Annotated in this window: 50 protein-coding genes, 1 tRNA gene and 2 pseudogenes (1 of these 53 running past the window's edge); 39 read left to right on the top strand and 14 right to left on the bottom strand. The window is 60.6% G+C overall.

Annotation, left to right across the window (positions count from 1 at the left end):
* On the bottom strand, window positions 1–127 hold the 5' portion of the coding sequence (gene glnE / locus C7I36_RS07485; RefSeq protein WP_106453100.1) for a bifunctional [glutamate--ammonia ligase]-adenylyl-L-tyrosine phosphorylase/[glutamate--ammonia-ligase] adenylyltransferase. 2,747 nt of this gene lie to the left of the window's left edge; the window shows 127 of its 2,874 coding nt (coding positions 1–127); the start codon lies at window positions 125–127; the stop codon falls past the left edge of the window.
* 159 nt (window positions 128–286) lie between these two features.
* On the opposite strand from glnE, the gene C7I36_RS07490 reads away from it, so the two are divergent.
* The 3 genes from C7I36_RS07490 to C7I36_RS07500 are packed head-to-tail and all read left to right on the top strand — an operon-like array spanning window position 287 to window position 1,658.
* Window positions 287–700, top strand: a complete 414-nt coding sequence (locus C7I36_RS07490; protein WP_106453101.1) for a YjfI family protein — start codon at window positions 287–289, stop codon at window positions 698–700.
* Window positions 697–1,326, top strand: coding sequence for a hypothetical protein (locus C7I36_RS17420; protein WP_106453102.1), 630 nt, complete (start codon window positions 697–699; stop codon window positions 1,324–1,326). Before C7I36_RS07490 ends, C7I36_RS17420 begins: the two co-directional genes overlap by 4 nt.
* Window positions 1,323–1,658, top strand: a complete 336-nt coding sequence (locus C7I36_RS07500) for a hypothetical protein (RefSeq protein ID WP_106453103.1) — start codon at window positions 1,323–1,325, stop codon at window positions 1,656–1,658. The genes C7I36_RS17420 and C7I36_RS07500 overlap by 4 nt, the downstream gene beginning before the upstream one ends.
* Before the next feature lie 3 nt (window positions 1,659–1,661).
* Here the strand turns inward: C7I36_RS07500 and C7I36_RS07505 are convergent, their stop codons facing one another.
* Complete coding sequence (locus C7I36_RS07505; protein WP_106453104.1) at window positions 1,662–3,173, bottom strand: CYTH and CHAD domain-containing protein; 1,512 nt, start codon at window positions 3,171–3,173, stop codon at window positions 1,662–1,664.
* Window positions 3,174–3,340: 167 nt separating this feature from the next.
* Between C7I36_RS07505 and C7I36_RS07510 the strand changes: the two genes are divergently transcribed.
* The 5 genes from C7I36_RS07510 (at window position 3,341) to C7I36_RS07530 (ending at window position 10,700) form a co-directional block, all read left to right on the top strand.
* Window positions 3,341–4,021, top strand: coding sequence for a TIGR00153 family protein (locus C7I36_RS07510; RefSeq protein ID WP_106453105.1), 681 nt, complete (start codon window positions 3,341–3,343; stop codon window positions 4,019–4,021).
* Window positions 4,022–4,042: 21 nt separating this feature from the next.
* Window positions 4,043–5,308: an inorganic phosphate transporter gene (locus tag C7I36_RS07515; protein ID WP_106453106.1), complete on the top strand. Its 1,266-nt coding sequence runs from the start codon at window positions 4,043–4,045 to the stop codon at window positions 5,306–5,308.
* Between the two features lie 89 nt (window positions 5,309–5,397).
* A complete protein-coding gene (locus C7I36_RS07520) occupies window positions 5,398–6,015 on the top strand; it encodes a TIGR04211 family SH3 domain-containing protein (RefSeq protein ID WP_106453107.1) in 618 nt (205 codons plus the stop codon).
* 169 nt (window positions 6,016–6,184) lie between these two features.
* Complete coding sequence (putA, locus tag C7I36_RS07525) at window positions 6,185–9,355, top strand: bifunctional proline dehydrogenase/L-glutamate gamma-semialdehyde dehydrogenase PutA (RefSeq protein WP_106453108.1); 3,171 nt, start codon at window positions 6,185–6,187, stop codon at window positions 9,353–9,355.
* Between the two features lie 70 nt (window positions 9,356–9,425).
* Window positions 9,426–10,700: a multifunctional CCA addition/repair protein gene (locus C7I36_RS07530; RefSeq protein ID WP_106453109.1), complete on the top strand. Its 1,275-nt coding sequence runs from the start codon at window positions 9,426–9,428 to the stop codon at window positions 10,698–10,700.
* Here C7I36_RS07530 and C7I36_RS07535 read toward each other — a convergent pair.
* Window positions 10,646–11,449 (bottom strand): undecaprenyl-diphosphate phosphatase, encoded by an 804-nt coding sequence (locus C7I36_RS07535; RefSeq protein WP_181256318.1) that lies wholly within the window; start codon window positions 11,447–11,449, stop codon window positions 10,646–10,648. The two genes, C7I36_RS07530 and C7I36_RS07535, sit on opposite strands and share 55 nt — an antisense overlap.
* Window positions 11,450–11,513: 64 nt before the next feature.
* On the bottom strand, window positions 11,514–11,882 hold the full coding sequence (gene folB, locus C7I36_RS07540; protein ID WP_106453111.1) for a dihydroneopterin aldolase: 369 nt from the start codon (window positions 11,880–11,882) through the stop codon (window positions 11,514–11,516).
* Between the two features lie 107 nt (window positions 11,883–11,989).
* Between folB and plsY the strand changes: the two genes are divergently transcribed.
* On the top strand, window positions 11,990–12,598 hold the full coding sequence (gene plsY, locus C7I36_RS07545; RefSeq protein WP_106453112.1) for a glycerol-3-phosphate 1-O-acyltransferase PlsY: 609 nt from the start codon (window positions 11,990–11,992) through the stop codon (window positions 12,596–12,598).
* Between the two features lie 5 nt (window positions 12,599–12,603).
* Here plsY and tsaD read toward each other — a convergent pair whose 3' ends face one another.
* The gene (gene tsaD, locus C7I36_RS07550) at window positions 12,604–13,620 is read right to left on the bottom strand and encodes a tRNA (adenosine(37)-N6)-threonylcarbamoyltransferase complex transferase subunit TsaD (protein WP_106453113.1); all 1,017 of its coding nucleotides are present in this window, start codon (window positions 13,618–13,620) and stop codon (window positions 12,604–12,606) included.
* Between the two features lie 171 nt (window positions 13,621–13,791).
* On the opposite strand from tsaD, the gene rpsU reads away from it, so the two are divergent.
* From rpsU to C7I36_RS07675, 27 genes and pseudogenes are all read left to right on the top strand, one after another.
* A complete protein-coding gene (gene rpsU, locus C7I36_RS07555) occupies window positions 13,792–14,007 on the top strand; it encodes a 30S ribosomal protein S21 (RefSeq protein WP_014293599.1) in 216 nt (71 codons plus the stop codon).
* A 15-nt stretch (window positions 14,008–14,022) separates the two neighbouring features.
* Window positions 14,023–14,466, top strand: a complete 444-nt coding sequence (locus C7I36_RS07560; protein WP_106453114.1) for a GatB/YqeY domain-containing protein — start codon at window positions 14,023–14,025, stop codon at window positions 14,464–14,466.
* A gap of 74 nt (window positions 14,467–14,540) precedes the next feature.
* Entirely contained in the window at window positions 14,541–16,319 is a 1,779-nt protein-coding gene (gene dnaG, locus C7I36_RS07565) for a DNA primase (RefSeq protein ID WP_106453115.1), read from the top strand.
* Between the two features lie 224 nt (window positions 16,320–16,543).
* Window positions 16,544–18,391, top strand: a pseudogene (gene rpoD, locus C7I36_RS07570) (RNA polymerase sigma factor RpoD); the annotation flags it as partial.
* Window positions 18,392–18,538: 147 nt separating this feature from the next.
* Window positions 18,539–18,615 (top strand) — tRNA-Ile (locus tag C7I36_RS07575).
* 307 nt (window positions 18,616–18,922) lie between these two features.
* Complete coding sequence (locus C7I36_RS07580; protein WP_106453117.1) at window positions 18,923–19,105, top strand: helix-turn-helix transcriptional regulator; 183 nt, start codon at window positions 18,923–18,925, stop codon at window positions 19,103–19,105.
* A gap of 123 nt (window positions 19,106–19,228) precedes the next feature.
* Window positions 19,229–19,891 (top strand): hypothetical protein, encoded by a 663-nt coding sequence (locus C7I36_RS17745; RefSeq protein ID WP_245880066.1) that lies wholly within the window; start codon window positions 19,229–19,231, stop codon window positions 19,889–19,891.
* Between the two features lie 10 nt (window positions 19,892–19,901).
* The gene (locus C7I36_RS17250) at window positions 19,902–20,318 is read left to right on the top strand and encodes a hypothetical protein (protein ID WP_146137317.1); all 417 of its coding nucleotides are present in this window, start codon (window positions 19,902–19,904) and stop codon (window positions 20,316–20,318) included.
* Window positions 20,319–20,723: 405 nt separating this feature from the next.
* Entirely contained in the window at window positions 20,724–21,218 is a 495-nt protein-coding gene (gene traJ / locus C7I36_RS07590) for a conjugal transfer transcriptional regulator TraJ (protein WP_425445039.1), read from the top strand.
* A gap of 135 nt (window positions 21,219–21,353) precedes the next feature.
* On the top strand, window positions 21,354–22,142 hold the full coding sequence (gene trbJ, locus C7I36_RS07595) for a P-type conjugative transfer protein TrbJ (RefSeq protein WP_106453118.1): 789 nt from the start codon (window positions 21,354–21,356) through the stop codon (window positions 22,140–22,142).
* A gap of 15 nt (window positions 22,143–22,157) precedes the next feature.
* Entirely contained in the window at window positions 22,158–22,424 is a 267-nt protein-coding gene (gene trbK / locus C7I36_RS07600) for an entry exclusion lipoprotein TrbK (protein WP_106453119.1), read from the top strand.
* Complete coding sequence (trbL, locus tag C7I36_RS07605; RefSeq protein ID WP_245880067.1) at window positions 22,421–23,494, top strand: P-type conjugative transfer protein TrbL; 1,074 nt, start codon at window positions 22,421–22,423, stop codon at window positions 23,492–23,494. The genes trbK and trbL overlap by 4 nt, the downstream gene beginning before the upstream one ends.
* The gene (locus tag C7I36_RS17750) at window positions 23,463–23,801 is read left to right on the top strand and encodes a TrbL/VirB6 family protein (RefSeq protein WP_245880068.1); all 339 of its coding nucleotides are present in this window, start codon (window positions 23,463–23,465) and stop codon (window positions 23,799–23,801) included. The genes trbL and C7I36_RS17750 overlap by 32 nt, the downstream gene beginning before the upstream one ends.
* Before the next feature lie 146 nt (window positions 23,802–23,947).
* On the top strand, window positions 23,948–24,859 hold the full coding sequence (locus C7I36_RS07610; RefSeq protein ID WP_106453120.1) for a helix-turn-helix transcriptional regulator: 912 nt from the start codon (window positions 23,948–23,950) through the stop codon (window positions 24,857–24,859).
* Between the two features lie 10 nt (window positions 24,860–24,869).
* On the top strand, window positions 24,870–25,337 hold the full coding sequence (gene brxF, locus C7I36_RS07615; protein WP_106453121.1) for a BREX-3 system P-loop-containing protein BrxF: 468 nt from the start codon (window positions 24,870–24,872) through the stop codon (window positions 25,335–25,337).
* Between the two features lie 11 nt (window positions 25,338–25,348).
* Window positions 25,349–29,074, top strand: coding sequence for a DUF6079 family protein (locus tag C7I36_RS07620; RefSeq protein ID WP_106453122.1), 3,726 nt, complete (start codon window positions 25,349–25,351; stop codon window positions 29,072–29,074).
* Window positions 29,075–29,077: 3 nt separating this feature from the next.
* Entirely contained in the window at window positions 29,078–30,355 is a 1,278-nt protein-coding gene (locus C7I36_RS07625) for an AAA family ATPase (protein WP_106453123.1), read from the top strand.
* Window positions 30,352–30,870, top strand: a complete 519-nt coding sequence (locus tag C7I36_RS07630) for a hypothetical protein (RefSeq protein WP_106453124.1) — start codon at window positions 30,352–30,354, stop codon at window positions 30,868–30,870. Before C7I36_RS07625 ends, C7I36_RS07630 begins: the two co-directional genes overlap by 4 nt.
* A 5-nt stretch (window positions 30,871–30,875) precedes the next feature.
* On the top strand, window positions 30,876–31,061 hold the full coding sequence (locus C7I36_RS07635; protein WP_106453125.1) for a hypothetical protein: 186 nt from the start codon (window positions 30,876–30,878) through the stop codon (window positions 31,059–31,061).
* Window positions 31,051–32,940, top strand: a complete 1,890-nt coding sequence (locus tag C7I36_RS07640; RefSeq protein WP_106453126.1) for an ATP-binding protein — start codon at window positions 31,051–31,053, stop codon at window positions 32,938–32,940. The genes C7I36_RS07635 and C7I36_RS07640 overlap by 11 nt, the downstream gene beginning before the upstream one ends.
* Window positions 32,941–33,014: 74 nt before the next feature.
* Complete coding sequence (locus tag C7I36_RS07645; protein WP_106453127.1) at window positions 33,015–34,889, top strand: RNA-binding domain-containing protein; 1,875 nt, start codon at window positions 33,015–33,017, stop codon at window positions 34,887–34,889.
* Window positions 34,876–37,653 carry a DNA methyltransferase gene (locus C7I36_RS07650; protein ID WP_106453128.1) on the top strand — a complete coding sequence of 926 codons (2,778 nt, stop codon included), beginning with the start codon at window positions 34,876–34,878 and terminating at the stop codon, window positions 37,651–37,653. The genes C7I36_RS07645 and C7I36_RS07650 overlap by 14 nt, the downstream gene beginning before the upstream one ends.
* 232 nt (window positions 37,654–37,885) lie before the next feature.
* A complete protein-coding gene (locus C7I36_RS07655) occupies window positions 37,886–40,723 on the top strand; it encodes a DEAD/DEAH box helicase (RefSeq protein ID WP_106453129.1) in 2,838 nt (945 codons plus the stop codon).
* The gene (gene pglZ / locus C7I36_RS07660; protein ID WP_106453130.1) at window positions 40,720–42,750 is read left to right on the top strand and encodes a BREX-3 system phosphatase PglZ; all 2,031 of its coding nucleotides are present in this window, start codon (window positions 40,720–40,722) and stop codon (window positions 42,748–42,750) included. The genes C7I36_RS07655 and pglZ overlap by 4 nt, the downstream gene beginning before the upstream one ends.
* Entirely contained in the window at window positions 42,747–43,478 is a 732-nt protein-coding gene (locus C7I36_RS07665) for a hypothetical protein (RefSeq protein WP_219899617.1), read from the top strand. Before pglZ ends, C7I36_RS07665 begins: the two co-directional genes overlap by 4 nt.
* Window positions 43,479–43,521: 43 nt before the next feature.
* Window positions 43,522–43,701 carry a hypothetical protein gene (locus C7I36_RS07670; RefSeq protein WP_106453131.1) on the top strand — a complete coding sequence of 60 codons (180 nt, stop codon included), beginning with the start codon at window positions 43,522–43,524 and terminating at the stop codon, window positions 43,699–43,701.
* Window positions 43,702–44,345: 644 nt separating this feature from the next.
* Window positions 44,346–44,973, top strand: a pseudogene (locus C7I36_RS07675) (IS5 family transposase); the annotation flags it as partial.
* A gap of 171 nt (window positions 44,974–45,144) precedes the next feature.
* On the opposite strand, the gene C7I36_RS07680 reads toward C7I36_RS07675, so the two are convergent.
* Genes C7I36_RS07680 through C7I36_RS07690 form a run of 3 tightly spaced genes read right to left on the bottom strand, consistent with a single transcriptional unit; the run spans window position 45,145 to window position 48,862 of the window.
* Entirely contained in the window at window positions 45,145–46,080 is a 936-nt protein-coding gene (locus tag C7I36_RS07680; RefSeq protein ID WP_106453132.1) for a ketopantoate reductase family protein, read from the bottom strand.
* A 10-nt stretch (window positions 46,081–46,090) separates the two neighbouring features.
* Window positions 46,091–46,909, bottom strand: a complete 819-nt coding sequence (locus tag C7I36_RS07685; RefSeq protein WP_106453133.1) for a DUF2797 domain-containing protein — start codon at window positions 46,907–46,909, stop codon at window positions 46,091–46,093.
* 36 nt (window positions 46,910–46,945) lie between these two features.
* Window positions 46,946–48,862 (bottom strand): alkaline phosphatase D family protein, encoded by a 1,917-nt coding sequence (locus tag C7I36_RS07690; protein WP_106453134.1) that lies wholly within the window; start codon window positions 48,860–48,862, stop codon window positions 46,946–46,948.
* A gap of 216 nt (window positions 48,863–49,078) precedes the next feature.
* Between C7I36_RS07690 and C7I36_RS07695 the strand changes: the two genes are divergently transcribed.
* Window positions 49,079–50,746 (top strand): methyl-accepting chemotaxis protein, encoded by a 1,668-nt coding sequence (locus tag C7I36_RS07695; protein WP_106453135.1) that lies wholly within the window; start codon window positions 49,079–49,081, stop codon window positions 50,744–50,746.
* Here C7I36_RS07695 and C7I36_RS07700 read toward each other — a convergent pair.
* Window positions 50,734–51,729, bottom strand: coding sequence for a hypothetical protein (locus C7I36_RS07700; RefSeq protein ID WP_106453136.1), 996 nt, complete (start codon window positions 51,727–51,729; stop codon window positions 50,734–50,736). The two genes, C7I36_RS07695 and C7I36_RS07700, sit on opposite strands and share 13 nt — an antisense overlap.
* A 157-nt stretch (window positions 51,730–51,886) precedes the next feature.
* Between C7I36_RS07700 and C7I36_RS07705 the strand changes: the two genes are divergently transcribed.
* Entirely contained in the window at window positions 51,887–52,933 is a 1,047-nt protein-coding gene (locus C7I36_RS07705; protein WP_106453137.1) for an AI-2E family transporter, read from the top strand.
* A gap of 3 nt (window positions 52,934–52,936) precedes the next feature.
* On the opposite strand, the gene C7I36_RS07710 is transcribed toward C7I36_RS07705, so the two are convergent.
* The 5 genes from C7I36_RS07710 to puuE form a co-directional block, all read right to left on the bottom strand.
* Window positions 52,937–53,239 carry a metal-sulfur cluster assembly factor gene (locus tag C7I36_RS07710; RefSeq protein ID WP_106453138.1) on the bottom strand — a complete coding sequence of 101 codons (303 nt, stop codon included), beginning with the start codon at window positions 53,237–53,239 and terminating at the stop codon, window positions 52,937–52,939.
* 67 nt (window positions 53,240–53,306) lie between these two features.
* A complete protein-coding gene (locus C7I36_RS17555) occupies window positions 53,307–54,527 on the bottom strand; it encodes a methyl-accepting chemotaxis protein (protein WP_106453139.1) in 1,221 nt (406 codons plus the stop codon).
* A gap of 269 nt (window positions 54,528–54,796) precedes the next feature.
* On the bottom strand, window positions 54,797–55,306 hold the full coding sequence (locus tag C7I36_RS07720) for an ureidoglycolate lyase (protein WP_106453140.1): 510 nt from the start codon (window positions 55,304–55,306) through the stop codon (window positions 54,797–54,799).
* 55 nt (window positions 55,307–55,361) lie between these two features.
* A complete protein-coding gene (uraD, locus tag C7I36_RS07725) occupies window positions 55,362–55,877 on the bottom strand; it encodes a 2-oxo-4-hydroxy-4-carboxy-5-ureidoimidazoline decarboxylase (RefSeq protein ID WP_106453141.1) in 516 nt (171 codons plus the stop codon).
* Window positions 55,877–56,797 carry an allantoinase PuuE gene (gene puuE / locus C7I36_RS07730; RefSeq protein ID WP_106453142.1) on the bottom strand — a complete coding sequence of 307 codons (921 nt, stop codon included), beginning with the start codon at window positions 56,795–56,797 and terminating at the stop codon, window positions 55,877–55,879. Before puuE ends, uraD begins: the two co-directional genes overlap by 1 nt.
* A 361-nt stretch (window positions 56,798–57,158) precedes the next feature.
* Between puuE and uraH the strand changes: the two genes are divergently transcribed.
* Window positions 57,159–57,512 (top strand): hydroxyisourate hydrolase, encoded by a 354-nt coding sequence (gene uraH, locus C7I36_RS07735; RefSeq protein ID WP_106453143.1) that lies wholly within the window; start codon window positions 57,159–57,161, stop codon window positions 57,510–57,512.
* Window positions 57,513–57,534: the final 22 nt, after the last annotated feature.

Consider the following 57,534-nt stretch of genomic DNA (forward strand, 5'->3'; position numbering starts at 1 on the left):
CGAACAGCCGCAGCAATTGCTCGCGACGGGAGGGGGCCAGTTCCGGCAGCCGGTCCCGGGCTCTTTCCGCAAAACGGTTCCAGTGTTTTTCGGCCTGCTCGGCAAGCAGGGCGGGCAGTTCACGCATCGATATTTCCTTGTGGCAAGCATCTGCCTCCAGACTACCATTGTTGCCGCTACTGAACAGCGAGCCGGCGCAGATTGTCGTCGGTGGCGCCATCTGGCCCTTGCGCTGGACTGCCCGGCTGATTAGTCTGTAGCTGACTTATTATGTCAGGACCTGTTGATGGATCTTTCAGTTATCGGCCAGCATCTCGAAGGGCTCGGCGACACCTCGTCCACCGGCTTTGTCTTCCAGTGTTTTCCCATAGGCGGGGAAGTGGATGTGCTCAAGGTGACGGTGGAAGGGCGTGAAGAGCTGCCCCTGTTCATTTCCGTTTCCGACGATCAGATTTTGTGCATCAGTTACCTGTGGGACGAAAGCCAGGTCGATCCGGCCCGCCGCCCGGCCATGCTGGAAGCCATGCTCGACATGAACATTCCCATGCCCCTGTCGGCCTTTGCCCGGCTCGACGACTGGTATGTGGTGTTCGGCGCCCTGTCGCTGACCTCGGCCCTGGCCGAGATCGAACACGAGCTGGCGGTACTGAGCGACAACTGCCTCGAGGTGATCGAGGACATGGCGGAGTTTCTGTTATGAGCGTACTGGGTCAGGTTCTGCGCAGCCTGCAGGACAGCGGCCGGGGCAGCCTGGATCCGGACAGGGTCTGCGTCCAGTTGCTGCGCGACTGCCGCCATGCGGAGCAGCACATGCTGGGGCTGGAGCGCCAGTGCCGGCAGTTGAAGGCCGAATTCGAGCGCCTAAACGCCCGCCAGGCACCGCTGGCGCGACGGCTGGCCGGGCTGGAGCAGGCCACCCTGGCGGCCCTTGGCCGAGGGGAAGAGCAGCAGGCCCGGCGGCTCGCCACCGAGGTGGCCGCCGCCGAAGACGAGCAGGACGCCGTCCGCCAGCGCCTCGAACGCCTGGGCCGGCGGCTGCGCTACTACCAGGATCGCTGGCTGGGTGCCGAGCGCCATTACCACGATCTGTGCCGCCAGCTGGCCATGGCCAAAACCACCGCCTGCGTACGCAAGACCATGGCCGCCATCCGCCACCATCCGCAGGTGACCCTGGTCAACGCTAAGCAGGCCCTGGCCGATATCCGCGCCCGGGAACAACAAAAGGACAGAGACCCTGAACCCGACGACAGTCCCCAGGCGCTGTGCCCCCACAGCGCCGACCAGGTGCTGGCCCGGCTGCAGCGGCAATTGGGAGGCCGGCCGTGACCCAGCGCAAGATACCGGAAAAATGGCAGAGTTCGGTGCGCGCCGCCAAGGCGGTGCAGGTGGCCTTCGACATGGACGAAAGGCTGCAGTACCAGATCCGTCGGGAAGCGCTGGACAACGGCCTGAGCCCCTCGGATCAGATCCGCCATATCCTGACCCTGCCCACCGCCGCCAAACCCAAGCGCCCCCGGCTGACGGTGTCGCTCAGCCCCGAGGACTACGCCTACCTGGCCGAGCGCTACGGCCTTGAGCCCGGGCAGCAGCTGGAAATCAAGCACAGGGTAATGGATGAGCTGCTGGCCTACAGCCGCCAGCAGCTCGATGAAGGCTAGGCCTCAGCGCCAGTAGGGCTCCAGCTGCAACCCCTGGAGGCGGGACTGCTCCAGCGCCTCCAGCAGGAAGTCCTGCTTGCGCGCCAGCCACTGCGCCAGCTCTTCCCGTTCCTCGGGTTCCAGCCTGTCGCCGATATCCGCCAGGGGCGACAGCATGTCCAGATCCTCGATGCCGCGCAGTATGTCCAGCCAGGGCATGCGGAACCCCACCAGGCCGGCGTCCGGATACAGGGCGCTGAAGCACAGTCCCACCATCAGGTTGCGCCTGAGCTTGCCCTTCTGCTGGATGTACTGCTCGCCGTCCAGGCGCGCCTCGCCGAGGGCGCTGTGGCGCAGGGTATGCCAGCTGTCCTCCAGCAGCTCCCGGGCCAGGTCGGCCACCGGCGCCGCCAGCAGTGCCTGTTGCTCCCGGCCAAGTCCCGCCCGCCAATCCTGGCGATACAGCCAGTGCGTCAGGCCCAGCACCAGCCGGCCGTAGCGCGGACTGTGCAGCAGTTCATGGAGGGCCTGCTCGCCGGGCAACCGCTCCTGTAGTTGCGCCAGCTCGCGCAGCAGTGCCTTCTGGCAGTCGAGGCGGCGCAGGTAATGGCCACGGTCGACGGTGAGGTGAGCCAGCATCTGGGCCCGGTCGAGCCAGGACAATTGCTGTTGCAGCCACAGCAGATCGTCGATCCAGCCGCTGTTGACCCGGTGCGATACCCGCTCCCCGAACATCAACAGGATCTGGTGCACCAGCGACACTCCCTCCCGCAGTTGCACCAGCCAGTCGGTGCCGGGCCCGGCCAGCCAGCCTTCCTCATGGTGCTGCCAGTGGGACAGGGCCAGGTGCAGCAGGGATATCATCGCCTGCTCGCAGGACTCGCCGGGCTCGAGCGCCACCGGCTCCAGCGCGCGCAGCCGCGGCATGGGACTCAGGCCCGCCAGCCGGTAACCGCGCTGGGCCTTGGACACGGCCCCCAACCGCAGGCCGCCCTGCTTCACCAGGGTCTCGGCCAACTCGAACAGGGCCGAGGCATCGCCGCGCACCAGTTCGAGTTCCAGCTCGCGGATGGGCTCGCGCCGCTCCCCCGCCTGCACCTCGCCACTGTCCAGGGCCAGCTCGATCTCGGCGTCATCCAGCGCCAGCAGCCAGCGATGGCGGACAAAGTCGGTGCAGAACAGGGGCTGCAACCCCTGCTGCAGGCTGTCGATGTCGGTACCGGCGGGCCACAGCCGGGCCGGAAAACGGGACAGGTCGGGGTTGTGCACCTCCAGGGCCACATTGTATTCGGGTCGCTGGTGCAGGCCGCCGACCTGGCTGCCCGCCAGCTTGATGGTCTGCTCCAGCCGGCCGTTGCGGCTGCGGATGCGCAACCCCGCCTTCATCCGGCGCAGGGCGAGATCGGCGGTGTCGAAGTAGGTATTGGCCAGGTGCTGCTGGTCGTGCTGGAGGATTTGGTAAGATTGCAACAGTTCGGGCAGGCTGTCGGTGATATCGCGTGAGACAAGAAACTTGATCTCTATTTCTGTATCCATAAGGGTGTCCGGAAAACCAACCTTTTGATTTAAGAGTAAAAGCAGAAGCCACTAGCAGAGCAGCATGACGGTTTTATGAAAAATGCTGTTTTCTTGCCTTTGTAGTTAAGTTACCATTCGCGCCACATTGACGTATCGAGTGTTTTTTCACCGACACAGGGTTGGCTATGCCAGTAAATACTATTTTGGGACTCTTTGCCAAGTCCCCCATCAAGCCCTTGCAGAAGCATGTGATGAAAGTCCATGAGGCTGCGCAGCAGTTGGTTCCCTTCTTCGACGCCATGTGGGAGCAGGACTGGGAAAAGGCCGAGCAGATCCAGCGCCGCATTTCCCAGCTCGAACGGGAAGCCGACGCCCTGAAGCGGGAAATCCGCCTCAAACTCCCCCGCGGCCTGTTCATGCCGGTCGAACGCACCGACATGCTCGAACTGCTGACCCAGCAGGACAAGATTGCCAACAAGGCAAAAGATATCTCCGGCCGCATCGTGGGCCGCCAGATGGAAATTCCGCTGCAGCTCAAATCCGCCTTTATGGATTACCTCAACCGCTGCATCGACGCCACCGCCCAGGCGGCCAAGGCCATCGACGAACTCGACGAACTGCTGGAAACCGGCTTCAAGGGCCGGGAAATGGATCTGGTCACCGACATGATCCACCAGCTCGATCTCATCGAAGACGACACCGACGTCATGCAGGCCAAGCTGCGCAAGCAACTGCAGGCGATCGAGGACGGCTACAATCCCATCGACGTCATGTTCCTTTACAAGATCCTTGAGTGGGTCGGCGACCTGGCAGATCAGGCCGAGCGGGTAGGTTCCCGCCTGGAGCTGATGCTGTCCCGTTCCTGAGCGAAACAACAAGGTATATAAATGGATATCATCGCTAACTACGGCACCACGCTGATCCTGGTTGCCGCCGTGTTCGGCTTCTTTATGGCCTGGGGCATCGGCGCCAATGACGTGGCCAATGCCATGGGCACCTCGGTGGGTACCCGTTCGCTGACCATCAAACAGGCGATCATCATCGCCATGATCTTCGAGTTCGCCGGTGCCTACCTGGCCGGCGGCGAGGTCACCTCCACCATCCGCAGCGGCATCATCGACTCCGCGGCCTTCGCCGATACCCCCGATCAGCTGGTGTTCGGCATGATCGCCTCCCTGCTGGCCGCCGGTACCTGGCTGTTGCTGGCCTCCTACTTCGGCTGGCCGGTGTCCACCACCCACTCCATCATCGGCGCCATCGTCGGCTTTGCCCTGGTGTCGCTCGGCGCCGAGGCGGTGCACTGGGGCAAACTGGGCGGCGTGGTCGGCTCCTGGATAGTGACCCCGGCCCTGTCCGGCCTGCTCGCCTACTTCACCTTTATCAGTGTGCAGCGCCTGATCTTCAATGCCGACAGCCCGCTGACCGCGGCCAAGAAGTACGTGCCCGTCTACATCTTTTTCACCGTCATGGTGATTTGCCTGGTCACCCTGAAGAAGGGCCTGAGCCATGTTGGCCTGGACATGACCAACGTCCAGAGCTGGGGCCTGTCGGTGGCCGTTTCCCTGGTCAGCGCCGTGATCAGCGCCTTCTACATCAAGCGCCAGCAGTACAACCCCCTGGACGACAAGGACATGCATTTCTCCAACGTGGAGAAAGTGTTCGGTATCCTGATGGTGGTCACCGCCTGCGCCATGGCCTTTGCCCACGGCTCCAACGACGTGGCCAACGCCATAGGTCCGCTGTCTGCCGTGGTGGGGGTGGTGGAAAGCGCCGGCCAGATCGCCTCCCAGTCGAGCATCGCCTGGTGGATACTGCCGCTCGGCGGCATCGGCATCGTTATCGGCCTGGCCTCCCTGGGCCACAAGGTAATGGCCACCGTGGGCACCGGCATTACCCACCTGACGCCCAGCCGCGGCTTTGCCGCCCAGCTGGCCACCGCTGCGACAGTGGTGATCGCGTCCGGCACCGGCCTGCCCATCTCCACCACCCAGACCCTGGTGGGCGCGGTGATGGGGGTCGGCCTGGCCCGGGGCATCGCCGCCCTCAATCTCAATGTGCTGCGCAACATAGTGGTGTCCTGGATTGTCACCCTGCCCGCCGGGGCCATCCTGGCCATTGTATTCTTCTACATCATCCAGTGGATGTTCACCTGATCGACGGGGGCCTGCGGGCCCCCTTGTTCTTGTCCTTCCCCGCCGCGCCGATTACCATGGCTCCATCAACGAGAGTGAAGGAATCCCAAGTGAAATCGAAACTGCTCCTGGTGCTGTTGTGCAGCCTGCCCTGGCATGGCCATGCTCTGGCCGCCACCCGTTATGTTTCCGATAACGTTTATGCCTACCTCCATGCCGGACCCAGCAATCAGTACCGCATCCTCGGCTCCATCAACGCCGGCGAGCCGGTGGAGTACCTGGACCGCAACGCCGACAGCCAATATGTACAGATCCGCGACGGCGAAGGACGTACCGGCTGGATCGAAGGCCAGTTCCTGCAATCCGAAGAAAGCTTCCGCGTCCGCCTGCCGGCCCTGACCCAGGAGTTGGAGCAGGCGCGACAGCTGCTGGCCGACGCCGACCAGCGCCATGCCGACGACGTGGCCGACAAGGTGCGCCAGATCGACAGCCAGCAGCAGGAACTGGATCGGCTGAACGCACAGCTGGACGAGCTGAGCCGGAGCCATGAGCGGATTGCCGCCGAAAACCGCCGCCTGTCCGGCCTGATGGACGACAAGGAGCATCAGATGCGCCTGGACTGGCTGGTCAACGGCGGCCTGGTGGCCGGCATCGGCGCCCTGGTCGGATTTTTGCTGCCGCTGATACCGCTGCGTCGCCGCCGCCGCCAGGATCGCTGGATGAACTGACTGCCAGGATACCCGCTCCCCCAAGCGCCCCGGTGGCGCTTTTTTGTTACCCCTGACTTACCTTCCCCGGGCTCGGCTATCTTTAACAGGCACACAGGGCATCCCCCCGGCCACAGGATGCCCGCGGTCAAGGAGCCGCCGTCCCGGCTCCCATTCAGGAAGTGTCGCCATGTTCAATGCCGCCACCGTCTTCGCTCCCGGTTACGCCCCCCGCGACCTGCCGGCCCTGCGCCGGGACATTACCCGCAACTATGTGGTCGATGAAAACGGCTACCTGGCCAGCCTGCTGGAACAGGTGCCGGCCGACGCCCAGACCCTGGCCCGCATCACCGACCAGGCCCGCCGCCTGGTGACCCAGGTGCGGGCGGAAAGCGACGGCGGCGATGGCATCGACGCCTTCCTGCAGCAATACAGCCTGGACACCCAGGAGGGCATTATCCTGATGTGCCTGGCCGAGGCGCTGCTGCGCATCCCCGACAGCCATACCGCCGACGAACTGATCAAGGACAAGCTGTCCGGCGCCGACTGGGCCAGACACTTCCGCCAGAGCGATTCCACCCTGGTCAACGCCTCCACCTGGGGCCTGATGCTGACCGGCAAGATAGTGCGCATGGACAAAAAGCTCGACGGCAACCCGGCCAATGTGCTCAATCGCATGATCAACCGCCTGGGCGAGCCAGTGGTGCGCTCCGCCATGTACGCGGCCATGAAGATCATGGGCAAGCAGTTCGTGCTGGGGCGGGACATCAAGGAGGCGCTCAAGGCCAGCCGCAAGTCCCGCGAACTCGGCTACACCCATTCCTACGACATGCTGGGCGAGGCGGCCATGACCGCCGCCGATGCCGGGAAGTACCGTGCCGACTACGCCAAGGCCATCGCCATCGTGGGCGCCGAGCAGCTCAACAACCCGGCGGTGCCGCGCCCCTCCGTTTCCATCAAGCTGTCCGCCCTGCACCCCCGCTACGAGGAAGCCAGCCGCGCGCGGGTGCTGAGCGAGCTGCATGCCACCGTGCTGGGGTTGCTGGCAGAGGCGCGCAAACTGGACGTCTTTATCACCATCGACGCGGAAGAGATGGACCGGCTGGAGCTGTCCCTCGATCTGTTCGAGGCCCTGTACCGTGCCGAGGTCAACCGGGGCTGGGGCGGGCTCGGCCTGGTGGTGCAGGCCTATTCCAAGCGCGCCCTGCCGGTACTGTGCTGGCTGACCGCCCTGGCCCGGGAGCAGGGCGACGAGATCCCGGTGCGGCTGGTGAAGGGCGCCTACTGGGACAGCGAAATCAAGCACTGCCAGCAGGCCGGCATCGACGGCTACCCGGTCTATACCCGCAAGGCCGGCACCGATGTGTCTTACCTCGCCTGTGCCCGCTACCTGCTGAGCGAGGCGACCCGGGGCGCCATCTATCCCCAGTTCGCCACCCACAACGCCCACACCCTGGTGTCGGTGATGGCCATGGCGGGGGAACGCCGCTTCGAGTTCCAGCGTCTGCACGGCATGGGCGAGGAGCTGTACAACACCGTGCTGAAGGAAAACCCCGGCCTGGTATGCCGCATCTACGCCCCGGTGGGGGCCCACAAGGATCTGCTGCCCTACCTGGTGCGCCGGCTGCTGGAAAACGGCGCCAACACCTCCTTCGTGCACAAGCTGGTGGATCCCGACACCCCCATCGACAGCCTGATCACCCACCCGGCGCTCAGCCTGCGGGATGGCTCCGGCCTGGCCAACAACAAAATCCCGCTGCCGCTGGCTATCTTCCCGGACAGGGTCAACTCCCGGGGCCTGAACCTGAATATCGAAGGCATCCGCACTCCCTTCTTCAATGAGCTGGCCAGGCTGGCCGATAAGCAGTGGCAGGCCGGCCCGGTGATCGGCGGCAAGACCCTGACCCAGGGCACCGCCAGCGCCGTGCTGAGCCCCCAGGATCAGGGCCGGCAGGTAGGCCAGGTGTGGTTTGCCGACCAGGCGACGGTAGCGCAGGCGGTGGGCCGGGCCCAGGCCGCCTTCAAGGGCTGGCGCGACACCCCGGTGGAGCAACGCGCCCGGGCCCTGGAAAAGCTGGCCGAAATGCTGGAGGCACACAGCGCCGAGTTCGTCTCGCTCTGTACCCGGGAGGCGGGCAAGCTGTTGCAGGACGGCATCGACGAGGTGCGCGAGGCGGTGGACTTCTGCCGCTACTACGCCGTTGAAGCCCGCCGCCTGATGGCCGAGCCCACCCGCCTGCCCGGCTATACCGGCGAGCTGAACCTGCTCCATGCCCAGGGCCGGGGACCCTTCGTGTGCATCAGCCCCTGGAACTTCCCGCTGGCCATCTTCCTCGGCCAGGTGGCCGCCGCCCTGGTCACCGGCAATACGGTGCTGGCCAAACCGGCGGAGCAGACCTCGCTGGTGGCCCACCTGGCGGTGACCCTGGCGCACCAGGCCGGCATTCCCGCCGAGGTGCTGCAGTTGCTGCCCGGCGACGGCGCCACCGTGGGCGCGGCTCTCACCCAGGATCCGCGCATTGCCGGGGTCTGCTTCACCGGCGCCACCGACACCGCCCAGCTGATCAACCTGACCCTGGCCAAACGCCAGGGCGCCATAGTGCCGCTCATCGCCGAAACCGGCGGCCAGAACGCCATGATAGTGGACTCCACCGCCCTGCCCGAGCAGGTGGTGCGCGACGTGCTGCGCGCCGCCTTCCAGAGCGCCGGCCAGCGCTGCTCTGCCCTGCGGGTGCTCTACCTGCAGGAAGACGTCGCCGAGCGGGTGCTGGAGATCCTCAAGGGCGCCATGAAGGAGCTGAGCGTGGACGATCCCGCGCTCTGGTCCACCGACGTGGGCCCGGTGATCGACCAGGGCGCCAGGGCCGGGCTGGAGGCGCACCTGGCGCGGATGAAGGCCGAAGGCAAGCGGATCATCGCCGAGGCCCCCATGGCCAAAGGCTGCGACAAGGGCTTCTATGTGCGGCCCACGGCACTGGAAATCGGCAGCATCAAGGAGCTGGAAAAGGAGCAGTTCGGCCCCATACTGCATGTGGTGCGATTCAAGGCGAAGGACATCGGCCAGGTGGTCGATGACATCAACGGCACCGGCTACGGCCTGACCCTAGGCATCCACAGCCGCAACGAGTCCTTTGCCGATCAGGTGGCCAGGTCCGTGGATGCGGGCAACGTCTACATCAACCGGGATCAGATCGGCGCCATGGTGGGCGTACAGCCCTTCGGCGGCCAGGGCCTGTCCGGCACCGGCCCCAAGGCCGGCGGCCCCCACTACCTGAGCCGCTTTATCACCGAGAAGACCGTTACCAACAACACCACCGCCATCGGCGGCAACGCCACCCTGCTGTCCCTGGGGGAAGAGTGACAGGCGCTTCGGCGCCTTTTTTCATTTTCAGCCGCTATAATGGCCCTTTTGTCATTGGGGGAGACTGGGCGTGGAGATCTATCTGGTGGGGGGCGCGGTACGGGACGAACTGCTGGGCCTGGCGGTAAAAGAGCGGGATTACCTGGTGGTAGGCGCCACTCCGGAGCAGCTGCTCGCGCTCGGCTACACCCAGGTGGGCAGGGACTTTCCGGTGTTCCTGCATCCCGACACCCGGGAGGAATACGCCCTGGCCCGCACCGAGCGCAAGTCCGGCCGCGGCTACACCGGCTTTATCTGCGACTTCGGCCCCGAGGTGAGTCTGGAGGAAGACCTCCGTCGCCGGGATCTGACCATCAACGCCATTGCCCGGGATGAACAGGGCGGACTGCACGACCCCTATGGCGGCAGGCAGGATCTCGACCGCCGGATACTGCGCCATGTGTCCGAGGCCTTCGCCGAGGATCCGCTGCGGGTGCTGCGGGTGGCCCGCTTCGCCGCCCGCTTCCATCACCTCGGCTTTACCCTGGCCGACGAGACGCTGGCCCTGATGCGGCGGATGGCCGCAAGCGGCGAGCTGGCCGCATTGACCCCGGAGCGGGTATGGAAGGAAACGGAAAAAGCCCTGGCCACCGAGGATCCCCAGGTGTATTTCGAGGTGTTGCGCCGGGCCGGCGCCCTGGGTGTGCTGTTCCCCGAACTGGAGGCCCTGTTCGGAGTGCCAGGCCCGGAAAAATGGCATCCGGAAATCGACACCGGCATCCACACCCTGATGGTGCTCAAGCGGGCGGCCGAACTGGGTGGCGATCTGTGCTGCCGTTTCGCCGCCCTTTGCCACGATTTTGGCAAGGCGCTGACGCCCCAGGAAAAATGGCCCAGCCACCATCATCACGGCGAGCTGGGCGTGGCGCCCATAGAAGCCCTCTGCGCCCGCCTGAAAGTGCCGACCGAGCACCGGGAGCTGGCGCTGCTGATGAGCCGCTGGCACATCCTGTTCCACCGCCTGGCAGAACCCTGCCCGGAGCACGCGGAACGCATTCTCGAACTGTTCAACCACACCGACGCCTGGCGCAAGCCGGCGCGCTTTGCCCAGTTGCTGATCTGTGCCCAGGCGGACTTGCAGGGCCGCAAGGGATTTGGCGGCAAGCCCTATCCCCAGCGGGAACGATTGTGGCACTGGCTCGGCGAACTGCGCCAGATCACCGCCCAGGCCTTTGTCGAGCAGGGCATAAAGGGCGCCGCCATCGGCGACGCCATCCGCGAAGAACGACGGCGTCGGCTAATACTATGGCTTCAGGACTGGGCCGACAGCATCCATAGCAGCACGGCACCCAGCCCCAGCCGGTAGAGTACGAAAGGCAGCACCCCGATACGGTTGAGCAGCGCCAGAAACAGGTGGATGCAGGCCAGGGCGCTGGCAAAGGAAGCCAGCACGCCGATACCGACGGCAGACCAGGACATCACCGCCTGGCTGCCGATCAAATCGCTGGCTTGGTGGCTGCCTGCCAGAAAGATGATGGGAATGGACATCAGGAAGGAAAAACGCGCCGCCGCCTCCCGGGTCAAGCCCAGCATCAGGCCGGCGCTGAGGGTGATGCCACTGCGGGAAGTCCCCGGGATGAGTGCAAGGGCCTGGGCGCAGCCGAGCCAGAGGGCGCCACGCCAGCCGGTCTGGTATTCGGTTTTCTGCAGCCGCGCCATGCGATCGGACCACCATAGCAGGATCCCGAATACGATGGTGGCCACGGCAATCACCCAGCCGGAACGCAGATGAGCGCCAATCCAGTCTCCCAACAACAGTCCCACCACGCAGGCCGGTATGGTCGCCAGTATGATGCCCCAGGCCAGCCGCGATTCGGGACTGTGGCCGCCGCCACGCAGGGAACGCCACCAGCAGCTGGCCATGGCCAGCACTTCGCGCCGAAAGTAATAGACCACCGCCAGCAGGCTGCCCAGATGCACCGCCACATCAAAGGCCATGCCCTGGTCACGCCAGCCCAGCAGCACGGAAGGCAGGATAAGATGGGCGGAACTGGAAATGGGGAGGAACTCGGTAAAACCCTGAATCAACGCCAGCAGGATGGCTTGCACTTCCATGATAAAAACCCTGTTGCGGGAACCATCGGCAGGCTAGCCGCCGATAATGACACCTTGATGAACCTCAGCTTGCGTCATTTCCCCGGGCAAAGCGTTCTATCTCGACGCCGACGCCGGCGGCATTGGCCACGGCACCCGGTTTGGTCAGCCGTACCCGCACCGACAGGACAGGAAACTCCGCAAGAATCAACCGGGCAATATGCTCGGCCATGGTTTCGACCAGCTCCACATGGTTTTGTTCGGCGTAGTCCGAGACTTTTTGCGCCAGGGCCGCATAGTCGAGGGCCAGCCGGATGTCGTCGCCGTCCGCAGCCGGCCGATTGTCGAAGCCCATTTCCAGGTCGAAGCGAATCTTCTGCCTTATGCCCTTTTCCCACTCGTAAACGCCTATGGTGGTGAGCACTTCCAGGCCTTGCACAAACACTTTATCCATCGTCTCTTTCTTCTGTTAAGCTGTGGCTATCGTCGGCGAGCAGGCCGTCTTCGGCCCTGTTAGAGCGCGCCATCATAACGGATTGAACCCGGGGTATAAACCGCGAGATGACGGCCCTTACCTTATTCATGATCATGCTGGCCTACCTGGGTGGTTCGATATCCAGCGCCGTATTGATCTCACGCCTCTATCGCCTGCCGGATCCCCGCACTCACGGCTCGGGCAACCCCGGCGCCACCAATGTCTTGCGCACCGGCCACCGCAGTGCCGCTGTGTGGGTGCTGCTGCTCGACATCCTCAAGGGCACCCTGCCGGTATACCTGGGCTGGTTGCTCGGCATCAGTCCGCTGTATCTCGCCTTTATTGCCATGGCCGCCTGCCTGGGCCACATGTTTCCGCTGTTTTTTCACTTTCGCGGCGGCAAGGGGGTGGCCACGGCCCTCGGAGCCCTGCTGCCACTGGGCATGGATCTGACCGGCCTGCTGCTGCTGACCTGGCTGCTGAGCCTGGGACTGTTCGGCTATTCCTCACTGGCATCGCTGATCACCGCCCTGTTCGCGCCGCTGTTCGTGTATTTTATCAAGCCCGAATACACCCTGGCGGTGGCGCTGCTGTCCTGCCTCATCATACTGCGCCACCATCGCAATATCAGCCGGCTCTACCGCCACCAGGAACCGCCGCTGCTGGAGCGCTTCAAACGCCATAAACCGGACTAGCCGGCTCAGCCCACCGCTGCCAACTCGTCCAGCGGCCAACGCGGCCGGGCCTTGATCGCCAGCGGCTCGAACTCGCCGGCCTTGAGCCGCTGCAGGCCGGCAAAGGCAATCATGGCGCCGTTATCGGTGCAGTATTCGTTGCGCGGGTAGAACACCTCTCCGCCAAGCCCCGTCATCAGCGTCGCCAGCTGGCTGCGCAGCGACAGGTTGGCGCTGACGCCGCCGGCCACCACCAGGCGCTGGAGCCCGGTCTGTTGCAGCGCCCGCTTGCATTTAATGGCCAGGGTGTCCACCACCGCCTGCTGGAAAGCATGGGCGATGTCGGCCCGGGTTTGTTCGTCATTGCCTTCGGCGGCAATGGTGGTGGCGGTGGCGGTCTTCAGCCCGGAAAAGCTGAAATCCAGGCCAGGCCTGTCGGTCATCGGCCGGGGAAAGTGGAAACGTCCGGCCACCCCCTGCTCGGCCAGCCTGGCCAGGCGGGGTCCGCCGGGATAGTCGAGTCCCATCAGCTTGGCGGTCTTGTCGAAGGCCTCGCCGGCGGCGTCGTCGATGGACTCGCCGAGGATCTCATAACGGCCAATGCCGTCCACCCGCACCAGCAGGGTATGGCCGCCGGACACCAGCAGGGCAATAAAGGGAAAGGCGGGCACCCGTTCTTCCAGCATGGGCGCCAGCAGATGGCCTTCCATATGGTGTACCGCCACCGCCGGCTTGCCCCAGGCAAAGGCCAGGCTGCGGCCAATGGCGGCACCCACCAGCAGGGCCCCCATCAGCCCCGGCCCGGCGGTGTAGGCCACACCGTCAATCTCGTCCTTGCCGCAGCCGGCCTCGTCCAGCGCAGCCTTGATCAGCGGTATGGTCTTGCGAACATGATCCCGGCTGGCCAGTTCCGGCACCACGCCGCCATAGTCGGCGTGCAGCTTGACCTGGCTGTAGAGCTGATGGGACAGAATGCCGAGTTGGTCGTCGTAAATGGCGATGCCGGTTTCATCGCAGGAAGTCTCGATACCTAGTACGCGCATGGGCTTAATAACACTGTCGGAAAGGGACCGACTATGTTACCCTGCCCGCGATTTTTTAACCAGCGAAGGGCTGCCGGCCTTTACAGCCAGGGGCGCTTCAGAGTAGAATTTCGCACCATTTTTACAGTCATGCTGGCCGGTGACAGGCCAGTCAACCGAGGTGAGAGGCACATGCCAGTAATTAAAGTACGTGAAAACGAGCCCTTCGACGTAGCCCTGCGTCGCTTCAAGCGTTCCTGCGAAAAAGCCGGTATCCTGTCCGAAGTGCGTCGCCGCGAGCACTACGAAAAGCCGACTACCGAGCGCAAGCGCGCCAAGGCTGCCGCTGTTAAGCGTCACGCCAAGAAGCTGGCTCGCGAAAACGCACGTCGTACCCGTCTGTACTAAGTCGTCATTGATCTCATGTCCTTGAAAGACCAGCTGTCGGAACAGCAGAAAAATGCCATGCGCGCCAAAGACAAGGCTCGCCTGGGCACCCTGCGCATGCTGATGGCCGAGATCAAGCAAAAAGAGATAGACAGCCGCGAAACGCTGGACGACGACGGCATCATTGCTGTGATCACCAAAATGGTGAAGCAGCGCAAGGATGCCGCCGGCCAGTTCGAGCAGGCTGGTCGCCAGGATCTGGCCGACAACGAGCGCCGGGAAATCACTGTGCTGCAGGAATTCCTGCCGCAGCCCCTGACCCAAGACGAACTGGATGCCTTGCTGATCCGGGCCATCGCCGATACCGGTGCCACCGGCATGCAGGACATGGGCAAGGTCATGGCGGTGCTCAAGCCGCAGATCCAGGGACGTGCAGACATGGGCAAGGTCAGCGCCATCATTAAAGCCAAACTGGCTTAACTGCCGACGCTAACCTGCCAACGGGCCGTGCTTCTTTCGATGCACGGCTTTGTTTTTTCGCATCCCGGTGAACCATGGCAGGCAGAATACCTCAATCCTTTATCGATGATTTGTTGGCCCGCACCGACATCGTCGACCTGATCGAACAGCGGGTAAAACTCAAAAAAGCCGGCAAAAACTACCAGGCCTGCTGCCCCTTTCACAACGAAAAAAGCCCCTCCTTCACCGTCAGTCCCGACAAACAGTTCTACCACTGCTTCGGCTGCGGCGCCCACGGTACCGCGCTGGGTTTTTTGATGGAATACGACGGCCTGGAATTCCTCGACGCCATCGACGAACTCGCCGCCCTGCACGGCCTGAGCGTACCCCGGGAACACAGCGGCGGAGCCTCGCCCCAACAGCAGGCGGCGGCCAAGGCGGTGCGTCAGGATCTCTATAGCCAGCTCAACGAAATCAGCCGTTTCTACCAGACCCAGCTCAAGCAGTCCCAGGCTGCCATCGCCTATTTGAAAGGACGCGGCCTGAGTGGCGAGGTGGTCAAGCGTTTTGGCATTGGCTATGTGCCGGATCAATGGGACAGCGTCAAACGCCAGTTCGCCCGCGGCCGGGAGGCCGAGCAGCAGTTGATCGAAGGCGGCATGCTGCTGCAGAACGACAAGGGCAGGATCTATGATCGCTTCCGCGATCGCATCATGTTCCCGATCCGCGATCGCCGGGGGCGTACCATCGGCTTCGGCGGACGGGTTCTGGGCGACGGTACCCCCAAATATCTGAACTCGCCGGAAACCCCGGTGTTCCACAAGGGCCGCGAGCTTTACGGCCTGTACGAAGTACGTCAGGCCCACCGCAACCCGGCGCGCATCCTGGTGGTGGAAGGCTACATGGACGTAGTGGCCCTGGCCCAGTTCGGCATTGATTACGCGGTAGCGAGCCTCGGCACTTCCACCACCTCGGATCAGTTACAGCTACTCTATCGCACCACCCGCGAGGTGATCTGCTGCTACGACGGCGATCGCGCCGGGCGCGAAGCCGCCTGGCGGGCCCTGGACAATGCCCTGCCGCTGATGCAGGACGGACGCAGCCTGAAATTCGTGTTCCTGCCCGACGGCGAAGACCCGGACAGCCTGGTACGTACCCAGGGCCAGCAGGCCTTTGAGCGGCTGCTGGACAACGCCCAGGACTTTGGCGACTTCCTGTTTGAACGCCTGGCGCAAGACAGCATGAGCGGCGACGCCGGCCAGCACGAGCTGGCCCACAAGGCGGCCGAGGCCATCACACGGGTACCGGAGGGCTTTACCCGGGAAGGCCTGATCACCCGCTTGTCGCGCCAGCTTAACTGGGGCGAGAACGAACGCCGGGTAAAGGAATTGTTTCAGCGGCTGCAAACGGCCCCTGCCACGGCCGGTCCGCCCGCACAGCGCGCCACCAAAAAGATAAAGCTGACCCCTCTTCGCCGGGCCATAGCCCTTGTGCTACAATATCCGGCTGCCGCGGCCAGGCTGCCGGCCATGCCGGAATTGCAGGAGCTCACCTTGCCGGGAATGGATCTGCTGCTGGCACTGCTGCGTCAGGTACAGCAACACCCCGGACTCAGTACCGCCCAACTGCTCGAACACTGGCGGGGGCATCCGTCCGAGCAGGCGCTCTCGCGCCTCGCCATGATCGACGAACTGCTGGCAGGCGATCATATCGAGCAGGAATTACAGGATATCTTCGTGGTGCTGATCAATGAATTCCTGGCCAGGCGCATCGAGCTGCTGCAACAGAAAAGCCGCAGCCCGCAAGGATTGACCCCGGCAGAAAAACAGGAACTGCTGCTGCTGCTAACGGAAAGCAAGGGCGGCATGGCCTGAGCCATTGAAAAACGGGCATAGCGCCCCAAGATTACAAGACAGGCCCGGATACGGGTAAAAGATGAAACCATTAAAAGCGGCAGCACGCTCACCGTCAAGAGGCGAGGTGTGTTGGCGAGCACAGACCGGATAGCGACCCTGGTCAAATTTTGTTATAATCGGCTACTTGCGCGCCATAAAAGAGTGCCTAATGCCTACACCCTCTTGCAACATCTAACCGGACGAGTTCTATGGAGCAAACCCCGCAGTCACAGCTTAAGCTTCTCGTTGCCAAAGGTAAAGAACAGGGTTACCTGACTTACGCCGAGGTGAACGATCATCTACCCCAGGATATTGTCGATTCCGATCAGATCGAAGACATCATCCAGATGATCAACGACATGGGCATTCAGGTGGTGGAAAGCGCCCCCGATGCCGATGATCTCATGATGTCGGAAACCACCGCCGACGAAGACGCCGCCGAAGCCGCCGCCCAGGCGCTGGCCTCCGTTGAATCGGAAATCGGCCGCACCACGGATCCGGTGCGCATGTATATGCGCGAAATGGGCACGGTAGAGCTGCTGACCCGCGAAGGCGAAATCGACATCGCCAAACGTATCGAAGACGGCATCAACCAGGTGCAAAGCTCGGTGGCCGAATACCCCGAAGCCATCACCTCCCTGCTTGACCAGTTCGACCGCTTTGAAGCGGGCGACATCAAGCTGAGCGACATCATCTCCGGCTTCGTCGACCTGGAAGAGGCCGACGACCTCGCTCCCACCGCCACCCATATCGGCTCGGAATTGAGCGAAAAAGATCTGGATGACGAAGACGACGAGGACGAGGAAGAAGACGAGGACGACGACTCCGACGGCGACAACGGCCCGGATCCGGAAGTTGCCCGCGAAAAGTTCGGCGATTTGCGCATTCAGTACGAAAAAACCCGTACCACTATCCAGCAGCACGGCCGCACTTCCGACCAGGCCGCCGAGCAGATTACCGCCTTGGCCGACGTCTTCCGTCAGTTCCGCTTGGTGCCCAAGCAGTTCGACCGCCTGGTCAACAGCATGCGCGACATGATGGAGCGGGTGCGGGTGCAGGAACGCATCATCATGAAGCTGTGCGTCGAGCAGTGCAAAATGCCCAAAAAGACCTTCGTGCAGGCCTTTGCCCACCACGAAAGCGAGCAGGAGTGGTTCGACAAGCAACTGGCCGCCGGCAAAGCCTGGTCGTCCAAGCTGGCGGAGGTGTCGGAAGACGTACTGCGCGCCATCGGCAAGCTCAAGACGGTGGAAGAGGAAACCGGCCTCACCATTTCCCAGATCAAGGACATCAACCGCCGCATGAGCATCGGCGAGGCCAAGGCCCGCCGCGCCAAAAAGGAGATGGTGGAAGCCAACCTGCGCCTGGTGATCTCCATCGCCAAAAAGTACACCAACCGTGGCCTGCAGTTCCTGGACCTGATCCAGGAGGGCAACATCGGCCTGATGAAGGCGGTAGACAAGTTCGAATACCGTCGCGGCTACAAATTCTCGACCTACGCCACCTGGTGGATCCGCCAGGCCATCACCCGCTCCATTGCGGATCAGGCCCGCACCATCCGCATCCCGGTGCACATGATCGAGACCATCAACAAACTCAACCGGATTTCCCGCCAGATGCTGCAGGAAATGGGCCGCGAGCCCACCCCGGAAGAGCTGGCCCACCGCATGGCCATGCCGGAAGACAAGATCCGCAAGGTGCTGAAGATCGCCAAGGAGCCCATCTCGATGGAAACCCCCATCGGCGATGACGAAGATTCGCACCTGGGTGATTTTATCGAGGACACCACCCTGTCCCTGCCGGCCGACTCCGCCACCAGCGAAAGCCTGCGCGCCGCCACCCGCGACGTGCTGGCCGGGCTGACCGCGCGGGAGGCCAAGGTGCTGCGCATGCGCTTTGGTATCGACATGAACACCGACCACACCCTTGAGGAAGTGGGCAAGCAGTTCGACGTTACCCGTGAGCGTATCCGCCAGATTGAAGCCAAGGCCCTGCGCAAACTGCGCCATCCCAGCCGCTCCGAAGTGCTGCGCAGCTTCCTCGACGAGTAAGCACCACCGCACTACAAGGTTCAAAGGGCGCTCCGGCGCCCTTTTTCTTTGCCTGACTCGCTGTACCAACCGCTTAAAAATCAAGCGCCTAAGCGCCGCCACGGCTAGACAGGCCCCCGCCCCTTCCCCTATAATCAGCCCACTTTTGGCCCCTTAGCTCAGTTGGTTAGAGCACACGACTCATAATCGTTAGGTCCCCAGTTCAAGTCTGGGAGGGGCCACCATACACAGCAAGGGTTAGCAGGTTAACAGCCGCTAACCCTTTTTTGTTGCCTGCGGTATTGGGTCAAGTAATGGGTCAAGTAAGCGGGGTGCTTATCGGCTCCCCCACCCCATTAGAAAAAATCATCTGCGGTACGCCTTCAACACACACAGCAGCCTCATTCAAAGCCACGCCAACAGATAGTGCTTCCCAACATCACACTCACTACCCCCTCACCGGTCTTATTGAGAAAACGCCGCATTTAGCCGACTTCCACCTTACGAACAGCCTGTTAGCCTGACTTCATCATCAACACGACGGGAGTCATCATGCGAAAAGAACAGGAACATCTGATTGGTATCAAGGAGATGTGCGGGCTGATTGGCAGGGATCGCCGGACGCTGTGGGCCTGGGTGAGAAGCGGGAAATTTCCCGCACCGCTCAGGATCAACGGCCGCACCATCGGCTGGCGGGCATCTTCGTACCGCACCTGGCTGGAAAATGCCCGCTAACAAAAAGACACCGTCGGGGTCGGACGGTGTCTTGTCACTCTGTCCGCATCGGATATTGGCATTCCAACCCGTGCTGCTTAGACTCATAGACTCACGATATGAGAGGATCCCGAATGAACCGCTATGACGCCACCGGGCATGAAGCCGAAGAGCAACCAGGTGCTGAGCGAACTCTCTGCTCATGTGTTGCCAAAACTCTGGGACACACTGACCTTTGCCGACATTCAGCGCTGGCATCATCAGTGGCTGGGACACTTGTATCAGTGGGCAGGCCAGCTACGCACGGTGAACATGAGCAAGGGAGGTTGCTTGGTCAACATCATCAAAAGGCATCCAGTCACACATTTCAGCGGGCGCTCTTTCCCCTGCCAAGAAGTGATACCAGGCGATTGTTTTCATGCGTTCACTTTCATGCCTGGCTGGCCTTCCACGGGAGCGATTCGACTTTTCTTTCTTTTGCGTGATATTCGGCATTTCCGCGCCTGTATTCATGATCATGCCTTCCTTCTAATGGTGGTTACCGAAGCCCTGCGAACATTGAACTTGTTGGGCGTATTCACAAGGAGCCAACCGATGACCACCGAAGAACAACTGCTTGACCGTTATGGACCGTTACTGTCACTGACAGAACTTTCAGAGTTACTTAAGCGTAGTCCAGATGGTCTTCGCATAGCGTTGCGAAGTCAAACCGAGTTTGCGCAGAAATGGAACGCTGCGAAACGCAAAGTAGGCCGGCGCGTTTATTTCCGTGCAAGTGATGTTGCCGAACTCATCGACGAGGCATGAGGGCAATGATGTGGATGATACCGTCATTGTTCGCCGCAAAGTCCGGTCGAATTTCACCACGCTACCCAATGAGCTTATTCGGGACCCCAATCTGTCCTGGAAAGCGCTGGGAATCCTGGTGTTCGTACTGTCACTGCCGGACAACTTCCGGCTACGCCTGTCCCACCTATCCAAGCAGAAAAAGTCGGGGCGAGACGCGACGCGAACAGGGCTCCAGGAGCTGCAACAAGCAGGCTATCTGCGAATCAAGCGAGAGCGTGGAGAACGAGGCAAGTTCAGCCACACGACCTGGCTCGTGTCAGACCAACCCGAGTACCGGAATCATGATTCACCACGTTCGGATTTTCCAACTACGGTAAATCCAACTACGGATAATCCGCATTCGGAAAACCCGACGCTAATAAATACTAAGGGTAAAAAGAACTGATGTTAGTAAAGACTCAGATCAATAAAACGGCTTGCGCCGTGACGTGAACGCCAGGAGAAAGTGATGACCCTGCATTCGAAACACGTGATGAAGATAAACCAGGCTCGCTTTACCTGCTTCTAAATGAAACACCCTTCGATATGTCGCACTCACCTGGCGTTGAAACTAAACCAACAATTGCGCGCATGCGGGACATCTCAAAATCAACAGAAAATAAAGATCGCTGCAAGATCGCTGTTACCTCGCTGTCGAATCGCTGTTGCAGTGCTGTTGAACGCAACTACACCGCTGTTTTATCGCTTATTCGCATGAGGCAACTGGAGTTGCGATCCAGCCGCAATGAAATAGCGATGAATTGCCTGGCGTGTATGTGAAAGATTGGATGCTGAGCACAGGGCAGGATGTGTGAAGTTAGCTAACCGTCAAGCCGGTTATCCATCTTCACTGGATCTTATTCACACCCAAGGGTGTTCAACGCTCATCCTGCTCTGCGAGGCATCGGCTGCCGCCGAAAGGGTTAAAGAGAGACAGGCAATGATGAAAGAGACGAGCCGCAAACGCCGACACCATCTTCGGGTTCCGGTACTGCCTGAAGAGAAAATCCATATCGAACAGCAGGCCAAGCAGGCCGGAATGAGTGTTGCCCGTTATTTGCGGGAGGTTGGTCAGGGCTACCAAATCAAGGGCGTCACGGATTACCAGCGGGTGCGAGAGCTTGCCCGCATAAATGGTGACCTCGGTCGTCTGGGAGGGCTGCTCAAGCTGTGGCTAACCGACGATGTGAGAACCGCAGCTTTCGGTCCGGAAACGATCCACCGCCTTCTGGCAAGGATCGAGGCCACCCAGGACCAGATGACCCTGGTAATGAGGACCATTGTTCGACCTCAGGCTGATCAGTGATTTTAGCCGCTAAAAATCGACACCGTGATTCAAACAAAAACGGCCGGGCTTCGGTGTCGCTCTGGTCAATTACCGAATAGCTCCGTGGCGCGGCTACTCGATGACGCTAGCCACTTTCAGCAAAGGTTATCGACCATGAGAACTCGCAAAATTTTAGCGGCTAAAACCGCGTTTCTGATCTCGCTCGCCATCGGCGGCGGCTCGCTACCGGCTCAGGCCGGGATTCCAGTCATTGACGGTGGCAACCTGACGCAAAACGTCATGACCGCCATCGAGTCGGTGGCACAAACGCTCAAGCAGATCGAGCAGTATCAAACCCAGCTCCAGCAGTACGAAAACCAGCTACAGAACACCATAGCCCCGGCCGCGTATATCTGGGACCAGGCTACCCGCACGATGGACAACCTGCGTTCGGCAATGAACACCCTGGATTACTACCAGACCCAGCTCGGCAGCCTGGATGCGTATCTCGGCAAGTTCCAGGACGTGGCCTTCTACCGTGGTTCGCCGTGCTTTAACGCCACTGGCGGTTGCACAGATGCCGAATGGGCAGCCATGAACGAGAATCGCCGTCTGGCGAGCGAAAGCCAGAAGCGCGCCAATGATGACCTGTTCCATACCCTGAAACAGCAGCAGGATGCGCTGCAAGCAGATGCCCGCACACTGGAACGGCTCCAGCACAGCGCACAGGGTGCGGATGGACAAATGCAGGCCCTAGGCTATGCCAACCAGCTTGCCAGCCAGCAGGCTAACCAGCTCTTGCAGATGCGTGCCATGTTGCTTGCGCAGCACCAGGTCATTGCAACACGGATGCAAGCCGAGGCCGACCTCGATGCCAAGCAACAGGCTGCCCATGCCGCTTCCACCGAATCGCGGATAGCGCCGACCAACAGTCCCAAGAACTGGCTCGAACTGGCCCGCTGACAAGGAGAAGCACCCATGAACAAATTCACTATTCCGATGCTGGCAGGCTTCCTTCTCGCCATCACTGGCTGCGACAACACCCCACCCGCCCCGACCATGCCGGAGGTCAACGATGCCAACTGCCAGATGGGAGAGATCATGAAGATCCAGGACAAGGCAACTCGGGAGACATTTGCCGGGTTGTGCTCGCGCCGGCCGGCAGGCGGTGGCATTGCCCCCACAGAACAGCCACTTAACTGGCTGGAGTTGACCGAGCCGCAAGATCGGGAGGGCAACCGATGAAGACCAAGACTAGAACAATCCTGAGCGGCGGGGTCCTGTTGCTGCATTCGAGCCTCGCCAGTGCAAACCTGACCAACCAGGGGATTCTCGACCAGGTAGTAACCGATTACGCCACCCGAGCAGCCAGTTGGCAGCACGTCATTATCGATGCTGCATCGTGGCTGTTCTGGACGCTGGTGGTGATCTCGATGGTCTGGACGTTCGGGATGATGGCCCTGCGCAAAGCCGACATTGGCGAGTTCTTCGCGGAGCTGGTCCGTTTCATCATCTTCACTGGCTTCTTCTGGTGGCTGCTGGTCAATGGGCCGGCGTTTGCCAACTCGATCATCCAATCATTGGCCAGAATCGGTGAGCAGGCGGCCGGCGTATCCTCTGTCACGCCGTCCGGCATCGTCGATGTGGGCTTTATGATCTGGAAGCAGGCCATCAATAACCTGTCGGCCTGGTCGCCCGTCGATAGTCTGGTGGGCGCTGTATTGAGTGCCGCAATCATGCTGCTTCTGGCCCTGGTCGCCATCAACATGCTGCTGATGCTGATCGCAGCCTGGCTACTGGCCTATGCCGGCATCTTCTTCCTGGGCTTCGGCGGATCGCGTTGGACCTCAGACATGGCGATCAATTACTACAAGACCGTCCTTGGTGTGGCCGTGCAGATCATGACCATGGTGCTGCTGGTCGGCATTGGTAACGACATGCTGTCTACGTTCTACGCCAGGATGAACCAGAACGTGCTCAACTTCGAAGAGCTGGGCGTCATGCTGGTGTTCTGCATGGCGTTGCTGTTGCTGGTTAAACCGGGTGCCGCCAATGGTAGGCGGGATCATCACAGGTTCCGGCATCGGGTCTGCCGGCGGCATCGGCAACTTCGGGGCCGGAGCAGCGGTCGGTGCTTTTATGGGGGCGGCTGGAATGGCAGCGGGCGCAGCAAGCATGGCAGGTTCTGCGGTCATGGGTGGTGCTGCAAACCTGGCGGGCGGCGGTTCAGCCATCAAGGCAGCGTTCGACAAGGCACAAGCCTCGATGTCGAGCGGGAGCGACATGCCCAGTATGGGAGGAATATCGAACAGTAGTGCTGGCGGCCATGGTACCAACGCTGGCCGTGACGGCAGCGCCGTCAGCAGCCCGTTCGCGCAGGCAGCAGGGTTTGGTGGCAATTCGGAGAGCGGCGCAAAGCGGGCCGTTAGCCTGGCGGCCGGCACGGCGGGCAACCTGGCCAAGGGCATCGGCGCTGCGGCCGCTGAGAAGATCAAAGACCGCGTTGCGGATACAGCAGGCGGTCGCCTGGCGTCATCGCTACGGGCAAGCACCCCGTCGTTCGAAGGTAACAGCCTGGCTGGCACGGCCGAGCATACCGGCCACAACAAGAGTGAGTCCTAACCCACCATCCACCAACATCGCCCCGGCATAATCCTGATCACTATGATCGCCACACTGAACTGGCATGTGTGTAATGGACGCATGCTGGGGCGTGCCATATACTTCCTGAAACCATCATGGCCCCGATTCCAGCATGAGTCTCAGGAATGTCCAACGAACAGCTTGACGACCTTACCCAGCCGCAGCGCGACCGCCTTGCCTTTGTAGAGCTGCGGGTGCGCTTCATTGGGGATATCCGCCGCCAGGATCTGGTATCACGCTTCGGCATCCAGTCGGCCGCAGCCACGCGAGATCTGGCGGTTTACAAGGAACTGGCGCCTGGCAATATCGACTACGACACCAAAGCCAAGCACTACGTCCTCGGCGAGCACTTCAAATCGGTTTTCGACTTCCAGCCCGAGCGGGTCCTGGCCTGGTTGACCCAGGGGTTTGGCGATGGCGAACCATCCCGGCTGAGAGCATGGGTAGCCAGTGAGATTCCATCCAGACTCACGCATCCAGATCTGGACGTACTGGCCGCCGTCACCCGGGCCATTCACCAGGAGCGGCCGCTGGCCATCGAATATCACTCCATCTCCAGCGGCCGCACCCAGCGCGAAATCGTGCCCTTTGCCCTGATCGACAACGGGCTGCGCTGGCACGTCCGCGCCTTTGATCGCAAAACCCAGGAATTCAGGGATTTTGTGATTACACGGATAAAGCGCCCCGCGGCCCCACTGGATGCCAGCGTGCAAGCCCACGAGCGCAGTGACCAGGATATCCAGTGGACCCGCATCGTCGAGCTGGAACTGGTTCCGCATCCAGCACAGCCGCGCCCTGAGATCACCAAAATGGATTACGGCATGGATGACGGCAGCCTGCGCATGAAACTGCGGGCTGCCACGGCGGGCTACATCCTGCGCAAATGGAGCGTTGATTGCTCCCCGGATCACAGCCTGCGGGGGCCTGAGTATCGCCTGTGGTTGAAAGACCACCTGGCCATTTATGGCGTCAAGAGCGCTTTGCTCGCACCCGGCTACTGCTCGTCAGAGCAGCAGCAAGCGGCCGAACTGGACTGAGGCCGCCATCATGTTGGAGCAGCTCGCACAACGAATTAACGAAGTAGGCGCCTTGCAAACCAAGCTGGTCCTGCTGATTGGCCGCCCTGGCAGCGGCAAGAGTGCCTTAATCGGTGCATTAGCAAAGCAGCACGGCCTCCGTGTGATGAATGTAGGTGCTGCCTTAGGTCGCCAGTTGGCCGCGATGTCTCAGCGGCAGCGAGCACTCCAGGCAAATGTGGTTCTGCGGGATCTGGCTGATGAACATGCCGAGGGCGACCTGCTGTTGCTCGACAATCTCGAGCTGCTGTTCGACCGCTCGCTCAAGCTGGACCCGCTGGACCTGCTCAAGCGCCACGCCCATGGCCGCCGCGTAGTCGCGGTGTGGCCTGGTGAGCTGCGCGAAGGCCGGCTCGTCTATGCCGAGATGGGGCATCCGGAATATCAGGACTACGGCCTGGATGGCCTGGTTCCATTTGAAATTGAATCGTTGGGGTAAAGGGGAAGCACATGCGCTACGGGGATCTTATTCAGTTCGAGCCGATTGAGTCGGTCATTCAGCTGCTCGACGCCAATCGGCCCAACGAGGCCAAGAAGCTCGTCGCGACCTATGTCATTTCCGATGACATGGCCGAGCGCATTGCCAAGCAGATGATCCCGCAGCTCTCCTTCGATGAGTCGGTTGACCATAAGGGTGTGCTGGTGGTCGGCAACTACGGCACCGGTAAATCGCACTTGATGTCGGTGCTGTCGCTGATCGCTGAAGACGCCGCCTATGTGCCGATGGTTCAGCACCCCAAAGTCGCCGAGGCGGCCGGCAGCATCGCTGGCAAGTTCAAGGTGCACCGCATCGAGATCTCCAGCCAGATGTCCCTGCGCGACATCATCACCCAGGAGCTGGAGATCTTCCTGGAGAAGCAGGGCGTCAGCTACGCTTTCCCGCCGGCCGACAAAGTCGTCAATAACAAAGCGGCGTTCGAGGAAATGATGGCCGCCTTTGACGAAGTACACCCTGGCAAGGGCGTGCTGCTGGTGGTCGACGAGTTCCTTGAGTTCCTACGCTCGCGCAAGGACCACGATCTGGTGCTGGATCTGTCCTTCCTGCGCGAGATCGGCGAAGTCACCAAGCACCTGCGTTTCCGTTTCGTGGCCGGCGTACAGGAAGCCATTTTCGACAACAGCCGATTCCAGCATGTTGCCGATAGCCTGCGCCGTGTGAACGAGCGCTTCACCCAGGTACTGCTGGCCCGTCAAGATGTCAGCTTCGTGGTCGCCGAGCGTCTGCTGAAAAAATCCGCTGACCAGCAGCACAAGATCCGCACCTACCTCACACCCTTCGCCAAGTTCTACCACAACATGAACGAGCGGATGGATGAATACGTGCGGCTGTTTCCGGTGCACCCGGACTACATCGGCACCTTCGAGCGTCTGATCTTTACCGAAAAACGCGGCGCATTGGTCACCCTGCGCGACCAGATCCAGGCCATCCTGGACGATGAAGTGCCCACCGACCGTCCAGGCCTGATCGGCTTCGACAAATTCTGGGAAACGGTCACATCCAACTCGGTACTGCGCTCGGACCCGAATATCGGCCCTGTACTCAATGTCGCTGAAGTGCTGGGCGAGCGTGTGCAAAAAGCGTTTTCTCGCCCCGCCTACAAGGCCATGGCCATTCGCGTCATCAAAGGCCTGTCGGTCCACCGCCTGACCACCGGCGGCGATATCTACGTGCCCGTTGGGCCGACGGCCGAAGAGCTGCGCGACACCCTCTGCCTGTACCAGCCCGGCATCGAGGACATGGGGGGCGAGCCGGCCGACGACCTGCTGACCGCCGTGCAAACCACCCTGCGCGAGATCGTCAAGACGGTGAACGGTCAGTTCATCTCCAAGGCGCCCGACACCGAGCAGTACTACCTCGACCTGAAGAAAGACGTCGACTACGACGCGCAAATCGAGAAGCGTGCCGAAGCCCTGTCCGACGATGCTCTGGATCGTGCCTACTACGGCGCCCTGATGCAGTTGATGGAGCGCGCCGAGGAAGACACCTACGTCACCGGCTACCGGATTTGGCAACACCAGGTGGAGTGGCAGGAGCGGCGCGTCGAACGCAACGGCTACCTGTTCCTTGGCGCCCCCAACGACCGGCCGACCGCCCAGCCGGAACGTGATTTCTACATCTACTTCATCCAGCCGTTCGAACCACCACGCTTTCGCGACGACAGCCGCAAGGATGAGGTGTTCTTCCGCCTGAAAGGCCTGGACGATGCCATCAAGCGCTATCTGGCCTGCTATGCCGCTGCCCAGGAGCTGGCATCCTCGGCCAGCGGTGGCGCCAAGTCGGTGTATCTGGACAAGGCGAAAGAAGCCCTACGCGACATGAGCAAGTGGCTGCAAGACAAGCAGATGACGGCCTTCGAAGTCACCTACCAGGGCAAGACCAAAACCCTGCAGGAGTGGGCCAAGGGCGTTTCCATGCGTGACAAGCTGCGCCTGGGGCCGGATGAGCGCGCCAACTTCCGTGACATCGTCAACGTGACCTCAGGCCTGGCCCTCGGCACTCATTTTGCTGACCTGGCACCGGAGTACCCAACGTTCTCGGCGCTGGTGACCGAAGCCAACCGCAAGCAGCTCATCGGCAACGCACTGAAGGCACTGGCCGGCGGCACCCGCACGAAGGACGCCATCGTCATCCTGGATGCCCTGGAGATGCTCGACGGCGACCGCATCGAGCCGACCCGCTCCCGTTATGCCCAGGAAGTCCTCAGCCGCCTCACCGCTAAGGGCCACGGCCAGGTTCTCAACCGCGCTGAGCTGATCAGTGGCGCCACCGACGTCGAGTTCTTTGCACCAGTACGCTTCCGCCTGGAGCCCGATCTGCTGATGGCCGTGCTGGGCGGGCTGGTCTACTCCGGTGACATCGTGCTCGCCATCACTGGCGACAAGATCGACTCCGGCAAACTCGCCCTGCTGGTCGAGCGCACCCTGGATGATCTGAAGACCTTCAAACACGTTGAAGCCCCCAAGGAGATCAATGTCGCCGTTCTTCGCTCATTGTTCGAGCTGCTGGGCCTGCCAAGCGGCTTTGCGCAGATGGCCACCCAGGGCAAGGAAGAGCCCGTCAAGGAGCTGCTAGAAGCCGTTGCCAAACTGGTCAATCGGGTGCTAACCGTGGGTACCGACCTGCAAACCCGCCTGAGCTTCTGGGGTCAGTCCCTGCTGCGTGAGGAAGAGCTGCGTGATTGGCGCAGCCGCCTGGAGGCCCTCAAGAGCTTCCTGGAAAGCCTGTCCCCCTACAACACCGTGGGCAAGCTGAAGAACCTGCGTATCACCCAGGCTGACATTGAGGCACAGCAAAAGAACCTGGACGTGCTCTCCGCCGTTGAGAAACTGCGTGATCTAGTCGCCGAGCTGGGTAGCGTGGCTGGCTACTTGTCCCAGGCGGAAATGGTCCTGCCGAGTGGCCACCCCTGGGTGCAGCAGGCTCAGTCGGCCCGCAAGGACATTCTCGACAAACTCGCACAGGACAAGAGTGCAGCCCAGGCCGCCACCTACCGCCAACAACTGGCAGGGCTCAAGAAGGACTATATCAACGCCTATGTGGCTCAGCACAGCAAGGCACGCCTCGGCGTAGCCGAGGACAAGACCAAAACCGCACTGCGCCGCGACTCGCGCATTACCACGCTGCGTGCACTGGCTGGTATTTCATTGATGCCTACCGGGCAGCTCACCAGCTTCGAAGATAAGCTCGACAAGCTCAAAAGCTGCGCCTCGCTGGTCGAAGCCGAGCTGGCCACCAGCCCGGTGTGCCCGCACTGTGGTTTCCGGCCGGCCAATGAGCAAGCCGATCTGCTGCCGGCCGCCAACGTACTCAAGGCCCTGGATGAAGAGCTGGACCGCCTGCTCGAAGGCTGGCAGCAAACCCTGCTGGACAACCTCGACGACCCCATCATCCAGGCCAACTTCGAGCTGCTGAAGGCCAGCCAACGCGAGCTGATTACCGCCTTCCTGGCGTCCAAAACACTGCCCGACCCGGTCACGCCGGAATTTGTGGCGACCATCCAGGAGGCACTGTCCGGCCTGGAGAAGATCCTGGTCACCGGCGACGACATCAAACAGGCACTGCTCGCCGGCGGCTCTCCGGCCACGCCTGAAGACCTGCGTCGTCGCTTCGAGTCTTTTATGACCGAACGCTGCAAGGGCAAGGACGCCAGCAAACTGCGATTTGTGGTGGAGTGAATCATGATTTCTAAATTTCTCTTCAAAAACTGGAAAAGCCACCGCGAATCGACTCTACATATCGATCCGCTCACCATTCTCATAGGTACAAATGCCAGCGGAAAATCCAACGCTTTGGATGCACTACTGTTCCTGAACCGGGTTGCGATGGGAGCGCAGCTAACTGCAGCATTGCAGGGTGAAGGCACGCAGATGGCTGTGCGCGGGGGGATCGAATGGGCGGCACGCAGGCCCGGCAACACGTTCTCGTTAGAGGTAACTGTTCGCGCAACCGAACAGATGGATTACGAGTACAGGCTCGACGGCCACGTGCTTGGAAACCGCTGTGATTTGCTCGCCGAACAACTTATCCGCATCAAGTATCGCGCTACAAAAGATGGTGCACGGAGCAGCGAGAGTGGCCGCATTAACCTTTTCACCACTGACTCCTGTGATGATCATTCGCCCACCATTGTGGCAAGACTGTATAACGAAAAGCGCGGCTCACCTCGCCCTTTGAGCCGCGCCAATGCTGTGCTCTATCAGCTCATGGGACAAAAGCCGCGCCAAGAGATTGAAGATGGTGTCGCTGCAGTTCTCGAAGCGCTGAAAAATATCTTTGTCCTTGATCCGATCCCTTCGCACATGCGGGGTTACTCAGCGCTATCGGAACGCCTGGAGCCTGACGCAGCCAATATCGCAGGAGTGCTGGCTGCACTGCCAGCAGACAAGAAAGAGGATATCGAAAGCACCCTCACCCGCTTCGCCAGCAAGCTTCCAGAGAAAGACATCCGTAAAGTATATGCAGAGCCAGTGGGCAAGTTCGGATCTGATGCCATGCTGTACTGCGACGAACATTGGGGCAATAGCAAAGAGAACGCAGCAGTGGACGCACGCGGCATGTCGGATGGTTCATTGCGCTTCTTGGCAATACTCACAGCTCTTCTTACCAGGCCGCAAGGGAGCCTTTTGATCATCGAAGAGGTAGATAACGGATTGCATCCATCACGGGCGCAACTGCTTCTCCACATGCTCAAAGAAGTTGGTGGTGAGCGAGAAGTCGATGTGGTTGTCACCACACACAACCCCGCACTGCTCGATGCAATGGGAACCGAAATGGTGCCATTCATCTCGGTTGCGCATCGTGACCCGACCACCGGGGACAGCCTGTTAACGCTGCTGGAGGACATTGCAGACCTCCCCAAACTCTTGGCGCAAGGTACTGTTGGCCGACTTTCCAGCCGAGGACTAATTGAAGCGAGTCTTCATTCGGAGCAGGGAAAGCAAGAGGCAGGCGTATGACCACCAAGAAGGTTTTGATCCTGGATACGTCTGTGCTGTGCTGCTGGCTAAGGATTCCCGGTAAGGAGACGGCGGGGCCGCTTGATGACCAGTGGACCCCAGAGCGCATTGATGCACTGATTGAAGAAGATAAGCAGCGGAGTACGTTTGTGTTACCGCTTGCCACACTGATAGAAACAGGGAACCACATTGCGCAAGCGGCAAACCGTCGCCACGAGTGCGCCATTGCGTTGGCGAGTCATCTTGCCGCCACCGCCGACGCGCAAACACCATGGGCGGCTTTCACCGATCAGTCCGCCCTCTGGGAGTCGGATCAACTAAAAGTCTTGGCTGAAAGTTGGCCTGGGCTAGCTGTGGGCGGCACATCCATTGGCGATGCAACCATCAAAGACGTTGCTGAACATTACGCCAAAGCAGGTTTTCATGTCGAAATTTTGACCGGTGATGCTGGACTCAAAGCCTATGAGCCTGCAAAGCCGCTGCCTGCGCCACCCCGTCGCCGCGCATCAAGGTGAGCAACGTGAAGACTCTGCTTATTTACATCCGCGCCAAACACCGTATGCAGTGGACACATTTGCGTCAGGCTTTGACCGAGCTAGACCTGATCAAGCAAGTTCATCACAAAAAGCTCAACGAGCTCCAGAGTACGGCAAATTTTTCATACGGACAGGCCCTAGATCTTACAGAGGCAGAATATGGACATTGAAACATCTGGAGCAATCAGGCTGTTCTTCCCCAACCCGTCATTGACGTTGGTGTATTTTGAAGCCGTTGCCAACGCTCTGGATGCTGGCGCAACTGAGGTGAGCATTGATATTGACGTGCACGCATTTGATAAGCCAGACACACTCAAGATAACTGTTTCGGACAACGGCGACGGCTTCACCGACGAAAATTTCGAGCGCTTCAGAAAGCTACTGCGACCCAGGGACAAGTTCCATAAAGGCATAGGGCGCTTGGTTTTTCTCAACTACTTCAACCGTGTTGAAGTGACTAGCACATGGGGAAGGTGCCACAGGCACTTCATCTTCAAAGATTCTTTTGATGGCAATGCACCCCTGGAAACTCTTGCAGCCGAGCAACCAGCCAAGACCACGCTGGAGTTCACTGGCTTTGCCAAGGACCGGGTTAAGTCCTACGACGACCTGAAGCCGGATGCACTAAAGCCGCTCTTGATCGAGCAGTTTTTGCCTACCTTGGACGCACGCAAGCGTGATGGGAAAGCCTTCAAGATTTCTATCAACCTGAAGACCAATGAAAGCAATGCGCAGAAGGAGTTCTTCCCGCACGAAACAACAATAACGGCAGACGACTTGCCGTCGATGACCAAGGTTACGATCCAGGACGATACGCTAGACGCCATCTCCAACATCGACATGTACTACCACATTGAACCGGTGACAGGTAAGGGGCGCTCACTGACCGCGTTCAGCATTGATGGACGAACGATACCAGCCAACCTAATACCACCATCGTCTTTTCCGGCGGGCTATCTATGTGTTTTTTTATTTGAATCTGAGATCTTCCACTCCAATGCGGACAGCTCAAGGCAAAAGCTTGTGCTGCCTGAAGGCATTCAAGAGGCACGCCTCTACCGCGTAATGCGCAAGGAGCTTGGCAAGGTACTTGCCGAACAGATTCCGTTAATCACAGAAAGAAACGCCAAGGTCAGGGCGAAATTTGAGGAGCAATTCCCTCACCTACTCGGCTACTTCGAGACAGATACCGTCGGCTTGATTGATCGTGACGATGCTTTAACCATCGCACAACAGCGTTTCTTCCGTGTTCAGAAAGATATTCTTCAGTGCGAACATCTGAGCGAGTCAGCTTACGAGAAATCGCTTGAACTCTCGTCCCGAACCCTCACCGAATACATCTTGTACCGGGAAAAAATTATCGGCCGCATGAAAGAAATGACAGCCGACAACGCCGAATCCGAGATCCACAACCTCATTGTCCCGAGGTTCAAAGAGTTCTCGCAGGATGCGATGCCGTCTGAGATTTACCAGAACAATGCTTGGCTGCTGGACGACAAGTTCATGGTGTTCCGAACCATTCTCAGTGAAAAGAGCATGGATACCGTCATCAATGCCATACGACTTGATGAAGAAAAGATCGGTGACACGGGACGACCTGATATCGCCATGATTTTCTCTGCGGACCCAAATGATGATGTGCCAGTAGATGTGGTAGTGGTAGAGATAAAGAAAAAGACTGACGAGGAAAAGGACAATTTCTACGCAGTCAACCAGCTACTTGATCGCGCAGGAAAGCTTGTGGCGCACTGCCAGAACATCCAAAGAGTTTGGTACTACGCGATCGTAGATATCAATGACACAGCAGCTTTTCGACTCCGGCAAATGAAGTGGACGCCGCTCTTCTCCAAAGGCAGGGTGTTTTATCAGGAATTTGAAACACCGCATCCAGACGGCCGCATTATTCCTACGCCCTCGTTTGTGGTTTCTTTCGATGCGATCGTAGCTGACGCGGAATGCCGTAACCACACGTTCCTGGAGATCCTGCGAGCCGGAATGAAGCAATATGCAGAAGATCAAAGCAGGTCCAGATCTTCGGCCGATGACTGATCAGGAAGACGAATTAGCATGAATGACCGATTTCATGACAGACACTCCAAAGCAAAAAGACTAGTGGAGTCACAATGACCAGGGAAGAACTGCTGGAGCGTCTGCAGTCCATCGAATGGGACGATATCGAGTTCAAGGAGGCAGGCTGGGCCGTGCCCAGGGATGCCTTGTCATCTGTCAGTGCATTTGCCAATACCGCTGGCGGTTACCTGGTGTTTGGCGTCAAGGAAGCCAACCGGACTTTCACTGTCACCGGTGTGATCGACGCAGACAAGGTACAGAACGACTTCCTGGGCCAGGTCAGGGACCGTAACAAGGTCAGTATCTTTTTGCCGATCAACGGCACGCTCCATACCCTGGAAGAAGGCACCGTCATCGTTTTCCACATTCCGGAGGCCGGTCGCAACGAGAAGCCGGTTTATATCGACGGCAATCCAAAAAAAGCCTATATCCGCCGTGGCGGCCGCGACGATACCTGCACGCCTGATGAGCTGATGCGGTTTATGCGCGACGCCGCTGCGGATCGCTTCGATGCCGAACCGCTCGACCTGGACATCACTCGATGCTTCGATCAGGCCACCGTTCGTTGGTATCGGGAACGCTTTACCGCAAGCAACCCCGGCAAGGACGGCGCGGATGACGACACCGCCTTTCTGCGCAGGTGGGGGTTTCTGGTAGAACGCAGTGGGAGCCTGAGGCCGACCCGAGCAGCCATTCTGGTGCTGGGTGCCGATGAATATGTGCGGCAAGTGCTACCGCGCATGAGTGTCGATCTGCAGCTCTATCGCTACACCTCCGAAGAGTACTCTCCCAGCATTCGCTGGGCCGACCGCCTCATGGTCGAAGAGAACCTGATCAAGTCCTGGCAGGCCGTGGTCGACTTCTACTTCCGGCACAGCGAGCGGCCGTTCTCAGTCGATGCCGCCACTCTGCGGCGCGATGACGACCCACCGGATTACATTTCCTTCCGTGAGGCTGCCATCAACCTGCTGATCCACCAGGACTTTGGTGATACCACACGGGTGCCGGTTATCCGCTTCTTCCGTGGACAAACCGATTTTTTCAATCCCGGTGATGCCTTCGCCTCGCGTGAGCAGTTGCTCGATCCGGGTGACAAAGAGGTTCGCAACCCGAGCATCGTCAATGCTTTCCGCCGTATTGGTCTATCCGACCAGGGTGGTACGGGGGTGGGCGCCATTTTCGAGAGCTGGCGTACCCTGGGGTTTGTCCCCCCGGTCATCGACAACAACAAGGCGGAGAAGAGCTTTCGCCTGCGGCTGTGCAAGGAAAAACTCATCTCCGAAGCCCAGATGCTGGCTCAGGCAAACCTGGGGGTCAGCCTGTCGCAACACGAAGCGGCGGTATTCGCCTACCTGACTCGCAAAGGTCAGATCGACCTGGCTGACATCAAAGGCCTGACTGGCCTTGGCAGCGCAGCAGCCCGGGAGCTTGCCCATCGACTGGCTGTACAAGTAGTTCTGGAGGAAGCCGACAACGCCCCCAAGCAGTTTGTCCTGGCCGAGCATTTGCGCGCACGGTTCGGGCAAGGAGAAGCCGAAACACCGTCGGAAAATCAGCAGGTTACTGTGACTGACCCTGATCAGGGCACGACTGAACAAGTACCTGAACAAGTCGGCCAGCCGGCTGTTGAACATGTTCAGACACTTGTTCAGTTGACCGACACCCAGTGGCAGGTCGTCAGCCACGCCGACGTGCCCCGCTCACTGGCCGAACTGATGGAGCACACCGGCTATAGCCAGCGCCCCTACTTCAAGGCCCAGCACGTCGAACCCTTACTGACCGGCGGGATTCTGCGGATGACCGTGCCGGACAAACCCCGCTCATCCAAGCAGCGCTACGTGCTGACCGAGGCGGGCATCAAACTCAGAGCCTGGCATGCCGATCAGCAGGCCACGAAACAACGGACGAATACCCATGAAAACGACTGACTCTTTGGACTTGAGATCAGAAGCCACAGCTGGCCCGGTCGAATGCCTGGGCCAAACCTTCCCCAGCGATCAGGCTCGCCGGGAGCATTATCTGAAGCTGCTGGCTGAAAAGCTGAAAGATCCGGAATTCCGCAAGCAGGAAGGTTTTCCGCAGGGCACCGATGAGGCGATCCTGGCGATGTCTGATCCGCCTTATTACACCGCGTGCCCGAACCCATGGTTGGAGGAGTTTGTCGAGCGCTATGGAAAGCCATATAACCCTGAGACACATTACGCAAAAGAGCCGTTTGCAGTTGACGTATCTGTCGGAAAATCTGACCCAGTATATAAAGCACACTCATATCATACGAAGGTGCCTCACCTTGCCATTATTCCGTCGATCCTCCATTACACTGATCCTGGTGACATAATTTTTGATGGTTTTGCTGGTTCAGGCATGACCGGTGTGGCAGCACAGTGGTGCGGCTGCGCATCGGCAGATCAGAAATACGAGCTCGAAGCTGACTGGAAACTACAAGGCAAGGGCGCCCCAAAATGGGGGGCACGCCGCGCAGTCCTTAGCGACTTATCCCCTTTAGCAACATTTATTACCGCCAATTACAATCTTTCGTTAGATATACAAGTTTTCACCGAGACCGCTTCTAGGCTCCTTGCAGAGCTGGAGGAGGAGCTAGGTTGGATGTATGAAACACACCAGGAGGATAGATCGGGCACTATCGATTTTACGGTTTGGTCAGAGGTGTTGGCCTGCCCAGAGTGTGCAGGAGAGATTGTGTTTCATGACCACGCTCTTGACGAAGAGACCGCGCGCGTTAAAGACTCCATTAAGTGCCCGCACTGCAGCTCAGATCTTGGAAAGAAAGATCTTGATCTGGTTTTTGAGACGATTTCAGACAAAGGAACAGCCGAGTTCCGCAAACGACCAAAAAGAAAACCCGTACTTTTACGCGCAACGATAGGGTCAAAGAAAGTTACGAAAGCGATAGAAGCAAGCGATCTAGATCTATTGAAAAAAATAGAAGATCTTCCATTCCCGAAAAATGCACCTACCAATGACTTCCCCGACATGCAGATGATGCGAGTCGGCAGAATGAAAACTACGAATGTTTCAAACATTCATGACCTATTTCTCCCCAGAGCACTACATGTTCTTTCAAGATATTTTGATAAGGTTAATAGCTTAAGTGACGAATCAATAAAAAGACCTTTGAAGGTAATTGCACAGCATCAGTTTGTTAACGCATCAATTATGAATCGTTACAGACCAGCCTCTTCCTTCGGAAACTCACCCTTAACCGGCGTGTATTACGTTTCGTCCTTAATCGCAGAAGCAAACGTTATTAGCTTGCTGCGCGGCAGCGTAAACAGAATAAAAAGGATGGAGAAGTCAGGCTGGGCAAAAACATCCGACTGGGGTAAAAATGTTGCAATCTCAACAGCGAGCGCGACAAAAATATCGCTACCAAAAAATTCTATCGACTACATTTTCACAGACCCACCCTTTGGAGAAAACATTTACTACTCAGATTTAAACTTTTTGGGAGAATCATGGCATGGCGTGGTGAGCGACTCAAACCCTGAGGCTATCATCGACCGGGTAAAAGGAAAAAAGGTACTAGAATACCAACACTTAATGCAGAAGTGTTTTTCTGAGTACTATCGTGTCTTGAAACCAGGCCGGTGGATGACGGTGGTTTTTTCTAATAGTCGAGCAGCTGTTTGGAACGCAATCCAAGTGGCTTTGCAGCAGGTCGGATTTGTTGTAGCAGAAGTCACGACACTTGATAAAGTCCATCTGACATTTCAACAGGCAATGTCGCCAAATGCAGTTAAGCAAGACTTGGTGATATCAGTTTATAAGCCCAACGGAGGTCTAGAGGATCGCCTCGCCAAAAATGGTCCGACTGTAGACTCGGCTTGGGATTTTGTGCGAACCCATCTTAACAACTTGTCGGTAGTCAAAGCTCGCAACGGAGAGCTGGAGTTCATTGTAGAGCGAGACCCACGCCGAATTTTCGACCGAATGGTGGCTTGGTTCGTAAGACACGATGCGCCGGTACCTATTTCTAACGATGAGTTTCTTTCTGGACTGCGCATGCGTTTCCCTGAACGTGACGGCATGGTCTTTTTGCCAGAACAAATAGCCGAGTACGACAAGAAACGCGCCCAAGTGACCCAGGCACCACAGATGGAACTGTTTGTTTCTGATGAGCGCAGCGCCATCGACTGGCTGACCAATTTCCTCAAGCGACGCACGTCAACCTATCAGGAGATCCATCCTGAGTTCACTGCTCAGTTAGGGGCGGGGTGGAAAAAACACGAGCTAAGACCAGAACTATTGGCATTACTTGAAAGTAATTTTCTAAAATATGACGGCACAGAAGAAGTGCCCAGCCAGATCCATAGCTACCTGTCCACCAACCACAAGGATTTGCGTGGCCTGGAGAAGAGCGATCCGCGTCTGATCGCCAAAGCCAAAGACCGTTGGTTTGTGCCTGATCCGAACAAAGCACAGGATCTGGAGAAAAAGCGCGAAAGAGCACTGCTCAAGGAGTTCCAGGTGTATCAGGCCTTCACTGGCCGTCGCATCAAGGAATTCCGCCTGGAAGTACTGCGCGCCGGCTTCAAGGAGGCCTGGGGCAAGAAGGACTACCAGACCATCATTGCCGTGGCCAAGAAGATCCCCGACGAGGCGCTGCAGGAAGATGAAAAGCTGCTGCTCTGGTATGACCAGGCACTGACTCGCACCGAGGACGGCTTGTGATTCTAGCGGTGTGCCGTAATCCACTGATCAGCACCACCCGGCATGTCTGGGCGGTGCTCGGTCGCCCCTGGGATCAAGTTGGGACCAAGTTGGGACCAAGTCGAAGTGAGTTCACCGGGGTAGTCGCCGGGGAAGTTACCGGGGAAGTTCGCCGCGCCTTTGAAGCGACGGCGGACGCGGTCAAGCACAATGAGACTAACCCCCTGCCGAGTCTGCGGATTGGGGGCAGCCAATGACACAACCGCTGCACGATTACAGTATTGGCGATTGGTGCTGGTTCATCCGGCAGGCGACCCCGTGCCGCGTTGTTGAACGCCAAGACGTGTGGGGCGAGGTGGCCTATCGCGTATGGCTGCCGGCCAAGAACACAGTGGTACGTGCCCGCGCCCAGGATCTCGGTGATCTGGCAGCGGTGCGCCCGGCGGTTGAGCAGATCCTGCATACGGCGGCATCCGCAAAGCTGCTGGATGCCCTGGAAGACAACCTGCTGCTGGCCCCCATCCAATCCAGTGTGGTGCCACTGCCCCACCAGCTGTACGCGCTGAACCGGGCCATGAGCCGCGACCGCATTCGCTACCTGCTGGCGGACGAGGTGGGCCTGGGCAAGACCATCGAGGCCGGCCTGATCCTGCGCGAGCTGAAACTGCGCGGCATGGTGCGACGGGTGCTGGTGGTGGCCCCCAAAGGCCTGATCCGGCAATGGCAGGCGGAGATGCGTTTGCATTTCGGCGAGCACCTGCGCTTTATCGAAGCCACCGAGCTGGCAGCCTTTCGCGCCTGGCGCGCTGAGGGCACCCAGAACGACGACAACCTCTGGACAATGCACGACCAGGTGATCGTGTCGCTGGACTCGGTCAAGCCCATTGATGGCCGCCGTGGCTGGAGCCAGGAACAACTCAACAGCTACAACCGCGAGCGTTTCGAAGATCTGGTTTCCGCCGGCTGGGATCTGGTGATTATTGATGAGTCCCACCGCATGGGTGGCAGTACCGACCAGGTCGCCCGCTACAAGCTGGGCGCTGCGTTGGCAGAAGCTGCCCCCTACCTGTTGCTGCTGTCCGCTACGCCACACCAGGGCAAGACCGATCAGTTTTTGCGCCTGATGCAGTTGCTAGACCGCGAGGCCTTTGTTGATGAGGGCAGCATCCACCGTGACCGGGTGCAGCCCTTTGTCATCCGCACCGAAAAGCGGTCCGCCATCAACGCCGATGGCCAGCCCCTGTTCAAGCCACGCTCTACGCGGCTGCAGGCGGTTGCCTGGCAGGCACGGCACACCGCGCAGAAGCAGCTGTATGACGCAGTCACCGACTATGTGCGCCACGGCTACAACCAAGCCATGGCCGCCAAGCAGCGCCACATCGGGTTTCTGATGATCCTGATGCAACGGCTTGTGACCTCCAGCACCGCAGCCATCCGTGCCACGCTGGAAAGACGCCAGGCCTTGCTGGATGCGCCGCAGCCACAGGCCAACCTGTTCGATAACGTGGACCTGGACGAATGGGCTGAACTCGACGGGCAGTCACAACTCGACGTGGCGCTGCAGGCCAGCAACTGGGAGCAGGAAAAGGCCGAAGTCGAGATGCTGCTTGATCTGGCCCGGGAAACCGAACGGCAAGGCACCGATGCCAAGGCCGAAGCGCTGCTGGAACTGATCTACAAGCTGCAACAGGAAGAGAACGACCCAGAACTGAAAGTGCTGGTGTTCACCGAGTTCGTGCCCACCCAGGCCATGCTGGCCGAGTTTCTGGAAAGCCGTGGGTTTTCCTTTGTCTTGCTTAACGGCGGCATGGATCTGGAGGCGCGCACCCGCGCCCAGCAGGCATTTTCCCGTGATGTTCGAGTGCTGATCTCCACCGACGCTGGTGGTGAGGGCCTCAACCTGCAGTTCTGCCATGTGATCGTCAACTTCGATATGCCCTGGAACCCGATGCGCCTGGAGCAGCGAATCGGCCGCGTTGACCGCATTGGCCAGCCCCATGTGGTGCGTGCCATCAACTTTGTACTGGAAGACACGGTAGAGCACCGGGTTCGCGAGGTGCTGGAGCAGAAGCTGGAGATCATTGCCCAGGAGTTCGGTGTTGATAAAGCCGCCGACGTGATGGACTCCGTGGAAGTCGAGCCGCTGTTTGATGAGCTGTTTGTGAATGGCCTGCAAGACCCAGAATCCATCGACAAGGAGTGCGACGCGGTCATCAACCAGGTACGCGAGAAAGTGGCCGCGAGCCGCGCTGATACGGATTTGCTGACCGATGATCACCCGCTGGAAGCGGTTGAGTCCCAGAAGTGGCGGGACCACCCGGCGCAGTACTGGCTGGAGCGTGCGGTAACAACCGGCTTGCCCACCCGTGGCGGCGCAGCGGAGCAGTCAGGCCATACCTGGCGTTTAGTGTGGGCCGATGGCAGTGAATCTTTCCCGGTCTGCTTCGATGCGCGAACCACTGAGCAGAACCCGGAGATGGAGTGGATCACGCTGGAAGACCCCCGAGCCCGTGCGCTGATCGGCGACCTGCCGCGCTGCGTGGCCGGCCAGCCGCTGCCTGTCGTACAGGTAACCGGTCTGCCTGACACCGTGCAGGGTACCTGGTCGCTGTGGAGCGTTAGCCTGGCGGCTTCCAACAGCTCGGCCAACTTCACCCGGCGTCGTTTCCTGCCGGTCTTTGTTACCGATGATGGCCGCAGCTTTGTTCCCACCGCCAAGCGGATCTGGGATCTGTTGCTGACCGAAGAGGTGCGCCTGACGGCAGACCCGGACAGTGAGCACGCAGCCGCACTCTTTGAGCAATCGCTGACGGCAGCCAAAGGTCAGGGTGAGCGGCTATTCTCCGAGCTGCTGGAAGAGCACCGAACCTGGCTTGCCGAGGAACGTGAGCGCGCCCGCTATGCCTTCGAGTCGCGCTTTCAGGCCATTGGCCGAATCGGCCTGCCTGCCGTCCGCGAACACCGGCGTAAGCGTCTTGAAACCGAACATCAGGCCCGTATGGCAGATCTGGCGGAAGCAGAAGCCTGCACGCCAGAACTGAATGCCGTGCTGATACTGCGCATTGGCTCGGCGGGAGGGGCCGCCGCATGACGTACTTATCCAAGGACAACGTCGCCCATCGCAGCACGCTGCTGGCTGATCGCATTCTGAAGGAGTTCCCGTCCGACTTGGCCCGGCTGTGGATTGTAGCGGACCCAGACAACGTGCTGCTGGACGAGCAGGTACTGGCCGGACTGCGTGAACGTGGCTTCGAGGTGCTGCCGTTTGAGGACAGTGTCGCCTTTCGAGCCGAGTACGAAGACCGCTACCGCGCCGCCTGGGAGGCAGGGGAGCCCAATGCACCCAGCGCCCTGGTTATCCAGGTGCGCGATTCCAGCACGGCGGAGTTGCCCTGGGATTACTTACGCCAGGCGCGCAAGGTTAGTCTCTCGCTCGCAGAGCTGTTTCCAAAGCTCAGCTATACGGTGCTGAGGCAGTTGGGTAGTGAGATCCTGCCGTCGCTGTTCGAGGTGCAGGCGCGCCATGCGACTCAAGCGATGGGCGAAGCCGCCACCAAAGAATTTGTGCTGACGCACATCTACCGGGTAAGCCCCCACCTGATTACCCGGCCAGAGGATTTGTGGCGTGAGCTGCTCCGGCTGCACTACCGTGAGACGCTGTTGCCTCAGACCTTGGCCGAGCACATTCAACAGGTGTTGGCTGACCGGCCGGTGTTCGCCAGCAGCCCGATTGCCGAGCTGTTCTCCAACAGAAGTTTTGCGCTGCGTGTGGTACAGGACGCCTGGTACCGCTACCTCAAGAAACTGGGACTGATCGGCAGACGCACGGCGGAGCCGGTAGCGCCGGACTATATACCGCAGCTCGATATTCCCTTCGAGCATCACGACATCCGCGCAATCGTTGATTCGATGTTCCTGGACGGCACGCTGCACCCGCTGGCCATTCAGGGCGTACCGGTCAGCTTGCCGGAGTGGGCAAAAGCCGGGGTGGTGCAGGACCCCGCAGCGATGCGCAACCTGGTGCTGGAGGGGATCAAGAGCCTCAGTGAAGAGCTGCCTGGCACCACATCGTCTCACAGGGATTGGACCCACTTTGCCCGGCGCCTAGGCGAAGTGATCTCGCGTTTCCACAGTCTGGATGCCGTGCGCGCAGATGGTCTGAAGGCGGACATGAAGGACCTGGTGGCTCGCGCCGACAGTGCACTGCAAACCTGGGTACAGGCGCACTACGCTGACCTACCTTCCCTGCCCGCTGCCAAGGGGCCGGTGATGGTGCATCAGGTGCCTCGCTACCTGGCGATGCGTCGAGCCAACGGTGAGGAAAAAATTGCGCTGGTCGTTTTCGACGGGTTGGCTGTCGATCAGTGGACACAAATTCGCGAAAACCTTATCCAGCATGCGCCGCGTTTGATGTTTGATGAAAACGCCTGCTTTGCCTGGCTGCCCACGCTGACGTCCATTTCCAGGCAGGCGTTATTCTCCGGCCTGCGCCCACGCGAGTTCGCCGAGCACATTGAGACAACCTCAAAAGAACCTCAGCACTGGACCCGGTTCTGGCAGGACCAGGGATTGCGTGCCAATGAGATCCTCTATCGAAAGGCGATCAAGCGCACTGATGAGCTGCCGGAGTTGCAGGAGCTGCTCTCGAATCCTGCCCTGAAAGTCGCCGGCCTGGTGGTGGATACCGTGGATGAAATCATCCACGGAGCCGTGCTCGGCAAACGCGGCGTGGCTGCGCAAATCAACAGCTGGTGTGAGTCGGGGTTTGTTGATCAGCTGTTTGCGATGCTGCTCGACCAGGGCTTCCATATCTACCTGACGGCCGACCACGGCAATGCAGAGGCCGTGGGCATTGGCCGCCCAAATCAGGGGGTTGCCTCGGAGCTGCGCGGCGAACGGGTGCGCACCTATCGCAGTGAAACCATGATTGCCGAGACAGAAACTGCGATACCGGACAGCTTTCGTCTCGATATCGCTGGCCTGCCGGCCAACTTTATGCCGCTGTTTGCAGGAGAGCGCGGAGCCTTTGTTCCAAAGGGTGACCAGGTAGTGGTCCACGGTGGCATGTCCCTGGAAGAACTTATCGTGCCCTTTGTGAAAGTGAGTTACGTCAATTGAATACGATCAATCCGCCTGCCCCAAAAATCGGCTTCGACCGCTACATAGCGCTGGAGTGGGCGTCAGCGGCTTTACGGGTGCGTGCCGGCCTGGCTGAACCCGATGACTTGAATGCCCTGCTGGATGAGGCTGGGCTCGGCGTGGCGGCGCGCAAAAAGACGCGCACCGTACTGAATCGCCTATGGCTTGAACCACGACCGGAACTGATCAGCTTCGCTGAACGCGGTATCGCCATTTACAAAGCCAACCCTGGCGTCCCAACCGCTGCCCTGACCTGGGGAATGGCAATCGCCAGTTACCCATTCTTCGGCAAGGTCGCTGAATTGGTGGGCCGCTTGTCCGCACTCCAGGGAGACTGCACTTCGTCAGAAATTCAGCGGCGCATGAGTGAGATCTACGGCGAGCGGGAAGGCACCTACCGCATGACCAACATGGTCCTGCAGTCGCAAGCCAGTTGGGGGGTCATCGAGCGCGTGGAAAAAGGCAAGCGTCTGGTACGCCTGAAACCCCTGGTGCTCAATGATGCCGAGACCATCGCCTGGCTGATTGAGGCTGCCTTGCGCTACGGCGGTAAATCGGTGTCTGTGGCGGCTCTGTCGTCCCTGGCCGTGCTTTATCCATTCGTTCTCGATCAACCGCTGGGCTACCTGGCGTCACAAAGCCCAAACCTGACGCTGCACGCCCAAGGCCCTGGCAGCCAGCTAGTAGGCTTGCGGACAGAAGACTAAGACCGGCCTCAGGCCCGATGAACACACGAAAGGAGCTGACGACATGAGTGCCGGTGAGGACGAAAACCTACCGACTCAAGAGAATGGTCAACTTGAGCCGTTCTTCATCACCGAAGACGTTGAAGCAGAGCTTATCGCGGCAGGCTACGAGTTTGAGCCACCAAACCATATGCAGACGACAGGCACCGCCTGCCTGAGCCAGACTACCGGCTCTTCGACGTAGTAGCCTGAGATCGAACCACGCCATCCAACTGTCAAGGAATCCTTGTCAGTTGGATATGAGCATTCCGAGGGCAGCAGTCAAGGAATCCTTGAAGACTCAAATGGCCACCAGCGAAGCGCGCCTGACTGTACTGAAAAGCAGGCGGAATCAGTACAGTAGCGGTACACTCACCCGTTCTGGCCATCTTCGCAAAATTACGCTAACCTACTGTCACGTAAATACTTTTAGCTTTTCTGGCTTACGGTAGATTACCCCTGATTTTGCTGGGCTTGCAGTGTTGCTTGCAAACTCATAATCGATTGGTCGCCCGTTCAAGTCGGGCAGGGGCCACCATACAGACACTGAAAAAAGCCAGTTGCAGCAATGCACTGGCTTTTTTTTGTGCCGCCTGTGTGCCGTTTTGCGCACGCCTGAAAGCTCCCGGGATACTCAGGGGATACCGCAGCGTCACCCATCGGCCGTTCAAAGCCCCCTACCCTGCCAAAGTTCCTATAGCCACTTCATGGTTGACGGATTGCTCGGACTCCACCGCCAGCTTGACTGAGGCTTCTTTAAACTCAGCGGTATAGGCTTTCTTCTGACTCATGATACACACCTTCTCTGGGCAGGTGATCTTACCTGCGTCTGTGTGTCCGGGGAACTATGCCTTGCCGAGTGACTTTCCGAAGTGGCGCACGGTGCACTCGTATTTCACCATCTGGAGTGAGCCGCGTGACTGCGGTAGCCTGCTTGAGCAGGCACTCAAAAAATCAGGTTGGCGCGGCCCGCGAGAGACAGGGGCGCAACGCTTGCAGCAGGTTCTTGATCGTGGACGCGCAGAGCGTCAAGAACACCGATAGTGCCAGGCAGAAAGGCTACGATGCGGGCAAGAAAGTATCGGGGATCAAGCGGCACATTGCGGTCGATACTCAGGGTTTGCCACATGCAGTCGCCGTGACGACAGCGAACGTGACGGATCGGAAGGGAGCGCTGAACGCCTTTGAACGATGACAGTCAGGGTTAGGGCAAGTCGAGAGTGTCTTGGTAGATAGCGCCTACACAGGTAAGCCGTTTGCCCAAGGAGTACATGAGATCCTGGGGGCCACGGTGCAGGTGGCCAAGCGCAGCGAACTCCACACCTTCAAGGTCATCCCCAAACGCTGGGTGGTAGAGCGCAGCTTCGCCTGGCTGGAAAAGAATCGGCGGCTGTGGAAGAACTGCGAGCGGCTACTTAACACCAGTCTGCAGTTCATTCACTTGGCTTTCTTGAGCCTTTTGCTTAAAAGACTTTGAACAGGTTCTAAGGGCGACGATAGCCGCCATCAGCACTCCGAAGCCGGCGGCAAGGCGGGTACCGATATTGATGTGTCTGAACAACCTGGGTTCCTCGGTCAGTATGATTATTGTTATCTGGCCCCCGGCTATCGGCCGCGGCACAATAATCTTGACCCGGAACCCGCCGGCTCAGGCTACCGCCGTCAGCCGCAGCAGGCCGTGGGCCAGGCGGGTGGCGGGCACCTCCAGCCCCAATTGTTCCGCCCGGCGCAGCACGGCGCCGCTGATGGCGTCCAGCTCCAGCTCCCGCCCCTTCTCCTTGTCCACCAGCATGGAAGTCTTGATGGCGTCGAAGTTGCGGATCAGGGCATACATCTCGTCCACGTCGGTCTTGCCCAGGCTGACGCCGTCGGCCGCCGCCACGGCGGCGGTTTCCGCCATCATCTGGTAGACGCTGCGGCCCAGCTGCGGATGATGGCTGAGGCGGCGGGTGTCCAGCCCGGTGAGGGCCGAAAGCGGGTTGACGCCGTTGTTGATGATGAGCTTGCGCCACAGCTCACGGCGAATGTCCACCACTACCCGGGTGGGAATGCCGGCCTGTTCAAAACATTGGCGCAGCTGCTCCAGCAGGCCGGCCTGGGCACGGCGTTGCTGGGGCCAGGCGCCCATGATCACCTGGGCCGGGCCGTCCGCCTGCACCAGCCCCGGCGCCACTATATGGCCGCCGATACGCACCGCCAGTCCGCCCAGGGTCCGCGCCTCTCCCACCACCTCGCTGATAAGGGGTTCGTTGTCCACCCCGTTTTGCAGCGACAGCACCGGCACCGTGCTGGTGGCCAGCCAGTCCGCCAGCTCCGCCATCAGGGGGCCGGTGGCCTGGGACTTCATCGCCAGCACAACCAGGTCGAAGTCGCCGCTGGCGCAGGTCTCGCGCAGGCTGGCTACATCCAGCGCCGCCACCGGCTGGCTGAACCGGAAATCCTCGTGCTCCACTCTGAGCCCCTGTTGCTGCATGGCGGCCAGGTGCTCGCCCCGGGCCACCAGCACCACCTGGTGGCCCGCCTGCTGCAGCCGGGCACCGTAATAGCAGCCGATACCGCCGGCGCCGATAATCAAAAACCTCATCTCTTCCTCCTCAGCCCAGGGCCACTTCGTAGCCGGTAAACTTGCGCAGGTTGATCACCCCGCTGTCGAAGATCAGGTACTGGCCCTTGATGCCGAGCAGGGTGCCGGACACCACCGGGTTCTTGTCGAAGTTGTGGCTGGCGATCTTCTTTGGGTACTCCAGCACCGGGTAATCGAGTCCGACCACGGGTTCATCCAACGGGGTGATGGCCTCTTCGCCATAGCGCAGCGCCAGTTCGGCCAGTTTTTCCTTAATTTCCGGCAGCAGCCGGGCGGCTTCGGCCTTGAGGTCGAGCGGGGTTTCGTCACCCTTGAGCATGGCCCGCCAGTTGGTCTTGTCGGCCACCATCTCGGCCAGGGCTACTTCCACCAGGCCGGAGATCTGGCGGCTGGCCACCCGCAGTATGGGCAGCGCCTGGGTGGCGCCCTGGTCGATCCAGCGGGTGGGCACCTGGCTGGCCCGGGTAATGCCCACCTTGAGGCCCGAGGTGTTCGCCAGGTAAACGATATGGGGCACCATGCAGTGGCGCTCGCCCCATTCGGGCTCGCGGCAGCTGCCTTCGAAATAGTGGCAGGTCTCCGGCTTCATCACGCACATGTCGCAACGGGCCAGCTTTTTCATGCAGGGAAAACAGTGCCCCTGGGCGAAACTCTTGCTGGTTTTGCGGCCGCAGGCGTCGCAGTAGATGTTGCCGGTGTGGCTGAGGGTGAGCGGCTGGCCGAGCCGGCCGTTCAGGTCCACCCTGTGTTCGCCCAGGGCCAGCTGGTAGGCCACGGGCCGGTCCAGGCTGGCCGGCATCTTGACCAGGGTTCCGGTGATCTTGCTCATGCTGTGTCGTTATCGGTAGTGGATGGCGCCGTTACTTTAACAGCCCGAGCGGGACGGTGCATCCGCCGCCAGCTCCCGGGGTCGCTGCTCGATAAAGTCCACCACACCATCGGCGGTGATCTGCTGCACCAGCACCGGCTCGCCCTGCTCGTTGAAGCGGACATGGCCGATGCCGGCGCGGTTGAGCAGCCGTTCGCCCCGGGATGCGCCCAGCGGCGGATGGGGGGTAATTTCCAGCCGGCGGCGGCGGGTAAACCAGTTGAGCGGCGAGCGGGGCGCATACAACCAGCGGTTGAGCCGGTCCAGCACATCCAGCAGACGGTGCGGAAACTCGTTCTTGATGCCGCTGCTGGTGATCTGCCACAGGTGCGGATCCCCCTTCTGGTAGCGAAGCCGGATGTCGTACATAAAGGAATAATGCACATCGCCCGACAGGATGACGTAGTTGGCCGGGGTGCGGGTATGACGGAAAATGTTGAGGATGACGTTGGCGGTGCCCTGATGCGCCATCCAGTTTTCCGCATCCACCAGCAGCGGCTTGCCGAACCAGGTGAAGATTTTCTGGATCACCTCGATAAGCTTGACCCCGAACACCGGCGTGGGCGATACCACCACCACGGCGTCGTGGTGCAACAATTCGCCCTGCAACTCGGTCAGCGCCTCCCAGTCCATCAGGCCGGAGGGACGGTTAAAGTTGGACTCGGCCCGCCAGCGGCGGGTGCGGGTGTCGAGCACCAGCAGCTTGGGGCTGGTGTCCAGGCTGTACTGCCAGCCGTCGAAACGCAGCAGGCAGTCGATCAACCGATCCTGGCATTCTCCGCCGGGCCGCTCGCTCCAGTCCCGCAGCCGCTGCATCGGCTCGCCCTTGAAGGCATCGGGTGCATTGCCCCAGCCCTGGCAGAGCAGGTAACCCACCAGGGCATTGCCGATAATGCGCCGGGAAAAGGGATGGCCATAGGCGGTTTCTTCCCAGGCGGCGGTCAGGTTCCAGTCGTCGGTCACATCGTGATCGTCGAAGATCATCATGGTCGGCAGGTGGGCGAGCAGGCGGCGCACCGCCGGCAGGCCGGCAACAAAGGCCTCCAGTCGCTCCCGTTCCCGCTGGTAGCGCGCGGCCAGTTCGCCGTCCAGCCCCGGGCGGGCCGAGGGCAGCCCGCGCCAGGGCTCGGCCGACCACACCAGCAGGTACATGGCCAGCATCTCAGACAGGGTGATCAGGTGGTTGGCGGCGCTGCTGGTGGTAAAAATGGGCTTGCGCGCGCCCTCGAAAAACCGTTTCTGCAACGGCAGGTTGGCCTCGGTGCTGGGCAGCAGCTCATGGCGCCGGTAGTAGTTGAGCGGACTGGCGAACAGTTCGGCGCTGTCGGCCACCAGAGCGCCCTCCAGCCGTTCCGGATAGAGTCCCAGCTCATCAATCAGCTGGTGGATGGCTGTCAGCATGGGGCCGGCAACGTCATCCGCATAGATCTGATCGCCACTCAGCATCAGCAGTGCCGGGCGCTGTTCCGGCCGCTGCCGGCGCCCCTGCAGCCAGCCATCCGCCGCCACCAGGCCATCCGCCGCCCCGTGATGGGGTTTACGGCAGGAGCCGTGCAGCATGTCGTCCAGCCGGCTGCGGATCACCAGGCTGGGCAGGGTCTCGCCCGGATAGCACAGTTCCTGCCCCCAGTTGGCCATGCCCTGCCACTCCCGCTCCCCGTCCTGGCGCCATTGCAGGTCGTAGGGCAGCAAGGTGTCTTCCGGCAAGGGCTGTTCCAGAGCCACATCCAGCAACTGGATAAAGCAGCGCTCGCCCACTTGCAGCTGGTGCTGCTGGCCGGCGTCCAGCAGCACCGGCTCCCGCTCGGGCAGCAACAGGCGAAAACTCAGGGGCTCCCGGCTGGCCAGCCAGAAGACCAGCCGGTCTGGACGGCAGCGGCGCAACACGGGGCCGGCAAGGATGGTGGAGGCCATGGCACTCTCGGTAAATAGGTAATGGGGCCATGATAACGGCAGCCCGCAAGCGTTGAAAAGGCGCCAGCGCCCCAAACCGCGATCCCGCCGGCGGTGAACCCCGGGAGGCCGAGGTTCCGCACGGAGCGAGATTGCACATTTATGTGCCAACTCGAATGACATGGATAAGACAAAATGATAAAAACATGTAAACAAAACAAAAGGGCGAGATCAAGGATGAAGCAACTTTCCATCAGGCAAAAAATTCTGCTGCTGGCCCTGCTGCCGCTGGCCCTGCTGGCCGCCGTCAGTACCTGGGTCAATGTTTCCCAGTCCCTGCATCTCAAGGCGCTGAGCGGGGAAAGCCTGCACCGTTCCCTGTTCGAAGCGCGCAAGGATCAGCTGGCCAACTACATGGAGCTGGCCCTGTCCGGCATAGCGCCGTTGCTGGCGCAGGGCGAAACCGACGCCGCCAAGGATCAGCTGCGCCGGCTGCGCTTTGACGACGGCACCGGTTATTTCTTTGTCTACAACCTGCAGGGCGTGCAGGTGGTGAGCGCCGACAACCCGGCCCGGGAAGGCAACAACTACCTCAATTCCACCAGCCCCGACGGCCGCCATCTGGTACAGGAGTATGTCGCCCTCGGTCGCCAGGGCGGCGGCTATGTGGAATACAGCTGGCCCAAACCCGATACCCAGCAGGGCGCGCCCAAGCTGGCCTACATAGCCCCGGTGCCGGGCACCGACTGGCTGCTCGGCACCGGCTTTTATATCGACGATCTGCAGGCCACCGTGGCCGGGCTGGAGCAGGAGCTGTCGGATTCGGTGCGCCAGGGCCTGATCAACTCGGCCCTCTCGGCCACCCTGCTGCTGGCGCTGATCGCCGCCGCCGGCCTGATCATGGCCCGCAGTATTCACCATCCCATCCGCCAGGCAGTGTCGACCATGCAGGACATCGCCCAGGGCGAAGGCGATCTGACCCGCCGCCTCGATGCCGACCATGGCCACGAGCTGGGCACCCTGGCCCGCTCCTTCAACCAGTTTGCCGGCCAGATCAGCGAACTGGTGCAAAGCACCCGCCAGTCGGCGGATACCCTGCAGGAGGCCAGCGCCGAGCTGCAACGCTTTATGGATGAAACCGAAGCGGGCATTGGCCGCCAGCACCACGAAAGCGACCAGCTCGCCACCGCCATGAACCAGATGTCGGCCACCGCCCAGGAGGTGGCCGCCAGTGCCGCCCGCGCCGCCGATGCCGCCCAACAGGCGGAAACCCAGGTGGGCGATGCCCAGCGGCTGCTGCAAGGGGCCATAGGGGTGATCGACGGCCTCGAGCACCAGGTCGCCGGCGGGGTCGATATTATCCAGCGGCTGGGGCAGGAGTCGGAGCAGATCGGTACCGTGCTGGACGTGATCCGCGGCATCGCCGAACAGACCAACCTGCTGGCGCTCAACGCCGCCATCGAGGCGGCCCGGGCCGGTGAACAGGGGCGCGGCTTCGCGGTGGTGGCCGACGAGGTACGCACCCTGGCCGGACGCACCCAGGCCAGCACCGAGGAGATCCACAACATGATCACCCGGCTGCAGCAGGGTGCCAAGGAGGCGGTGCAGGCGATAGAAAGCATCCGCGATCGCAGCAGCCACACCGTGACCGAAGCCAGGCGCATCGACGAGGCGCTGCTCGACATCGGCACCGCGGTGAACACCATCAATACCATGAACGCCCAGATCGCCAGCGCGGCGGAAGAGCAGACCCAGGTGTCGGAAAGCATCAACACCAACGTGCACCAGATAGTGGCCATCGCCGAACAGACCAACGCCGGCTCCAGGGCCGCCAGCCAGACCAGCCGGGAAGTGGGCCAGCTGGCCGGGCACCTGCAGCAGCTGGTGGGCCGCTACCGGGCCTGACGCCGGCCGGCGAGCTGCACCGCGAGGAAGCTCAGCATAAAGGCGACAATGGCCAGGCTGGTCAGGTAGGCGCTCAGCTGGGGCCAGAACGGACGCCCCAGCAGGCCGAGCTGCAACAGGCCAAGGGGCAGGTACAGCACCTTGTGGAAGTGGCAGCCGGTGTTCAGCAACGCCGGCACTATCACCGGCGCGTGGCCGAACACCATGGCCATCACAAAGCCCAGCAGTACGCCGTGCAACGCCATGTCCGGCGACACTCCGAGCAACCACAGCAGGCCGCTGACCAGCAACCAGCCGTAGCCCGCCAGCAGGCAGGCGGCGACATAACGCGGCAGGCCGGTACCGCGGATGGTGCGGCGGGCGATGTCGAAGCGCAGCAGCCAGGCTCCCAGCCCGATCAGGGCGGCCCCCAGCCAGAGATGGCCGAAAGGCAGCCAGGGCGCCGCCAGCAGCGCCCATGCCAGCACCAGGAACAGCCGCCGGGCCCACAGGGGCTTGGGCAACAGGCGCGAAAGCTCCAGCCGTTCGGCGGCGATGGTCAGCACCAGGAACACCACCCAGGCTCGCAGCACGGCCGCATCCATGCCCGCCAGCCACCAGGACAGGTTGCCCAGCAGCAGGGCCGCACAGGCCAGTACCAGCAACAGGGTAAAATCCTGGGGTTGGCGGCGCCACAGCAGCGCCGAGACCAGCGTCATGCCCAGCGCCAGCAGGGCATAGAGGGGAGCGGCCAGGGCCGGCTGCCACCACAGGCTGGCACTGGCCAGCAGGCCGCACAGGGGCACCAGCCAGCCACGCCGGTCGCCCAAGGCGGCGCAGCGTTCACAACTGATCAGGGTGGCAAAAAAGCCGTTGACCATCAGCACGCCATGAAACGCCAGGCCGGTCTGGGTCAGCGGCAGCCAGTCGGCTCCCAGCCGCCAGGCGCCGCCACCCACCGCCAGCAGCAGCAATATCATCAGGGGAAACAGCAACAACAGCATGAACGTCTCCGCTCGGGTCCAAGGATCAGGGTTCCATGATAGCGGCATCCGCCGGCCGCCGCCTTGCGCTGTCGCAAAAAAGCCGTCATCGGTAAGGGCTGGCCAGCGCCGGCCGCCTTCTTTACTATGGCGGCTCAGTCTCTTGCGGAACCGCCCCATGCGTGAAAAACTCGAACAACGTTCCTTTCTGTTTATGCTGCTGCTGGTCAGCCTGCTGTTCGGGCTGGTGCTCAAACCCTTCTGGGGCGCCATTTTCTGGGCCTGTGCCATCAGCGTGATCTTTTACCCGTTGCAGGAGCGGATACTGCTCCGCCTTGGTCCCAGGCCCAACAGCGCCGCCCTGCTGACCCTGCTGATCTGCGTGGTGATAGTGGTGCTGCCGGTGCTGGTGATCGCCACCTCCTTTGTGCAGGAAGGGCTGGCCTTCTACCAGCGTATCGATCGGGGCGAAATCAACCCGGGGCGGGTGCTGGAGCAAATCCGCACCGCCTTTCCGCTGCTGCCCGAACTGCTAGAGCGGCTCGGCATCGACATCGACAGCATCCGCCAGAAGCTCTCCGAAGCGGCGGTTGCCGGCAGCCGGCTGCTGGCGGAAAAGGCGCTGACCGCCGGCCAGAGTACTTTCGGCTTTATCATGAACGTGGCGCTGATGCTGTATCTCAGCTTTTTCCTGCTGCGCGACGGCCATCAGTTGACCGAATTGCTGGTCAAGGCGCTGCCGCTGGGGGACGAGCGCGAACGCAAGTTGTTCGCCAAATTCTCGGAGGTGACCCGGGCCACGGTGAAGGGCAATATCCTGGTGGCCATGGCCCAGGGAGCGCTCGGCGGCTTCATCTTCTGGGCGCTGGAAATACCGGGCCCCCTGCTGTGGGGGGTGGTCATGGCCTTCCTGTCGCTGATCCCGGCCATCGGCGCCGGCCTGGTGTGGCTGCCGGTGGCCATTTACCTGTACGCCACCGGCGACTGGATTGCCGCCACCGTGCTGGTAGCCTTCGGCGCCCTGGTGATCGGCCTGGCCGACAACGTGTTGCGTCCGCTACTGGTGGGCCGGGACACCAAGCTGCCCGACTATGTGGTGCTGTTTTCCACCCTCGGCGGGCTCAGCCTGATGGGCATCAACGGCTTCGTCATCGGCCCCTTGGTGGCGGCCCTGTTTCTGGTGTTCTGGGATATTTTCATGCGCGAGTTCAATCAGTCGCACTGACCCTCACTGCCACCCCAGCCGGGCCCGCAGCGCCGGGCTCATCAGCTCCGGGCTCCAGGCCGGCTGCCAGACCAGCCGCACCTCTGCCTGCTGGCCCGGCTCGCACAGCCCGGCCAGTTGCTGCTCCACCTGCCCCCGGATCCAGTCGCCCATGGGGCAACTGGGCGAGGTCATGGTCATGGTCACCGCCAGTCGCGATGGCTCGATCTCGACGCCGTACACCAGCCCCAGCTCGATGATGTTCTCCCCCACTTCGGGATCCAGCACCGCGCTGAGCGCCTCCCGCACCCTTTGTTCCGTTACCATGGCTGCCTGCCCCTTCCGCGTGTGAAAAGCCGATTATCCGCAGTGTCCGGCGCCGGTGCAAGCGGGCTCAGGCCCGGAGCCGCGCCAGGCTGGCCGCCAGTTGGCCGGCAATCCGCGCCACCCGGTCCCGATCCTGTCCCAGGGTGTCGAGCTGGTGGCGGGAGCTGTCGGCCTGCTCCAGCAGCCGGGCCAGGCTCAGGTTGAGATCCGCCATCGCCTGTTCCTGCTCCGCCACGGCTCCCGCCAGTTGCCGGTTCATGCCGCTGATCCGCGCCATCCGCTGCAGTATGTTGTCGAGCGCCTGCATGCCGGCCCGCACGCCGGAGGCCGCCTCGGCACTGGCGGCGGCGTTGCGCGCCATCATGCCCATGCTGCGGCCGACCCGCTCGGACAGGGTGTCGATCATCTGCTGGATATCCCGGGTCGCCGCCTGGGTGCGCGCGGCCAGGGTACGCACCTCGTCGGCCACTACCGCGAAACCGCGCCCCTGTTCACCGGCCCGGGCCGCCTCGATGGCGGCGTTGAGCGCCAGCAGGTTGGTCTGTTCGGAAATCGCCTTGATGGTTTCCGCCACTGTGCCAACCCGAGCCAGGGTGTCGCCCAGCACCCGGGAGTCGCTGCTGGCATCCTCGGTATCGGCCACCAGTTGCTCCATGCCCTGCATGGCGGCCGCCATGTGCCGGCCGGCACTGCGGGCCTCGTCATGGGTCTGTCCGGCCAGGTGTTCGGCCTGGCGGGAGTGGTCGCCCACCTGGCCGATGGCCTCGTTCAGCCCGGCCACCGTCTGGCGGCACAGAGCCACCTGGCGATGCTGGGCACCCACTTCTTCACCGGCCCGGCCAACTGCGGCGCCGATGTTGTCCACCGCGCCACGCAGGCCGCCGGCCGAGCGCTCCATCAATTCGAAGGTGGCGGCCAGGTGCTCCAGGGTCGTGTCGATGGCCGTGCCGATCTTGCCGAACTCGTCGGCGCCGGAAAAACCGACCCTCTGCTCCAGCCCGCCCCGGGCCACCCGGGCCATCATCGCCTCGATATGGGCCAGCAGCGGCAGCAGGTTGGCGCTCACCGCCCGGGCCAGCAGCCACAGCAGCAGGATCACCGACGCCACGGCCCCCGCCACCGGCAGCATACTGTCGTCCGGCCCGGCCTGGGCCCGCCACAACCGCCAGTAGCCGTAGAGCAGCGCCAGCAGGGCCAGGGTCGCCAAATAGCAGGCCAGCATCAGCTTGTGCCTGAGCGGGATATTCATCAGCAGCCGGTCGCGCCAGCCCACATTGAGTGCATCCATGCCATTACCTTTATGAAAAGTATTTTCACATAGAAATAACATGGGGTTTGGCTCCCCACAAGCGCCGGGAGCCCGCCGGCGGGGATTTTTGTTATGCACAAAGGCCATCCCAAAGGCAGGGCGGCCAATAACCTGGCCGTTGCCCGGGCTCGGATACCGGTGGGAGACAGGCAGGAGGGGAAGCGGCGGGGACAGCCGCATATTGAGGCGGGCGGGTGCAGCCCTGAGGCGCCACGCCCCGGACCGGCCGGGGCGTGAACAAGACGGACTCAGCCCAGTTCGACGGTCAGCCGGACGGACTCGTCGAAGAAGAATTCATCACAGTTGTTGCCCGGACCGCTGCGATCCACCACCAGGAACTCGTCGTTGTCGCGCAGCGCCATGATCGGATGGTGCCACACGCCCCTGTGGTAGTTCACGCCCTGGCGACCGCTGGCGCGGAAGGCGCGCACGGTGGCCGGGTCAATGTTCATGCTGCCGTCGCCCACCGGGGCAACCACCAGCAGGAAGTCGTGGCCGAACAGCGGAATAAAAGACTGGGAGCCGAACGGATGGCGCTCCAGCATTTTGATCTGCAGCGGGTATTCCAGGGTCTTGGCACGGAAGATGCTAATGATGCCCTGGCCCTGCTCGTCCAGCTGTACTTCGCCCAGCTTGTGGTAACGCTGAGTGGAGCCGTTGTTGATCATGAAATAGTCACGACCTTCGGATTCGATGACGTCGCCAAAGGGAGCGAAGGCTTCCTTGGTCAGCGGCTCGATCTTGAGAGTTTTGATCATTGCTGCCTCCTGCAGAGAAGAAAGAAGGCAGGGCCTGCAGGCCCCGCCGGCCATGTTACATGTCGCTCAGACGGAACAGGGCAATCTTGTTGATCTCTTTCACGGCGCGATCAAACTCGGTGTCGTAGTCGTTGTGGATACGCTCTTCAAAGGCCGCCAGGATCTGGTGACGGTTGGAGCCTTTTACCGCCATGATGAAAGGAAAGGCGAACTTTTCCTTATAGGCATTGTTCAGCTCGGTAAAGCGGGCAAACTCCTCCGCCGTGCACTGGTTGATACCGGCGCCGGCCTGCTCGTTGGTGGAGGCTTCGGTCAGTTCGCCGCGCTGGGCGGCCTTGCCGGCCAGATCCGGGTGAGCATTGATCAGGTCCAGCTGGGCTTGCCTGTCGGCAGCCAGCAGCACCTGGCACATGCGGCCGTGCAGTTGCTCAACCTCGTTGTCGGCCTCGGTCAGGCCCTGGTCAAAGGTCTGCTCGGCCACCCAGGGAGAGTGCTCGTAAATGTCGGCGAAGGTAGCCACGAATTGGTCGCGGCCCAGGGTGCTGGGCGTACAGGTTTTGAACCGGCTCATTACTTGTTTCCTTTATAGGGGTGGTGCTCGTGCCAGTGCTTGGCAATGTCGACGCGGCGGGTGAACCACACCTTGTCGTGGCTGCGCGCGTACTTGATGAAGCGCTCCAGGCCCGCCATCCGGCCGGGGCGGCCCAGCAACCGGCAGTGCATGCCGATGGACAGCATCTTGGGCGCTTCGGCGCCTTCTTCATAGAGTACGTCGAAGGCATCCTTCAGATACTGGTAAAACTCCTCGCCGGTGTTGTAGCAGCCCTGGCCGAAACGCATGTCGTTGGTATCCATGGCGTAGGGAATCACCAGGTGGCCCTTGCCCTTGTTGTCGACCCAATAGGGCAGATCGTCACCGTAGGAGTCGGAATCGTAGAGAAAACCGCCCTCTTCCATCACTATTTTGCGGGTGTTGGGGCTGTCGCGCCCGGTGTACCAGCCCAGCGGGCGCTGGCCACAGACCCGCTCGAAGATCTCCAGCGCCTGGTGCAGTTGCTCCCGTTCTTCCTGCTCGCTCATGAACTGGTAGGTGATCCACTTGTAGGCGTGGGAGCAGATTTCGTGTCCCTCATCCATGAACGCCCGGGCGATCTCCGGATAGCGCTCGATGGCGGTCGCCACGGCGAAGATGGTCAGCGGTATGTCGTAGCGCTTGAACAGGCGCAGCAGGCGCCATACGCCGGCCCGGCTGCCGTATTCATAGATGGATTCCATGCTCATGTGGCGCACGTCGGGCCAGGACACCGCCGAGGGCATCTCGGACAGGAAAGATTCGGACTCGCCATCCCCGTGCAGTACGTTGCGTTCGCCGCCCTCTTCGTAGTTCAGCACGAAGGAAATCGCAATGCGGGCGTCGCCGGGCCATTTTGGGTGAGGAGGGTTGGCTCCATACCCGATGAGGTCACGGGGATAGTCTTGATACTGGCTCATCGGAAAACTCCTTGAAGAGAGGGTTAAAACACCGGCCGAAACAAGCTTGACGGGGGCTTGCCGGTCATTTTGATGACAATCATTGTATACAATAAAAACAATATATGTAAATAACAGGTTTAGTTTTTGTATCAGATCTTACCCTGAAACCTTGCTTTAGACTATCAAAGCAAAGACAATCTGCGATGATCAAAATAGCTTTCAGCTTTGTAGACCGTTTACTCGGGCTTATTGTACACATTGTTGTTAATTCAATGTAGACGAGCTGTTTTATTTTGATGTAAAATTAGTTCTGTCGACGCCCGCGCCGACAGTACCTTGGATCAACAGAGACGCGTATCACGCGCAAGGTAACGACACAATGGGAAGATTGACTACACACGTACTGGATACTGCCAAGGGCCTGCCCGGCACCGACATCAAAGTGGAACTGTATCGGGTGGAGGGCGAGAGCACCACACTGCTCAACACCGTTTACACCAACCACGACGGCCGTACCGATGCGCCCATCCTGGCAGGAGACGACTATGTGGCCGGTAAATACCAGCTGGTCTTTCACACCGCCGGTTACTTCAAAAAACAAGGTATAGCGCTGCTCGAGCCTGCCTTTCTGGATGACGTCGTCATCCGTTTCGGCATCGCCGACGGCGAAGAGCACTACCACGTACCCCTGCTGATTGCGCCCTACAGCTACTCTACCTACAGAGGCAGCTAACGGGTTGCAGCAGCCATGCCAA

Source organism: Zobellella taiwanensis (genome assembly GCF_003012795.1).
In the GTDB taxonomy this organism is placed as follows: Bacteria; Pseudomonadota; Gammaproteobacteria; order Enterobacterales; family Aeromonadaceae; genus Oceanimonas; species Oceanimonas taiwanensis.

Excerpts from the sequence above, each read along its gene's own strand:
- C7I36_RS17555 (WP_106453139.1), bottom strand. The coding sequence starts at position 54,527 with ATGGATGCACTCAATGTGGGCTGGCGCGACCGGCTGCTGATGAATATC.
- puuE (WP_106453142.1), bottom strand. The coding sequence starts at position 56,797 with ATGAGCCAGTATCAAGACTATCCCCGTGACCTCATCGGGTATGGAGCC.
- C7I36_RS07655 (WP_106453129.1), top strand. The coding sequence starts at position 37,886 with ATGACACAACCGCTGCACGATTACAGTATTGGCGATTGGTGCTGGTTC.
- brxF (WP_106453121.1), top strand. The coding sequence starts at position 24,870 with ATGTTGGAGCAGCTCGCACAACGAATTAACGAAGTAGGCGCCTTGCAA.
- C7I36_RS07695 (WP_106453135.1), top strand. The coding sequence starts at position 49,079 with ATGAAGCAACTTTCCATCAGGCAAAAAATTCTGCTGCTGGCCCTGCTG.
- C7I36_RS07720 (WP_106453140.1), bottom strand. The coding sequence starts at position 55,306 with ATGATCAAAACTCTCAAGATCGAGCCGCTGACCAAGGAAGCCTTCGCT.
- C7I36_RS17420 (WP_106453102.1), top strand. The coding sequence starts at position 697 with ATGAGCGTACTGGGTCAGGTTCTGCGCAGCCTGCAGGACAGCGGCCGG.
- C7I36_RS07620 (WP_106453122.1), top strand. The coding sequence starts at position 25,349 with ATGCGCTACGGGGATCTTATTCAGTTCGAGCCGATTGAGTCGGTCATT.
- C7I36_RS07690 (WP_106453134.1), bottom strand. The coding sequence starts at position 48,862 with ATGGCCTCCACCATCCTTGCCGGCCCCGTGTTGCGCCGCTGCCGTCCA.
- uraH (WP_106453143.1), top strand. The coding sequence starts at position 57,159 with ATGGGAAGATTGACTACACACGTACTGGATACTGCCAAGGGCCTGCCC.
- C7I36_RS07645 (WP_106453127.1), top strand. The coding sequence starts at position 33,015 with ATGACCAGGGAAGAACTGCTGGAGCGTCTGCAGTCCATCGAATGGGAC.
- C7I36_RS07580 (WP_106453117.1), top strand. The coding sequence starts at position 18,923 with ATGCGAAAAGAACAGGAACATCTGATTGGTATCAAGGAGATGTGCGGG.
- C7I36_RS07710 (WP_106453138.1), bottom strand. The coding sequence starts at position 53,239 with ATGGTAACGGAACAAAGGGTGCGGGAGGCGCTCAGCGCGGTGCTGGAT.
- C7I36_RS17750 (WP_245880068.1), top strand. The coding sequence starts at position 23,463 with ATGCCCAGTATGGGAGGAATATCGAACAGTAGTGCTGGCGGCCATGGT.
- C7I36_RS07490 (WP_106453101.1), top strand. The coding sequence starts at position 287 with ATGGATCTTTCAGTTATCGGCCAGCATCTCGAAGGGCTCGGCGACACC.
- C7I36_RS07560 (WP_106453114.1), top strand. The coding sequence starts at position 14,023 with ATGTCCTTGAAAGACCAGCTGTCGGAACAGCAGAAAAATGCCATGCGC.
- C7I36_RS07705 (WP_106453137.1), top strand. The coding sequence starts at position 51,887 with ATGCGTGAAAAACTCGAACAACGTTCCTTTCTGTTTATGCTGCTGCTG.
- plsY (WP_106453112.1), top strand. The coding sequence starts at position 11,990 with ATGACGGCCCTTACCTTATTCATGATCATGCTGGCCTACCTGGGTGGT.
- C7I36_RS07630 (WP_106453124.1), top strand. The coding sequence starts at position 30,352 with ATGACCACCAAGAAGGTTTTGATCCTGGATACGTCTGTGCTGTGCTGC.
- C7I36_RS07535 (WP_181256318.1), bottom strand. The coding sequence starts at position 11,449 with ATGGAAGTGCAAGCCATCCTGCTGGCGTTGATTCAGGGTTTTACCGAG.
- C7I36_RS07515 (WP_106453106.1), top strand. The coding sequence starts at position 4,043 with ATGGATATCATCGCTAACTACGGCACCACGCTGATCCTGGTTGCCGCC.
- C7I36_RS07510 (WP_106453105.1), top strand. The coding sequence starts at position 3,341 with ATGCCAGTAAATACTATTTTGGGACTCTTTGCCAAGTCCCCCATCAAG.
- rpsU (WP_014293599.1), top strand. The coding sequence starts at position 13,792 with ATGCCAGTAATTAAAGTACGTGAAAACGAGCCCTTCGACGTAGCCCTG.
- C7I36_RS17745 (WP_245880066.1), top strand. The coding sequence starts at position 19,229 with ATGACGCCACCGGGCATGAAGCCGAAGAGCAACCAGGTGCTGAGCGAA.
- dnaG (WP_106453115.1), top strand. The coding sequence starts at position 14,541 with ATGGCAGGCAGAATACCTCAATCCTTTATCGATGATTTGTTGGCCCGC.
- C7I36_RS07625 (WP_106453123.1), top strand. The coding sequence starts at position 29,078 with ATGATTTCTAAATTTCTCTTCAAAAACTGGAAAAGCCACCGCGAATCG.
- C7I36_RS07685 (WP_106453133.1), bottom strand. The coding sequence starts at position 46,909 with ATGAGCAAGATCACCGGAACCCTGGTCAAGATGCCGGCCAGCCTGGAC.
- trbK (WP_106453119.1), top strand. The coding sequence starts at position 22,158 with ATGAACAAATTCACTATTCCGATGCTGGCAGGCTTCCTTCTCGCCATC.
- C7I36_RS07650 (WP_106453128.1), top strand. The coding sequence starts at position 34,876 with ATGAAAACGACTGACTCTTTGGACTTGAGATCAGAAGCCACAGCTGGC.
- C7I36_RS07700 (WP_106453136.1), bottom strand. The coding sequence starts at position 51,729 with ATGCTGTTGTTGCTGTTTCCCCTGATGATATTGCTGCTGCTGGCGGTG.
- trbJ (WP_106453118.1), top strand. The coding sequence starts at position 21,354 with ATGAGAACTCGCAAAATTTTAGCGGCTAAAACCGCGTTTCTGATCTCG.
- C7I36_RS07670 (WP_106453131.1), top strand. The coding sequence starts at position 43,522 with ATGAGTGCCGGTGAGGACGAAAACCTACCGACTCAAGAGAATGGTCAA.
- C7I36_RS07505 (WP_106453104.1), bottom strand. The coding sequence starts at position 3,173 with ATGGATACAGAAATAGAGATCAAGTTTCTTGTCTCACGCGATATCACC.
- C7I36_RS07680 (WP_106453132.1), bottom strand. The coding sequence starts at position 46,080 with ATGAGGTTTTTGATTATCGGCGCCGGCGGTATCGGCTGCTATTACGGT.
- putA (WP_106453108.1), top strand. The coding sequence starts at position 6,185 with ATGTTCAATGCCGCCACCGTCTTCGCTCCCGGTTACGCCCCCCGCGAC.
- uraD (WP_106453141.1), bottom strand. The coding sequence starts at position 55,877 with ATGAGCCGGTTCAAAACCTGTACGCCCAGCACCCTGGGCCGCGACCAA.
- C7I36_RS07610 (WP_106453120.1), top strand. The coding sequence starts at position 23,948 with ATGTCCAACGAACAGCTTGACGACCTTACCCAGCCGCAGCGCGACCGC.
- pglZ (WP_106453130.1), top strand. The coding sequence starts at position 40,720 with ATGACGTACTTATCCAAGGACAACGTCGCCCATCGCAGCACGCTGCTG.
- trbL (WP_245880067.1), top strand. The coding sequence starts at position 22,421 with ATGAAGACCAAGACTAGAACAATCCTGAGCGGCGGGGTCCTGTTGCTG.
- folB (WP_106453111.1), bottom strand. The coding sequence starts at position 11,882 with ATGGATAAAGTGTTTGTGCAAGGCCTGGAAGTGCTCACCACCATAGGC.
- tsaD (WP_106453113.1), bottom strand. The coding sequence starts at position 13,620 with ATGCGCGTACTAGGTATCGAGACTTCCTGCGATGAAACCGGCATCGCC.
- C7I36_RS07640 (WP_106453126.1), top strand. The coding sequence starts at position 31,051 with ATGGACATTGAAACATCTGGAGCAATCAGGCTGTTCTTCCCCAACCCG.